The sequence below is a fragment of the Shinella sp. 20P9.1.1 genome (assembly GCF_057798995.1).
This window is the reverse complement of sequence record NZ_JBYOLC010000013.1, coordinates 56,305-111,277: the sequence shown is the minus strand read 5'-3', so window position 1 is coordinate 111,277 and position 54,973 is coordinate 56,305. Positions and strand designations below refer to the sequence as shown.

The 54,973-nt window shown below is 64.4% G+C and carries 59 protein-coding genes (2 of these 59 running past the window's edge); 22 read left to right on the top strand and 37 right to left on the bottom strand.

The annotated features are described in order from the left end of the window. Window positions 1–236, bottom strand: the 5' end (the start) of a protein-coding gene (gene secA / locus AC27VQ_RS21175) for a preprotein translocase subunit SecA (protein WP_488717844.1). 2,482 nt of this gene lie to the left of the window's left edge; the window shows 236 of its 2,718 coding nt (coding positions 1–236); the start codon lies at window positions 234–236; its stop codon lies off the left edge, out of view. A 237-nt stretch (window positions 237–473) separates the two neighbouring features. Here secA and AC27VQ_RS21170 point away from each other — a divergent pair, with 237 nt between their 5' ends. The 6 genes from AC27VQ_RS21170 (at window position 474) to AC27VQ_RS21145 (ending at window position 4,561) form a co-directional block, all read left to right on the top strand. Further along, window positions 474–1,376: a peptidylprolyl isomerase gene (locus AC27VQ_RS21170; RefSeq protein ID WP_488717843.1), complete on the top strand. Its 903-nt coding sequence runs from the start codon at window positions 474–476 to the stop codon at window positions 1,374–1,376. Between the two features lie 54 nt (window positions 1,377–1,430). After that, window positions 1,431–2,663: a bifunctional glutamate N-acetyltransferase/amino-acid acetyltransferase ArgJ gene (argJ, locus tag AC27VQ_RS21165; protein ID WP_488717842.1), complete on the top strand. Its 1,233-nt coding sequence runs from the start codon at window positions 1,431–1,433 to the stop codon at window positions 2,661–2,663. 36 nt (window positions 2,664–2,699) lie between these two features. Beyond that, window positions 2,700–3,458 (top strand): GNAT family N-acetyltransferase, encoded by a 759-nt coding sequence (locus tag AC27VQ_RS21160; protein ID WP_488717841.1) that lies wholly within the window; start codon window positions 2,700–2,702, stop codon window positions 3,456–3,458. Further along, entirely contained in the window at window positions 3,455–3,877 is a 423-nt protein-coding gene (locus AC27VQ_RS21155; protein WP_488717840.1) for a (deoxy)nucleoside triphosphate pyrophosphohydrolase, read from the top strand. The genes AC27VQ_RS21160 and AC27VQ_RS21155 overlap by 4 nt, the downstream gene beginning before the upstream one ends. A 154-nt stretch (window positions 3,878–4,031) precedes the next feature. Continuing rightward, window positions 4,032–4,349, top strand: a complete 318-nt coding sequence (locus AC27VQ_RS21150) for a hypothetical protein (RefSeq protein WP_117371213.1) — start codon at window positions 4,032–4,034, stop codon at window positions 4,347–4,349. Between the two features lie 32 nt (window positions 4,350–4,381). Beyond that, window positions 4,382–4,561 (top strand): Flp family type IVb pilin, encoded by a 180-nt coding sequence (locus tag AC27VQ_RS21145; RefSeq protein WP_488717839.1) that lies wholly within the window; start codon window positions 4,382–4,384, stop codon window positions 4,559–4,561. A gap of 3 nt (window positions 4,562–4,564) precedes the next feature. On the opposite strand, the gene AC27VQ_RS21140 is transcribed toward AC27VQ_RS21145, so the two are convergent. After that, the gene (locus tag AC27VQ_RS21140) at window positions 4,565–5,434 is read right to left on the bottom strand and encodes a methyltransferase domain-containing protein (RefSeq protein WP_488717838.1); all 870 of its coding nucleotides are present in this window, start codon (window positions 5,432–5,434) and stop codon (window positions 4,565–4,567) included. Window positions 5,435–5,495: 61 nt separating this feature from the next. Between AC27VQ_RS21140 and AC27VQ_RS21135 the strand changes: the two genes are divergently transcribed. From AC27VQ_RS21135 to AC27VQ_RS21115, 5 genes are read left to right on the top strand one after another with little or no spacing between them, the layout of a single operon-like run. Continuing rightward, on the top strand, window positions 5,496–6,287 hold the full coding sequence (locus AC27VQ_RS21135) for a ComF family protein (RefSeq protein WP_488717837.1): 792 nt from the start codon (window positions 5,496–5,498) through the stop codon (window positions 6,285–6,287). Between the two features lie 32 nt (window positions 6,288–6,319). Continuing rightward, a complete protein-coding gene (gene grxC, locus AC27VQ_RS21130) occupies window positions 6,320–6,577 on the top strand; it encodes a glutaredoxin 3 (protein ID WP_313529441.1) in 258 nt (85 codons plus the stop codon). Between the two features lie 11 nt (window positions 6,578–6,588). Beyond that, window positions 6,589–7,446: a carbon-nitrogen hydrolase family protein gene (locus tag AC27VQ_RS21125; protein WP_488717836.1), complete on the top strand. Its 858-nt coding sequence runs from the start codon at window positions 6,589–6,591 to the stop codon at window positions 7,444–7,446. Then, a complete protein-coding gene (locus AC27VQ_RS21120) occupies window positions 7,443–7,871 on the top strand; it encodes a DUF1178 family protein (protein WP_488717835.1) in 429 nt (142 codons plus the stop codon). Before AC27VQ_RS21125 ends, AC27VQ_RS21120 begins: the two co-directional genes overlap by 4 nt. Continuing rightward, entirely contained in the window at window positions 7,871–8,449 is a 579-nt protein-coding gene (locus AC27VQ_RS21115) for a DUF3291 domain-containing protein (RefSeq protein ID WP_488717834.1), read from the top strand. The genes AC27VQ_RS21120 and AC27VQ_RS21115 overlap by 1 nt, the downstream gene beginning before the upstream one ends. On the opposite strand, the gene ubiG is transcribed toward AC27VQ_RS21115, so the two are convergent. The 4 genes from ubiG to AC27VQ_RS21095 form a co-directional block, all read right to left on the bottom strand. Beyond that, entirely contained in the window at window positions 8,450–9,199 is a 750-nt protein-coding gene (gene ubiG / locus AC27VQ_RS21110; RefSeq protein WP_488717833.1) for a bifunctional 2-polyprenyl-6-hydroxyphenol methylase/3-demethylubiquinol 3-O-methyltransferase UbiG, read from the bottom strand. A gap of 73 nt (window positions 9,200–9,272) precedes the next feature. Further along, window positions 9,273–10,397, bottom strand: a complete 1,125-nt coding sequence (locus AC27VQ_RS21105) for a mandelate racemase/muconate lactonizing enzyme family protein (protein ID WP_488717832.1) — start codon at window positions 10,395–10,397, stop codon at window positions 9,273–9,275. 13 nt (window positions 10,398–10,410) lie between these two features. Further along, entirely contained in the window at window positions 10,411–11,910 is a 1,500-nt protein-coding gene (locus AC27VQ_RS21100) for an aldehyde dehydrogenase (protein ID WP_488717831.1), read from the bottom strand. A gap of 9 nt (window positions 11,911–11,919) precedes the next feature. Continuing rightward, window positions 11,920–13,062: an iron-containing alcohol dehydrogenase gene (locus AC27VQ_RS21095; RefSeq protein ID WP_488717830.1), complete on the bottom strand. Its 1,143-nt coding sequence runs from the start codon at window positions 13,060–13,062 to the stop codon at window positions 11,920–11,922. A 94-nt stretch (window positions 13,063–13,156) separates the two neighbouring features. Here AC27VQ_RS21095 and AC27VQ_RS21090 point away from each other — a divergent pair, with 94 nt between their 5' ends. From AC27VQ_RS21090 to AC27VQ_RS21075, 4 genes are all read left to right on the top strand, one after another. Then, complete coding sequence (locus tag AC27VQ_RS21090) at window positions 13,157–14,131, top strand: LysR substrate-binding domain-containing protein (RefSeq protein WP_488717829.1); 975 nt, start codon at window positions 13,157–13,159, stop codon at window positions 14,129–14,131. Between the two features lie 117 nt (window positions 14,132–14,248). After that, the gene (locus AC27VQ_RS21085) at window positions 14,249–14,446 is read left to right on the top strand and encodes a hypothetical protein (RefSeq protein ID WP_313529462.1); all 198 of its coding nucleotides are present in this window, start codon (window positions 14,249–14,251) and stop codon (window positions 14,444–14,446) included. Between the two features lie 109 nt (window positions 14,447–14,555). Then, window positions 14,556–15,365, top strand: coding sequence for a DUF6030 family protein (locus tag AC27VQ_RS21080; protein ID WP_488717828.1), 810 nt, complete (start codon window positions 14,556–14,558; stop codon window positions 15,363–15,365). A gap of 36 nt (window positions 15,366–15,401) precedes the next feature. Next, window positions 15,402–16,004, top strand: a complete 603-nt coding sequence (locus tag AC27VQ_RS21075) for a hypothetical protein (protein WP_488717827.1) — start codon at window positions 15,402–15,404, stop codon at window positions 16,002–16,004. Between the two features lie 4 nt (window positions 16,005–16,008). Here AC27VQ_RS21075 and AC27VQ_RS21070 read toward each other — a convergent pair whose 3' ends face one another. From AC27VQ_RS21070 to AC27VQ_RS21030, 9 genes are all read right to left on the bottom strand, one after another. Continuing rightward, the gene (locus tag AC27VQ_RS21070; RefSeq protein WP_488717826.1) at window positions 16,009–17,436 is read right to left on the bottom strand and encodes a mannose-1-phosphate guanylyltransferase/mannose-6-phosphate isomerase; all 1,428 of its coding nucleotides are present in this window, start codon (window positions 17,434–17,436) and stop codon (window positions 16,009–16,011) included. A 227-nt stretch (window positions 17,437–17,663) separates the two neighbouring features. Next, window positions 17,664–18,071: a F0F1 ATP synthase subunit epsilon gene (locus AC27VQ_RS21065; protein WP_421589827.1), complete on the bottom strand. Its 408-nt coding sequence runs from the start codon at window positions 18,069–18,071 to the stop codon at window positions 17,664–17,666. A gap of 65 nt (window positions 18,072–18,136) precedes the next feature. Then, on the bottom strand, window positions 18,137–19,663 hold the full coding sequence (atpD, locus tag AC27VQ_RS21060; protein ID WP_313529473.1) for a F0F1 ATP synthase subunit beta: 1,527 nt from the start codon (window positions 19,661–19,663) through the stop codon (window positions 18,137–18,139). Window positions 19,664–19,689: 26 nt separating this feature from the next. Further along, window positions 19,690–20,571 (bottom strand): F0F1 ATP synthase subunit gamma, encoded by an 882-nt coding sequence (locus AC27VQ_RS21055; protein WP_313529475.1) that lies wholly within the window; start codon window positions 20,569–20,571, stop codon window positions 19,690–19,692. 101 nt (window positions 20,572–20,672) lie between these two features. Further along, window positions 20,673–22,202: a F0F1 ATP synthase subunit alpha gene (gene atpA / locus AC27VQ_RS21050; protein ID WP_488717825.1), complete on the bottom strand. Its 1,530-nt coding sequence runs from the start codon at window positions 22,200–22,202 to the stop codon at window positions 20,673–20,675. Continuing rightward, a complete protein-coding gene (locus AC27VQ_RS21045; RefSeq protein WP_313529479.1) occupies window positions 22,202–22,768 on the bottom strand; it encodes a F0F1 ATP synthase subunit delta in 567 nt (188 codons plus the stop codon). The genes atpA and AC27VQ_RS21045 overlap by 1 nt, the downstream gene beginning before the upstream one ends. Window positions 22,769–23,027: 259 nt before the next feature. Then, window positions 23,028–23,411 (bottom strand): AGROH133_08824 family phage infection protein, encoded by a 384-nt coding sequence (locus AC27VQ_RS21040; RefSeq protein ID WP_488717824.1) that lies wholly within the window; start codon window positions 23,409–23,411, stop codon window positions 23,028–23,030. A 103-nt stretch (window positions 23,412–23,514) separates the two neighbouring features. Continuing rightward, a complete protein-coding gene (locus AC27VQ_RS21035; RefSeq protein ID WP_488717823.1) occupies window positions 23,515–25,719 on the bottom strand; it encodes a primosomal protein N' in 2,205 nt (734 codons plus the stop codon). Between the two features lie 57 nt (window positions 25,720–25,776). Beyond that, window positions 25,777–26,913 carry an AAA family ATPase gene (locus tag AC27VQ_RS21030; protein ID WP_313529510.1) on the bottom strand — a complete coding sequence of 379 codons (1,137 nt, stop codon included), beginning with the start codon at window positions 26,911–26,913 and terminating at the stop codon, window positions 25,777–25,779. Window positions 26,914–27,060: 147 nt separating this feature from the next. On the opposite strand from AC27VQ_RS21030, the gene AC27VQ_RS21025 reads away from it, so the two are divergent. Both AC27VQ_RS21025 and AC27VQ_RS21020 read left to right on the top strand, forming a co-directional pair. Then, window positions 27,061–27,996, top strand: coding sequence for a tyrosine recombinase XerC (locus AC27VQ_RS21025; RefSeq protein WP_488717822.1), 936 nt, complete (start codon window positions 27,061–27,063; stop codon window positions 27,994–27,996). 63 nt (window positions 27,997–28,059) lie between these two features. After that, the gene (locus AC27VQ_RS21020; RefSeq protein ID WP_488717821.1) at window positions 28,060–29,139 is read left to right on the top strand and encodes a TraB/GumN family protein; all 1,080 of its coding nucleotides are present in this window, start codon (window positions 28,060–28,062) and stop codon (window positions 29,137–29,139) included. On the opposite strand, the gene AC27VQ_RS21015 is transcribed toward AC27VQ_RS21020, so the two are convergent. The 17 genes from AC27VQ_RS21015 to sdhC form a co-directional block, all read right to left on the bottom strand. Beyond that, entirely contained in the window at window positions 29,123–29,623 is a 501-nt protein-coding gene (locus AC27VQ_RS21015; protein WP_488717820.1) for a DUF2867 domain-containing protein, read from the bottom strand. The genes AC27VQ_RS21020 and AC27VQ_RS21015 overlap by 17 nt on opposite strands. Before the next feature lie 115 nt (window positions 29,624–29,738). Continuing rightward, complete coding sequence (lpdA, locus tag AC27VQ_RS21010) at window positions 29,739–31,145, bottom strand: dihydrolipoyl dehydrogenase (protein WP_488717819.1); 1,407 nt, start codon at window positions 31,143–31,145, stop codon at window positions 29,739–29,741. Between the two features lie 23 nt (window positions 31,146–31,168). Next, window positions 31,169–31,921 carry an SDR family oxidoreductase gene (locus tag AC27VQ_RS21005; RefSeq protein WP_488717818.1) on the bottom strand — a complete coding sequence of 251 codons (753 nt, stop codon included), beginning with the start codon at window positions 31,919–31,921 and terminating at the stop codon, window positions 31,169–31,171. Next, window positions 31,918–32,406, bottom strand: a complete 489-nt coding sequence (locus tag AC27VQ_RS21000) for a hypothetical protein (RefSeq protein WP_488717817.1) — start codon at window positions 32,404–32,406, stop codon at window positions 31,918–31,920. Before AC27VQ_RS21000 ends, AC27VQ_RS21005 begins: the two co-directional genes overlap by 4 nt. A 3-nt stretch (window positions 32,407–32,409) precedes the next feature. After that, a complete protein-coding gene (locus tag AC27VQ_RS20995) occupies window positions 32,410–33,054 on the bottom strand; it encodes a LysE family translocator (protein WP_488717816.1) in 645 nt (214 codons plus the stop codon). A gap of 33 nt (window positions 33,055–33,087) precedes the next feature. Further along, window positions 33,088–33,513, bottom strand: a complete 426-nt coding sequence (locus AC27VQ_RS20990; protein WP_488717815.1) for an MAPEG family protein — start codon at window positions 33,511–33,513, stop codon at window positions 33,088–33,090. Between the two features lie 75 nt (window positions 33,514–33,588). Then, complete coding sequence (odhB, locus tag AC27VQ_RS20985; RefSeq protein ID WP_488717814.1) at window positions 33,589–34,818, bottom strand: 2-oxoglutarate dehydrogenase complex dihydrolipoyllysine-residue succinyltransferase; 1,230 nt, start codon at window positions 34,816–34,818, stop codon at window positions 33,589–33,591. A 48-nt stretch (window positions 34,819–34,866) separates the two neighbouring features. Next, on the bottom strand, window positions 34,867–37,863 hold the full coding sequence (locus AC27VQ_RS20980) for a 2-oxoglutarate dehydrogenase E1 component (RefSeq protein ID WP_488717813.1): 2,997 nt from the start codon (window positions 37,861–37,863) through the stop codon (window positions 34,867–34,869). Between the two features lie 145 nt (window positions 37,864–38,008). Further along, a complete protein-coding gene (sucD, locus tag AC27VQ_RS20975) occupies window positions 38,009–38,911 on the bottom strand; it encodes a succinate--CoA ligase subunit alpha (RefSeq protein ID WP_298106038.1) in 903 nt (300 codons plus the stop codon). Window positions 38,912–38,928: 17 nt separating this feature from the next. Beyond that, window positions 38,929–40,122, bottom strand: coding sequence for an ADP-forming succinate--CoA ligase subunit beta (gene sucC, locus AC27VQ_RS20970; RefSeq protein WP_313527915.1), 1,194 nt, complete (start codon window positions 40,120–40,122; stop codon window positions 38,929–38,931). A gap of 27 nt (window positions 40,123–40,149) precedes the next feature. Beyond that, window positions 40,150–41,112, bottom strand: a complete 963-nt coding sequence (mdh, locus tag AC27VQ_RS20965; RefSeq protein WP_117371244.1) for a malate dehydrogenase — start codon at window positions 41,110–41,112, stop codon at window positions 40,150–40,152. 203 nt (window positions 41,113–41,315) lie between these two features. Beyond that, a complete protein-coding gene (zapE, locus tag AC27VQ_RS20960) occupies window positions 41,316–42,494 on the bottom strand; it encodes a cell division protein ZapE (protein ID WP_488717812.1) in 1,179 nt (392 codons plus the stop codon). A gap of 35 nt (window positions 42,495–42,529) precedes the next feature. Further along, window positions 42,530–43,072, bottom strand: coding sequence for a protease inhibitor Inh/omp19 family protein (locus tag AC27VQ_RS20955; RefSeq protein ID WP_488717811.1), 543 nt, complete (start codon window positions 43,070–43,072; stop codon window positions 42,530–42,532). Between the two features lie 143 nt (window positions 43,073–43,215). Next, window positions 43,216–43,995, bottom strand: coding sequence for a succinate dehydrogenase iron-sulfur subunit (locus AC27VQ_RS20950; RefSeq protein ID WP_313527923.1), 780 nt, complete (start codon window positions 43,993–43,995; stop codon window positions 43,216–43,218). 18 nt (window positions 43,996–44,013) lie between these two features. Next, window positions 44,014–45,855 carry a succinate dehydrogenase flavoprotein subunit gene (gene sdhA, locus AC27VQ_RS20945; protein WP_488717810.1) on the bottom strand — a complete coding sequence of 614 codons (1,842 nt, stop codon included), beginning with the start codon at window positions 45,853–45,855 and terminating at the stop codon, window positions 44,014–44,016. A 6-nt stretch (window positions 45,856–45,861) separates the two neighbouring features. After that, the gene (gene sdhD, locus AC27VQ_RS20940; protein ID WP_313527927.1) at window positions 45,862–46,242 is read right to left on the bottom strand and encodes a succinate dehydrogenase, hydrophobic membrane anchor protein; all 381 of its coding nucleotides are present in this window, start codon (window positions 46,240–46,242) and stop codon (window positions 45,862–45,864) included. 10 nt (window positions 46,243–46,252) lie between these two features. Further along, entirely contained in the window at window positions 46,253–46,645 is a 393-nt protein-coding gene (sdhC, locus tag AC27VQ_RS20935) for a succinate dehydrogenase, cytochrome b556 subunit (protein ID WP_421594651.1), read from the bottom strand. Between the two features lie 300 nt (window positions 46,646–46,945). Here sdhC and AC27VQ_RS20930 point away from each other — a divergent pair, with 300 nt between their 5' ends. After that, entirely contained in the window at window positions 46,946–47,404 is a 459-nt protein-coding gene (locus AC27VQ_RS20930; RefSeq protein ID WP_488717809.1) for a hypothetical protein, read from the top strand. Between the two features lie 27 nt (window positions 47,405–47,431). Here AC27VQ_RS20930 and AC27VQ_RS20925 read toward each other — a convergent pair whose 3' ends face one another. From AC27VQ_RS20925 to tsaD, 5 genes are read right to left on the bottom strand one after another with little or no spacing between them, the layout of a single operon-like run. Further along, window positions 47,432–48,094 (bottom strand): class I SAM-dependent methyltransferase, encoded by a 663-nt coding sequence (locus AC27VQ_RS20925; protein WP_488717808.1) that lies wholly within the window; start codon window positions 48,092–48,094, stop codon window positions 47,432–47,434. A 4-nt stretch (window positions 48,095–48,098) separates the two neighbouring features. After that, window positions 48,099–48,530 carry an EVE domain-containing protein gene (locus AC27VQ_RS20920; RefSeq protein WP_488717807.1) on the bottom strand — a complete coding sequence of 144 codons (432 nt, stop codon included), beginning with the start codon at window positions 48,528–48,530 and terminating at the stop codon, window positions 48,099–48,101. Between the two features lie 6 nt (window positions 48,531–48,536). After that, window positions 48,537–48,830, bottom strand: coding sequence for a YciI-like protein (locus AC27VQ_RS20915; RefSeq protein WP_313527937.1), 294 nt, complete (start codon window positions 48,828–48,830; stop codon window positions 48,537–48,539). A gap of 17 nt (window positions 48,831–48,847) precedes the next feature. Further along, window positions 48,848–49,828, bottom strand: coding sequence for an NAD(P)H-dependent glycerol-3-phosphate dehydrogenase (locus tag AC27VQ_RS20910; RefSeq protein WP_488717887.1), 981 nt, complete (start codon window positions 49,826–49,828; stop codon window positions 48,848–48,850). A 2-nt stretch (window positions 49,829–49,830) separates the two neighbouring features. After that, window positions 49,831–50,925 carry a tRNA (adenosine(37)-N6)-threonylcarbamoyltransferase complex transferase subunit TsaD gene (gene tsaD / locus AC27VQ_RS20905; protein ID WP_488717806.1) on the bottom strand — a complete coding sequence of 365 codons (1,095 nt, stop codon included), beginning with the start codon at window positions 50,923–50,925 and terminating at the stop codon, window positions 49,831–49,833. Window positions 50,926–50,998: 73 nt separating this feature from the next. Here tsaD and hemC point away from each other — a divergent pair, with 73 nt between their 5' ends. From hemC to AC27VQ_RS20885, 4 genes are all read left to right on the top strand, one after another. Further along, entirely contained in the window at window positions 50,999–51,928 is a 930-nt protein-coding gene (gene hemC / locus AC27VQ_RS20900; RefSeq protein WP_488717805.1) for a hydroxymethylbilane synthase, read from the top strand. 3 nt (window positions 51,929–51,931) lie between these two features. Then, entirely contained in the window at window positions 51,932–52,654 is a 723-nt protein-coding gene (locus tag AC27VQ_RS20895; RefSeq protein WP_488717804.1) for a uroporphyrinogen-III synthase, read from the top strand. Window positions 52,655–52,751: 97 nt separating this feature from the next. Then, window positions 52,752–54,002, top strand: coding sequence for a COG4223 family protein (locus tag AC27VQ_RS20890; protein ID WP_488717803.1), 1,251 nt, complete (start codon window positions 52,752–52,754; stop codon window positions 54,000–54,002). A gap of 12 nt (window positions 54,003–54,014) precedes the next feature. Beyond that, window positions 54,015–54,973, top strand: the 5' portion of a protein-coding gene (locus tag AC27VQ_RS20885) for a heme biosynthesis protein HemY (RefSeq protein ID WP_488717802.1). Its footprint extends 640 nt past the window's final position; 959 of the gene's 1,599 nt are visible here — the first part of the coding sequence; the start codon lies at window positions 54,015–54,017; the stop codon falls past the right edge of the window.

The window sequence follows — 54,973 nt, the reverse complement described above, 5'->3', positions numbered from 1 at the left end:
CGGAACGCCGCTTCGCGGGCAACCGCAAAGGCCGGCACCAGAATGTCGTCGAGCGTCTTGCCGGCGGCAAGCTGTTCGCGGAATTCCACCGTCTTGGCGCGCAGCGCCTCGTCGGACAATGCCTTGATTTCAGGCTCCAGCGCATTGATGGCGTCGACGCGCGGCTTATAGGAACGGACGCGGCGATCGTTCGAGGAACCGAACAACTTGCGGGCAATGCCGCCGAGGCTGACCATCAGGATGGTCCTTTCTTTGTGGCGCCCGGCGCGTGACAGGTCGCACGTTATTTGCGCGCAAAGCCGTGAAACGCCCGGAAACTGTTCTGGACGCGGGATTGCGTGACAGATAAGAGGGGGGTCGAATGATGTCAACGGCTCAGGCGGTTGCACAACTGCCACATTCTGGTGGTGTTGAGGCCCCTGGCACCGGATATCTCCCCGATTCCGGCGAGGATGTGAAAGGTCTCATCGAATATGTTCAAGTATAGCAAGCTCGCAGCCGTCGCCCTCATCGCGATTGCTGCCGCAAGCACCAGCGTTCGCGCTGAAGACGCTGCCGCCGATCCGGTTGTCGCCAAGGTCGGCGCCACCGAGATCCACGAATCGGAACTGAAGCTCGCCATTGCCGGCCTCGATCCGCAGCTTGCCAACCTGCCGGACGAGCAGAAGCGCGTGGCCGCCCTCTCCTCGATCATCGACGTCAAGCTGCTGGCAGCGGACGCCGACAAGGAAGGCCTGAAGGACGACGCCGACTTCAAGCAGCGCCTCGCCTTCCTCACGGACCGCGAATTGCACAATGCCTATTTCAAGAAGCATGTCGTCGACGCCGTGACGCCGGACGAGGTGAAGGCGCGCTACGAAAAGGAAATCGCCGCCATCACGCCGGAAGACGAAATCCGCGCCCGCCACATCCTCGTCAAGACCGAGGAAGAGGCCAAGGCGATCATCAAGGATCTCGATGCCGGCAAAGATTTCATCGAAATCGCCAAGGAAAAGTCGACGGACCCGAACAAGTCCGAAGGCGGCGACCTCGGCTATTTCGGCAAGGGCCGTATGGTTCCGGAATTCGAAGCAGCCGCCTTCGCGCTCGAAAAAGGTGCCTATTCCAAGGAGCCGGTGAAGACCCAGTTCGGCTTCCACGTCATCAAGATCGAAGACAAGCGCAAGCAGCAGCCCCCGGCACTCGACCAGGTCGAGCCGCAGGTTCGCCAGCTCGTCATGCGCGACAAGTATCTGGAGCTTCTGGCGAAGGCCAAGGCCGCAGCCCCCGTCGACATCCAGGACACCGCGCTGAAGACCGCCTACGACACGGTCAACAAGCAGGAGGAAGCCGCGGGTGAAGGCGAAGCCGCCCCGGCAACCGAAGGCCAGCAGTAAGAAACCATGGCCCGGCGTTTACCGCCGGGCCTTTCTTCACACAGGAAAGCACGCATGTCCGGTTCCATCTCCCCGCTCGCTCCGAAGACCTATGCCGAAATGCCGCCCGTCCGCGGCGTGCGCATGGCAACCGCCGCCGCCGGGATCAAGTACAAGAACCGCACCGACGTGCTGATGATGGTGTTCGACCGCCCCGCAACCGTCGCCGGCGTCTTCACCCGTTCCAAGTGCCCCTCCGCCCCGGTCGATTTCTGCCGTGCCAACCTGCCCGGCGGCGTTGCCCGCGCCGTCGTCGTCAATTCAGGCAATGCCAATGCGTTCACCGGCCGCAAGGGCCGTGAATCGACCAAGATGACCGCCGAAGCCGCTGCCAAAGCAATCGGCTGCGCCGAAAGCGAAGTCTTCCTCGCCTCCACGGGCGTGATCGGGGAACCGCTCGACGCCACGAAATTCTCCGGCGTGCTCGACGGCCTGGCCAGCACCGGCACCGAGGACTTCTGGTTCGAAGCCGCCAAGGCGATCATGACGACGGATACCTATCCGAAGGTCGCGACCCGCACCGCCCAACTCGGCGGCGTCACCGTGCGCATCAACGGCATCGCCAAGGGGGCCGGCATGATCGCGCCCGACATGGCGACCATGCTCTCCTTCGTCGTCACCGATGCCGCCATTCCGGCCCCGGTTCTTCAATCGCTGCTCTCGGCCGGCGTCGGCCCGACCTTCAATTCCGTCACCGTCGACAGCGACACCTCGACGTCGGACACGCTGATGCTGTTTGCAACGGGTTCCGCCGAAGGCCAGGCGCCCGTAACGGCTGACGACGCTTCGCTCGATGGCTTCCGCGCTGCGCTCAACGATCTCCTGCGCGATCTCGCCCTTCAGGTCGTGCGCGACGGCGAAGGTGCGCGCAAGATGGTGGCCGTCACCGTCGAAGGCGCCGAAAACGACGACGCCGCCAAGCGCATCGCGCTGTCGATCGCCAATTCCCCGCTGGTCAAGACCGCCGTCGCCGGCGAGGATGCCAACTGGGGCCGCATCGTGATGGCCGTCGGCAAGTCCGGCGAGATGGCCGACCGCGACCGCCTCGCCATCTGGTTCGGCGACGTGCGCGTCGCCGTCGATGGCGAGCGTGACCCCACCTATTCCGAGGCCGCGGCAACGGCTGTGATGAGGCAGGAAGACATCGCCGTTCGCGTCGAGATCGGCCTCGGCAATGGCAAGGCCACGGTCTGGACCTGCGACCTCACCAAGGAATATGTCGAGATCAACGGCGACTACCGCAGCTAAGGGGTAAACAGCGTGACCCCTTCCGGACAGAAGACGATGAGCGACCTTCCCAAAGTCCGCCGGCTCGAGGCCGTCGGCTTTCGCGCCTGGCCCGCAGCCAGCGCGCAATATGACGGCAGCTGGCTCTGCCGGCTGACCGCCGGCCATCCCTCGCGCCGGTTGAATTCCGTCAACCCGCTCGATCCCTCTGACATCAGGGACATTGCAATCCGTCTGGAGAAGGCCGCCAAGCGGTTTGCCGACTATGGCCGCCCGCTGCTGGTGCGCCAGACGCCGCTGACACCGCCGCAGCTGATCGCCTTCATGGACGACGCCGGTTGGGCCGAAATGGGCCACACCATCGTCATGACCGCGAACCTCGCCGATCTCTCCCGCGAGGAGGGCGTCGACCACCTGCCGAGCCGCGATGTCGGCCGTTTCGTCGATGCCCGCATCCGCGTTGCAGGCGACGATCCGGCGCTCAAGCCCGGCCTCACCGAGATCATCAACGCCATCAAACCGGAGGTCGGCCTCTTCATCTTCGAGGAGGCGGATTTCGGCCCGACAGCCGTCACGCTTGCCGTGCAGGACAACGATCTCGCCGGCATCCTCCAGCTCGGCGTCGCTGCAGAACGCCGCGGCCAGGGCACCGGCACCGCCGTCCTGCATGCGGCCCTGCGCTGGGCCAAGCTCAAGGGCGCGCGTCAGGCCTGGGTGCAAGTGGAGGCGGACAATGCGGCCGCCCTCGCGCTCTACCGCCGCGCCGGCTTCAAGGATATCTACCGCTACAGCTACCGGGGGCCGAGCACGGCATGACCGAGATGACAGTAAAACCGCGCCGCATCCTGCTCGTCGCCGCCTGCGCGCTGGTCGATACCGATGGCCGCGTGCTTCTCGCGCAGCGTCCCGAGGGCAAGTCGCTAGCCGGGCTCTGGGAGTTTCCCGGCGGCAAGGTCGAACCGGGCGAGACGCCCGAGGAGACGCTGATCCGCGAATTGGATGAGGAACTCGGCGTCACCACGAAGATCGCGTGCCTGGCGCCGCTCACCTTCGCCAGCCACACCTATGACGACTTCCATCTGCTGATGCCGCTCTATGTCTGCCGCCGCTTCGAGGGCACAGCGCATGGGCGCGAGGGCCAAGCCGTCAAATGGGTCCGCCCCAAAGCCTTGCGCGACTATCCGATGCCGCCGGCCGACGAACCGCTGATCCCCTTCCTCATGGATCTGCTCTGAACGTTTCGGGACAGGCGTTATCCCCATGAATTGCTGGCAATCCAGCGTTCGGCAGGGATTTACCCTCAATTTTTCAGTTCTCGTTAAGCAATCGTTTAGCACCATCGTTCAAAGATTGGGCTTAACGTTGCAATGAATGCTTACGAGACCTGTTATGCGTGACGAAGACTTCTGGAAAACCGTTCAGGAGAAGGATTTCACGCCGGCCGGCGATACCCGGACCGGTGCACTCAATCTTGCTCTGCTGTTCGGCACGGCGGTGATCGCCCTTGCGCTCGTCCTGACCCCGGTCCTCTCGGCCAAGTCCGACAAGCGCATGATGGCCAATGTGCCCGATGAGTTCGACATGATTTCGACGGGATCGATCCCGTCGGAAACCGGCAAGCGCTACACGGTTCGCCGCAGCGTTCTGCAGGAAATGCCCGGCGCCGTCTGCATCATCGATGACAACGGCCGGGGTAACGGCTGCTGAGCAGATGAACAGAGTGATTGGGGAGAGCGGGAATGGTGCCTAGACTGCTGAAATCCTTCCTCTCCGCCACCGAGGGCGCGACGGCGGTCGAATACGGTTTGCTGGCCGGACTGATCAGCCTCGGCCTTCTCGCCGGCCTGAGCGCCCTGAGCGGCAATCTGCAGGCGGTCTTTGAAGCCATCAACACGGCCATAGCGGACGCCTGGAAATAGCGCTTATTCCCGGCCACCCTGCTTGAGCGCATCGGCAAGACGCATCGTCGCCGAGCCCGGCTTCAGCGGCTTCTGCTGGCTTTCATGCGGCGCCCAGCCTGATACGTAGATAATCGAAAAACTCGCGCGGATGCGTCCGTCCGGATCGGAAAAGCGCTCCGCATAGAGCTCGGCCGCGCGCAGGAGAATGCCGCGCGTCAGCGGACGCCGGCTGCGGCCGGCCAGCGGATTGGCCATGCCCATCGCGCGCAGATCCTTCATCAGCGGAAAGATCGAATCGTAGCGGACCGTGTAGGTCTCCTTGTCCGTGACCGGCAGCGCAAAGCCGCCGCGCTGCAGGAGCGCCCCGACATCGCGCACATCCGGAAACGGAATGACCCGCGGGCTCGCCCCGCCGGTCGCTTCGCTCTCGGCGGCCAGCAACACCTCGCGCAGCTCCTGCAAGGTCCCGCTGCCGGGAATGGCGGCGAGGAACAGTCCATCCGGCTTCAGCGCCCGGCGGATCTGCACGAAGATGCCGGGTGTATCGTTGGTGAGATGCAGCGCAAGCGGCGAGACGATGAGATTGGCCGATTGCGGTTCGAGCGGCACGGTTTCGAGCGGTGAAACGGTCAGCACCTCGCCAGGTGCTGCGAAATGCGGATCGCTTTCCACCCGCTCGAGGCCATCCACCTTGCCGGTGGCGGCGATGGCGCGCGCGGCGGCACCGGTATGACCATGCAGTTCGACGGCGCGTTCGAAACGGCGGTCGATGACACCAAGGCGCTCGGCCAGTTCCTGCGCCACGATATCGAGCAGAAAATCCGCCGGCCCACCAGCGAGGGCACGGCGGCGGTTGGTGTCGATCAGGGCGTGGTCGAACAGCGTTTCCATGGACAGGGTCCCTTTCGATTTTCCATCGCTTTGGCCGCTAAGGGCCGCTAATGTCAACCGCATGGGCGAAATCGAGGCCGAGACAGTGCCGACAGTCCCGTTCCGGCAGGTTTTCGCCCGCCGGCTGCGCAGCCTTGCCGACGCGGCACTTGATCTCGTCTATCCGCCCGCCTGCGCCGGCTGCGGCATCCTCACCGGTAGCAAGGCAAGCCTCTGCCCGAAATGCTGGTCGAGGCTCGCCTTCATCGAGCGCCCCTATTGCGAGGTGCTCGGCACGCCCTTCTCACACGATCTCGGTCCCGGCATCCTCAGCGCCGATGCCATCGCCAATCCGCCGCCCTTCGATCGCCTGCGCTCGGTGGCACTTTATGATGACCTCGCCCGCGTGCTCGTGCAGTCGTTGAAGTATCGCGACCGCACCGACCTCGCGCCGATGATGGCGCAGTGGATGCTGCGCGCCGGCGATGGCGCCGTCGAGGCGGCCGACCTCATCGTGCCCGTGCCGCTTCATCGCTTTCGCCTCGTCTGGCGCAAGTTCAACCAGTCGGCGGAACTCACTCGCGCGCTCGCGGCCTTTTCCGGCAAGCCAGTCCTCATCGACGCCGTGCGCCGCACGAAGCGCACCCGCCGTCAGATCGGTCTCGGCCCGAGGGCACGCGAGGAGAATGTGCGCGGCGCCTTTTCCATCACGCCTGAAGGGCGTGAAAAGCTTTTCGGCCGCCGCGTCGTGCTGGTCGACGACGTCTATACGACAGGGGCCACCGTTTCGGCCGTCACCCGCACATTGAAGCGCGCCGGGGTTGCGGATGTCACCGTTTTGACCTTTGCAAGGGCGCTTCCCGGACCTATATAAAAGATGATTTTTCAAGCTTTGGAGCGGAAAACATGCCTTCGGTGGTGATCTACACGCGTCAGTTCTGCGGCTATTGCAGCGCCGCGAAGAAACTCCTGGAGACGAAAGGCGTGACCTTCGAGGAGCATGACGCAACCTATGCGCCTGATATCCGCCAGGAAATGATCAAGCGCGCCAACGGCCGCAACACCTTCCCGCAGATTTTCATCAACGACCGCCATGTCGGCGGCTGCGACGACCTGCATGCGCTGGAACGCGCCGGCGAACTCGACGCCCTGCTGGCAGCCTGAGAGGACAGGATATGACCGTCACGATCGCCGCGCTCCAGATGTGCTCCGGGACCGATCCCGTCCGCAACGTGGAGACGATGCGGCGGCTCGTGCGCGAAGCGGCCGCCAAGGGCGCCGTCTATGTCCAGACGCCGGAGATGACCGGCGCGCTGCAGCGCGATCGTGCGGGACTGCGCGCCATCCTGCGCAGCGAGGATGACGACCTCGTCGTCGCCGCGGCCGCAGAGCTTGCCGCCGAACTCGGCATCCATGTCCATGTCGGCTCCACGGCCATCGCGCTTGCCGACGGCAAGGTCGCCAACCGCGGCTTCCTCTTCGGCCCCGACGGCGCGAAGATTTGCAGCTACGACAAGATCCATATGTTCGACGTCGATCTCGACAATGGCGAGAGCTGGCGCGAAAGCGCGGTCTATTTGCCGGGCGCGGTCGCGCGCATGGCAGACCTGCCCTTCGCCAAGCTCGGCTTTGCGATCTGCTACGACGTGCGCTTCCCGGAACTCTTCAAGAGCCAGGCGCAGGCCGGGGCAGAAATCATCTCCGTGCCGGCCGCCTTCACCCGTCAGACGGGCGAGGCCCATTGGGAGATTCTGCTGCGGGCACGCGCCATCGAGAACGGCGTCTATATCATCGCCGCCGCCCAGGCTGGCGTGCATGAGGACGGCCGCGAAACCTTCGGCCATTCCATCATCATCGACCCCTGGGGCCGCGTGCTGGCCTCTGCCGGCGGCACGGGTGAAGCCATCGTGCTCGCGGAACTCGACGTCGCCGCCGTCAAGGCAGCGCACGACAAGATCCCCAATCTGCGCAACGGCCGCGCCTTCACGCTCGACGTATCGGGCGCAGCCGGGAAGGGAGGCGTCGCCGCGTGATCCGCTACGAACTCTCCTGCGACAACGGCCACACCTTCGAAGGCTGGTTCGGCTCGGCGGACGATTTCGACCGCCAGCAGACAATGGCGCTCGTCACCTGTCCGACCTGCGGTTCGCCGCACGTCGCCAAACGTCTGATGGCCCCCTCCGTCTCCACCGCGCGCAAGAAGGAGACGCGGCAGGACATGGTCATGCAGGCCGGCCAGAAGGAAATGATAAGCAAGCTGCGCGAGATCGTCACGGCGATCCGCGCCAATTCCGAGGATGTCGGCGAGCGCTTCCCGGAAGAAGCCCGCAAGATCCACTATGGCGAGACCGAGCAGCGCGGCCTGATCGGTAAGGCCTCGGCCGAGGAGGTGAGTGATCTCCTGGACGAAGGCGTCGAGATCGCGCCCCTGCCCGTCCTGCCGGACGATACCAATTGATGCGCGGCCACCACCTCGCCGCCTACAATTTCGGCCTCCATGTCGATGACTACGAAAGCCTCCGCGTCGAAGGATTTCGCCTGCGCGAGCCCTTGAATTTCGAAGCAGCAAAGCGGGCGGAAGGCTATATCGGCCGCTCCGGCTATGACGATGTGCCGGGACCGGAAAGCTGGGGCGAAAAGGTCTATCCGCGCTTCCTCCAGGACAGCGGTTTCGAAGACGCGCCCTCCTCGCTTTCGCTCTGGACAGGCCTCGAAGCCCTGATGGCCTTCACCTATAGCGGCGTGCACGCCGACGCGCTGAAACACGCACGCAACTGGAACCAGCGGCAGGCCTGGCCCGCGCTGGCGCTCTGGTGGGTGGCGGAGGGCACGCAGCCCGTCTGGGCCGATGGGGCCGAACGTCTGGAATTCTTGCACGACCACGGGCCGACACCCCGCGCCTTCACCTTCAAGGCGCCGTTCTGCCCCGACGGCAATGCCATCGTCATCGACCGGGAACGTGTAAAGGCCATCGCCGGCCACAATGCCGACGGACAGCAGGACCTGCTGGACATCGTGAAGACGCTGAAAGCCTGATCAGGCCGAGGCGCGGCGGGCCACCAGCATGTAGTTCACGTCCATGTCCTTCGACAGGTTCCACTGGTTCAACAGCGGATTGAAGAACACGCCGGTGCGGTCCGTCACCGTCAGGCCAGAAGCCGTGAGCGGCTTTTCGATCTCTTCCGGGCGTACCAGCTTCTCATATTGATGCGTGCCGCGCGGCAGCCAGCGCAGCAGGTTTTCCGCGGCGAAGATCGCCAGCGCGGCCGCCTTCATCGTGCGGTTGATCGTGGCGACGAAGGTCATGCCGCCGGGACGCACCATGGAGGCGCAGGTGGTGAGGAAGAAATCGACGTCGGAGACGTGCTCGACCACTTCCATGTTGAGCACGACGTCGAAGCTTTCACCGGCCCCGGCCAGCGCTTCCGCCGTCACCGCGCGATAATCGACGGGAACGCCGCTGCCCGCCGCATGCGCCTTGGCGATGCCGATGTTCTTTTCGGAGGCATCCGCACCGAGCACATCGGCCCCCATGCGCGCCATCGGCTCGGAGAGCAGGCCGCCGCCGCAGCCGATATCGAGGATGCGCAGGCCTTCCAGCGGGCGATGCGCCCTGGGGTCGCGGCCGAACTGGCCGCAGACCATGTCACGGATATAGGTGAGCCGGACAGGGTTGAACTTGTGCAGCGGCCGAAACTTGCCGGTCGGATCCCACCACTCGGCGGCCATCGCCGAAAAGCGGTCGACTTCCGCCTGGTCGATCGTCGTGCGGGCTGCCTCGCTCATGGCTCGTCTCCTTCGCGTCCTTCTCCCCGTGAAGTCGGCCTCCACGGGGCGGATGTCAAGAGGGCGAAGCGTCTCAGCCGATGCGCGTCGCCGTCAGCCTGTCTTCATCGAGCGTGATGCCAAGACCGGGCGCCTCGCCGAGCAGCAGCCAGCCGTTCTCGTGGCGCAAAGGAGCGACGAGCGGGTAATCACGGCGCTCCTCGCTCCATTCCGGCGCGTCGTAGGGATATTCGAGGAAGGGGGCGTCGCCAGCACCGGCCGTCAGATGGGCATTCGCCAGCACGCCGATGCCGTTCGTCCAGGAGTGCGGGGTAAAGGTGACACCCGCCTCACGCGCCTGGAAGGCCAGGCGCCGGCAGCCGGTGATGCCGCCGACCAGCGCCACGTCGGGCTGAATGACGTCGAACGCCCGCTCCTCGATGATATCGCGGAACTCGTAGAGTTCACGCGTCATCTCGCCGCCGGCGATGCGGATATCCGTCGCCTCCTTCAGTGCCTTCATGCCCTTGCGGTCGGAGCGGTGCAGCGGCTCTTCCATCCAGTAGATGCCGAGCCGTTCCAGCTCGCGTGCCACGACCAGTGCGTCCTTGAAGGTCCAGGGCAGCGTCGTGTCCCACGGCATGCGCCAACCCTGATTGCAATCGACCATCAGCTCCAGCTTATCACCGACGCGGGCGCGGATGGCCTCCAGCGCCTTCACATCGTCGCGCCAGCCGTTGCGCCCGCCCGCCGAAGAGGAAAAACGCACCTTCATCGCCGGAAAACCCTCGGCGACATAGCGCTCGGCCTGATCGGCCATCGCAATGGGATCGCGCAACACGCCGGAGGAAGCGTAGAGCCGAACGCGATCAGCCCGCCCGCCCAACATGCGCCAGACCGGCTCGCCCGTCACCTTGCCGGCGAGGTCCCACAGCGCGAGATCGAGCGGCCAGCAGCGGCCATAGTGGAAATTGATATGGGACAGCACCTCGTAGTGCCGCTCGAGATGGCGCGGGTCCTGGCCGATGAACAGGTCCTCGTGCCCTTCGAACCCCTTCATCAGGTCGCCCGAACCGATGCCCTCGCGCCCCCCGTCATCCCGCACCCGCACGATCGTCGCATCGAACTGTCGGCGCGGGCGGCCATCCCAGCTCGCCTTGAACGGCGGATCGAGCGGCAGCCGATGATGGCTGATCTCGATGGAAACGATCTTGCTCATTGTCCCCTCCCTCTCAACCGAACTGCTGCCAGATCGTCTTGTAGTCGCAATATTTGTCGATCGCATGCACCGAGCGGTCGCGGCCGAAGCCGGATTGCTTGAAGCCGCCGAAGGGTGTGGCGAAATTCGACATGTCATAGGTGTTGATCCAGACCGTGCCGGCATGGATGGCTTCGGAGAAGCGATGCGCGCGGTCCATGTCGCGGGTGAAGACCGCGCCGGCCAGACCGTAGATCGTATCATTGGCGATCGCGAGCGCCTCCTCCTCCGTGTCGAAACCGATGGCCGCGAGGACGGGGCCGAAAATCTCCTGCCGGGCGATGCGCATGTCGTTCGTCACGTCGGTGATCACACCCGGCGAGACGTAATAACCGCCCGTTTCCGACAGCACCCGCTCCGCCCCGAAGGCCCGGTGACCACCGTCCTTCTCGCCCGCCGCGATCAGCCCGAGCACCTTTTCCATATGCTCCGCCTCGATCAGCGCGCCGATCTGCGCCGAAGGCTCGAAGGGGTGCGCGAGCGCGATCTCGCGCTTCACCACCGCCTCGATCTTGGCGATGAGGGCATCCCGCACGGAACGCTGCACGACGAGGCGCGTGGCGGCGTGGCAGGTCTCGCCGGAATTGTAGAAGCAGCCCCAGGCGGCCGCACTCGCCGCCGCATCGAGATCGGCATCCTCGAAGACGACGAGTGGCGATTTGCCGCCGAGTTCCAACGCCACGCGCTTGAGGTTGGATTGGGCCGCATAGCCCATGATCAGCTTGCCGACCTCGGTCGAGCCGGTGAAGGCGACCATGTCGACATCCCCATGCAGCGCCAGCGGCTTGCCGACCTCCTCGCCAAAGCCGGTGACGACATTGAAGACGCCGGCCGGAAGCCCGGCCTCGATGGCGAGTTCCGCCAGCTTCAATGCGGAAAGCGAGGACTGCTCGGCCGGCTTCAGCACGACGGAGTTGCCGGCCGCAATCGCCGGTCCGAGCTTCCAGGCATCGATGATCATCGGATAGTTCCATGGCGTGATCGCCGCGACGACGCCGAGCGGCACCTTGCGCACCAGCGCGCGGGCCTTCGGCCCCGTCGGCGCGATCTCGTCATAGAGCTTGTCGATCATCTCGCCGTAATACTGGATGCCATCGGCGCAGAGCCGCACATCCACACCGAGCGACGCCTGCACCGGCTTGCCGACATCGAGCGTTTCCAGAAGCGCCAGTTCTTCGCCATGGGCACGGATCAGCTCCGCCCAACGCAACATGACCTTCTTCTTCTCCAGCGGCTCCCTGGCCCTCCAGATACCGCTGGCAAAGGCCCTACGAGCCGAAGCCACGGCCGCATCGACATCCGTGGCATCGCCGCGGGCCAGCACCGCGCCGGGCTGGCCGTCCATCGGCCGCGTGCGGATGAAGGTGCGGCCGGAAGCGGCGGGCTCGACCTTGCCATCGATGAAATGCCCACGCGTCAGCGAGAGGCCGGCAAGGCGCTGTTCCCAGTAGGCGCGGCTATACTGTTCGGTCATGGCGGGTCCTCAAAGCGTGCGGGGCAGAGCCATCATCGTGGCGGCGATCGTGTCGATATCGGCATCCGAGACCTCACGGATCGTCGCGCGGCGCATCGGCTGATTTTCCGGTGCGCGCATTTCGCGGGCGAGATCTTCGGCGGAAAACACCGCAAAAGCCTTCGGCAGCACACGAGCAATGCCGCAGCGGTCCATGAGATCGCTGACAAAACCCGGCAGCAGTGCCGCATCGGAAAGGCCACAGGCGCGTGCCGCGGCGGCAAGCCCGGCCGTATCGGCCTCGGCAAGCCAGGCCAGCGTCGCCTCGAAGCCCAGCGCCGTGGCGAGCCCGTGGTGCACGGGCGCGAGACCGGCCAGCGCGTGGCTGATATTATGCGCGATCGCCGTGCCGCAATTGTCGATGGCCACACCGGCATAACAGGAGCCGAGCAGCACCTTTCCGCGCGCCTCGATATCCGCCGGGTTCTTCACCGCCGTCTCCAGCGCGTCCGTCAACAGACCAAGTGCCGCATGGGCATAGAGCGTTGCACCGGCATGGGCATTGCGGTTGGTCGCCGCTTCGAAGGCGTGTACGAACGCATCGAGGCCGCACCAGGCCGTCAGGTTGGCCGGCAAGGTCACCGTCAGCGCCGGATCGAGCAGGACAAGATCTGCCTTGGTCTCCGGCCCCCAGATCCAGAGTTTCTTGCCTTCCGGTCCGGCGAAGATCGTCGTCGCGGAGGTCTCGGACCCGGTGCCCGCCGTCGTCGGCACCATGATCTTCTTCAAGGGCTTCTTCGGCAGCGGGTTGGCGGCCAGCGCATAGTGCATCGGGTCCTTGTCGGCCGCTGCGACGCAGGCCGCGATCTTGGCGATATCCAATGCCGAACCACCACCGATGCCGACGACGAGGTCTTTTCCGCGCGCAGCGTGGCTCGCTGCCTCGACATGGGCGAGCTTCGGCTCCCCCGCAAAGCCGGAGAAAAACTCCGCCGCGATCCCAACCGCCACGAACTGGGCGGCAAGACGCTCGCCAAGTCCGCTGGCAGTGAGAAAGCCGTCGATGACGACGAGCGCACTCCGGGCTTCCAGCGCGCCGGCGGAGGAGGCGATGCTGGCATGAACGCCTTCGCCGAAACGGATATCGGGTACGAATGAGGTCGCGAATGTCACGGAAATTCCCCAGAAAAGATCTCCGCAGACCCTGCATCACGATTTCAGATTTTCAAATCCTTGGATTTTTCGGGCTTTTTGATAACTTCAGATCATGAAAGCAACGATGCTCGCCCATATCCCGCTGGAAGCCTTCCGCGTCTTCGACGCTGCCTGCCGGCACATGAACTTTTCCCGCGCCGGACGGGAGCTGAACATCACGCAGGCCGCCGTCAGCCGCCGCATCAAGGGGCTGGAAGATCATCTCGGCGCGCCGCTCTTCACCCGCCAGGGCAAGAACCTGACGCTGACGCCGCGCGGCGAAAAACTGTTCCAGCGCGTGCGCGCCTCGCTCGATTATCTCGAGGAAAGCTTGGAACCCTTCCGCATGGGCGCCGGGCCGAGCATCGCGCTTGCCGCCTCGGGCTCCGTCTCGCATCTCTGGCTTGGAAAGCGCCTGCGGGATTTCTTCCGCGACCATCCCGATATCGCGATCCGCCTCACCACGTCCGACAGCCCCGCCGACCTCGCCTCCGAAAACAACGACCTCGTAATCCTCTATTCGGCCGGCGAGCACCCGCGCTGGGACCTGACGCCGCTGGTCGCCGAAGAGCTGGCGCCCGTCGCCGCACCCGATTACATCGCCCGCAAGGGGCTCGATGCGGCAACGGTCGATCTCAAGGCGCTCGCCGCGCTCGACCTCATCGACTACGAGCGTTTCAACGCCAACTGGATTTCTTTCCGCCCGTGGCTGGAGCGGGTGGCGCCAGAGGCCTTCCGGCGCATGCCGCCGCCGCGGCCCCATCTCACCTTCTCCACCTATGCGCTCGCCATCGATGCGGCGCTCAGCGGCGACGGCGTGGCCCTTGGCAGTCTCGGCCTCATCGCGGATCAGTTGGACAAGGGCAAGCTCGTGCAGCTTGGTAACACCAGCCTTTCGACCGGCTACGGCTACCATCTCGGCCTACCGAAATTCCGCACCGCGCCGCCGGCCGTGCTGGAGCTGCACAAGCACCTGCTTGCTGCCCGCGCGGCCGCCGAAATACCTGATCGGCCGCAACAGGTTTCTGTTGGCGGCACAGGCAAATAGTGTCACACTTTGGAACAGACAGGACCGATTCCGCAGCGAGGGGACGCGCTGGAGAGTGGGATGTCTCCGAAAGGGGCAGGGAGGCGTTTTGCTTCTCCTGAGACAGGATCGGGGAGAATGACGCTGACTGCCCTTCTCATGGCTGGCTACACGTTCATCGCGCTGCGCTTCATCGATTGCAGCCTGCGCGAGGGTGAGGATAATGGCGGCCGATGGGACATCGAACGCGCGCTTGGCCTCCTGCTCTGCCTTGTCTGGCCGCTCGCGCTTGCAGGCACCCTGCTTGTAGCCTATCAGGAGCGGGAGGTCGGCTGATCCCACGGGCTTTTGAGGCCCTGCCTTTGCCAGAAGGCCCGGTATCGACCGCACAGGACGGGCAACGGCGCGGGTCGGCATGACGCAGCGAAAGCAAGGCAGATCCGGCTTGATCGTCTTCGGGCTCTTCGCCGCCGTGCTGCTCGGGGCGATCGGCGCGACGGTGCTGCTTGCCAACGATTATCGCAATCTCAACCTGTTGCTCGCCCGGTTCGGCTATGCGCCGATCAAGGCGGCGCCACAGGAGCGGGCGCTTCGCCCCTATGAACTCAAGGGCAATCGCATGCCCCGGCCCAAAGGTCTTATCTCCGAGCGCCTGCTGGTGCCCGTCACCCCGATGCAGACGAAATTCGTCCGCCCCATCCGCAAGGAGCCCGAAGCTCTCTGCGAGGCGCTGCGCCGTGCCGGTTTCGTCAATTCGGGCTGGAAGGCCGGTCTCTTCGACAAAACGAACTGGGAGTGCCAGTCCTATCGGGAGTTCCCCCGCACGGATGCAGGCGCGGCCGCCCCCTCCTCCGCCTTCCTGTCGATCAAGGGCAATGCGGAGGCGCGCATCTCCTCCTTTCGCATCAAGCTGAACATCGAAGACAAGGCGACGCAGGATGCCGTGACCGATGCCGTCATTGCCGCCATCCGCGTCTTTCTCGACGAAATGCGCTGGGAAGACGCGCCGGAAATCTTTGCCGACATCCGCGCCCTGAAAGAATTCGATATCATCCGCTTCGGCAACCGCATCCTGCTGAAGAAGGAGTTCAGCGAGACGCCGCGCTACAATTTCATCGTCACGCCCGACCGCAACCGCAATCGCGGCTCCTATCTGCCCGACTATTTCGACCGCAGCCGCTGGCTGCCGCTGCGGGAAAACTTTGGCGGGCGGCTTGATGTGCCGCGCAGCACCGCGCAAACTCCGGCGGAATGAGCGGAGATGGTGGTGGGCTCAGGAACAGTGCACAGCGTGATCAAGCGGGCTTTCGCCACAGCGTTTATCTGCTTCACGCTCGCTCTCCCCACTTTTGCAGCGGAGCTGCAGACCGGCCCGCTATCCGACGAGCCGATCTGGACCGACAAACCCGTGCGGATCGACCGCAAGAAACAGAGCCTGGAGCGGGTGGAAGTCGAGCGGAAAATCATACCGCTCATCCTGCGGCCAACAACGCGTGTGAAAGTCTTCGACAGCACGTCCTTTGAGCATGATGGCCGGCTCTATGTGCTGACGGATGCCGTTGCGGTTCATCCCAAAAAACTTTGCCGCGGCGATGACCAGCATCTCGTCGCCTGCGGCCAGCAGGCCCGTATCTATTTCCGCCGGTTGATCGCGAACCGGACGTTGACCTGCGAGCAGGATTTCCGGTTCGGCGCCGTTTCGTTCCTGCGCTGCGCCGTCGCGAAGACGGATCTCGCCCAGACGCTCGTCACGAAGGGCGCCGCCTGGGCCGCAACGCCGCGGCTCGCCCAGCAGCAACAGGCTGCCATGCACCAACGTGCAGGTATCTGGCTGGATGCGGAGTGCCGCGCACTTGGCCGCTGCCCGCCGCCGAAGCGACGGGGCGAGAAATAGCGGCTTAGCCGCGGCCGAACTCGTCCTCGATGCGGATGATGTCGTCCTCGCCGAGATAGGAACCGGTCTGCACCTCGATCAGCTCGAGCATGATCTTTCCGGGATTGGCGAGGCGGTGCAATTCCCCTTGTGGGATATAGACCGACTCGTTTTCGCGCAGCGGGATCGTCTTGTCACCGATCGTCACCTCGGCCGTGCCGCGCACGACGATCCAGTGCTCGGAGCGATGGTGGTGCTTCTGCAGCGACAGACGCTTACCCGGCGTCACGAACAGGCGCTTTACCTGGAAGCGCTCGCCGTTCAGCACCGAGGTATAGCCGCCCCAAGGACGGTAGGCGGTCGGGTGCGTCTCGGTCAGCTTGGCCGTCTTCGGCAAACTGGCCAGATGTTTCACCAGCTTGCCGACATTCTGGCTGTCCTCCATGCGGCCGACATAGACGGCATCCTCGCTGGCGATGACGGCGATATTGTCGAGGCCCTGCACGGCGACATGGATATCGCGGGAGATGACCAACGAATTGCGGGTGTCGAGCACCGTCGTGCTGCCGTCGGCGACATTGCCTGCCGCATCCTGCTTGCCGGTCTTCCACACGGAATCCCAGCTGCCAAGATCGGACCAGGTGATGGGCGACGGCACGACGGCGGCGATCGGCGTCTTCTCGAAGATCGCATAATCGACCGAAATATCCGGCGCGCGCGCGAACGCCGCCTCGTCAAGCCGTTCGAAATCAAGGTCATGCTGCGCCTTGGCGACTGCTTCGGTAGCGGCGTCAAGCACCTCCGGCGCGTATTGGCGAAGCTCGCGCAAGAACAGGCCGACCGGCAGCATGAACATGCCCGAATTCCAGAGATAGCCGCCCGTCTCCAACATGGCGGCGGCCTTGTCGCGGTCCGGCTTTTCGACGAAGCGGCGCACGGCATTGGCGCCGTTGCCGAGATCCTCACCGATCTCGATATAGCCATAGCCGGTGGCCGGTTCGTGCGGCGTGATGCCGAATGTCACCAGACGCCCGGCTTCGGCGGCAGCCCGCGCCTTGGCGATGCAGTCGAAATAGGTCGCGTCGGCGTCGATCTCATGATCGGAGGCGAGAACCTGCATGATCGCCTGGTCACCCTGCAGGCGGGAAATCAGCGTGGCGGCGGCGGCAAGCGCAGGGGCCGTGTTGCGCGCGACGGGTTCGAGCAGAATGGAAGTCAGCGCCATATCCGCGGCACGGGCCTGCTCGGGGACCAGGAAGCGGAAGTCGTTGTTCGTGACGACGATGGGCGCATCGTACAGCGCCTTGTCCGCGACGCGGGCCAGCGTCTTCTGGAACAGCGTCGTCTCACCGAGAAATTCGAGGAACTGCTTCGGCGCGGAGGAGCGCGAGAGCGGCCACAAGCGCGTGCCCTTACCGCCAGCCATGATTACGGGTACGATCTTGCTGCTCATTGGTCCTGTCCTCACGCAAAAGCCCGCCTTCATGGCGGACGGCAGATGGCGGCCACTCTCCCGCGATGCCGTAAAGAAACAGCAAATCCCGCCTTCCGGTTGTGCCGCAGGGAGGCATTTTCCTGGAGACAAGGTAAAGAGGACCTTCAGCCCGAAACCGGCATTTGACAAGCAACAAAAAACCCGCCGGAAGGGCGGGTTCGATGGTTGCAGGTTCGGTCGAAGGATCAGACCGGAACGACGATGCCCTGAAGCGTCGTGAGTTCCGCAAGATAGGTCTCGATACCGAACTTCTGGTCGTCGGACTTGGCATGGGCCAGTTCCGCGCGGGCGGCTTCGATACGGCGGGTGATCTCGTCGCTCTTGACCTCGCCGGCCGGAACGGCGGACTCGGCCAGCAGCGTGCAGCCGGTCGGGATGATGTCGGCGAAACCGCCGAAAACCACATAGCGGTCCTTGCGGCCATCCGCGAACTTCACGGTGACGACACCCGGCTTGATCGTCGTCATGGTCGGCGCATGGTTGGCCATGACGGTCATCTCGCCCTCGGTCGCCGGAATGACGACTTCGCTGACGCTGCCGGAAACCAGCAGGCGCTCGGGGGAGACGAGTTCAAAATTGAAATTGTCAGCCATGACCATTCACTTCTTGTCATTCATCCGGTCAGGAATGGGCGCCCTTTGCGGGCGCCCAAAGTTCATCAAGCGGCTTCGGCAGCCAGCTTCTTGGCCTTTTCGACGGCCTCTTCCATGGAGCCGACCATGTAGAAGGCGGCTTCCGGCAGGTGGTCGTACTCGCCGTTGACGAGGCCCTTGAATCCCTTGATCGTGTCTTCGAGAGCAACCAGCTTGCCCGGCGAGCCGGTGAAGACTTCGGCGACGAAGAACGGCTGCGACAGGAAGCGCTCGATCTTGCGGGCGCGGGCAACGGCGATCTTGTCGTCTTCCGACAGTTCGTCCATGCCCAGGATGGCGATGATGTCCTGGAGCGACTTGTAGCGCTGCAGGGTCGTCTGGACCTTACGGGCGACGTCGTAGTGCTCTTCGCCGACGACGATCGGGTCGAGCATGCGCGAGGTCGAGTCGAGCGGGTCAACGGCCGGGTAGATGCCCTTTTCGGCGATCGAGCGCGACAGAACCGTCGTGGCATCCAGGTGGGCGAACGAGGTGGCCGGCGCAGGGTCGGTCAAGTCGTCGGCGGGAACGTAGATGGCCTGAACCGAGGTGATCGAACCCTTGGTCGTGGTGGTGATGCGTTCCTGCATCTGGCCCATGTCCGTTGCGAGCGTCGGCTGATAGCCCACGGCCGACGGGATACGACCGAGCAGAGCCGACACTTCGGAACCAGCCTGCGTGAAGCGGAAGATGTTGTCGACGAAGAACAGAACGTCCTGGCCCTTGTCGCGGAAGTCTTCAGCGATCGTGAGACCCGTCAGAGCGACGCGAGCGCGTGCGCCCGGCGGTTCGTTCATCTGGCCGTAAACGAGGGCAGCCTTGGAGCCTTCACCGCCGCCGTGCTTGTTCACGCCGGATTCGATCATTTCGTGGTAAAGGTCGTTACCTTCGCGGGTACGTTCACCCACGCCCGCGAATACCGAGTAACCACCGTGCGCCTTGGCGACGTTGTTGATCAGTTCCATGATGAGAACGGTCTTGCCGACGCCGGCGCCGCCGAACAGGCCGATCTTGCCGCCCTTTGCGTAGGGAGCGAGAAGGTCGACGACCTTGATGCCGGTGACGAGGATCTGCGCTTCCGTGGACTGCTCGACATAGGCCGGAGCTTCCTGGTGGATGGCGCGCTTGCCGGAGGTGACGAGCGGACCGGCTTCGTCAACGGGCTCGCCGATGACGTTCATGATGCGGCCGAGCGTTTCCGGACCGACCGGGACGGTGATCGGAGCGCCCGTGTCGGCGACCGGCTGACCGCGGACGAGACCTTCGGTCGAGTCCATGGCGATCGTGCGGACGGTGTTTTCACCGAGGTGCTGGGCGACTTCGAGAACGAGGCGGTTGCCGTTGTTGTCGGTTTCCAGCGCGTTCAGGATCTGCGGCAGGTTGCCGTCAAAAGCAACGTCGACGACGGCGCCGATGACCTGCGTCACGCGACCGGTCGCGACAAAAGCAGCCGGTGCGGCAGCCTTCGTTGCAGCGGCGGTCTTTGCTGCCGGCTTACGAGCAGCGGGCTTCTTTTCCGCTACGGTTTCCTTCGGGGTAGCTGCCTTAGCCATGTATCTTACCCTCTTTGTCCTGGTCCTTAGAGCGCTTCAGCGCCCGAGATGATTTCGATGAGTTCCTTGGTGATCTGAGCCTGGCGCTGACGGTTGTAGTTCAGCGTCAGCTTGTTGATCATTTCACCAGCATTGCGGGTCGCGTTGTCCATTGCGCTCATCTTGGCGCCCATTTCGCCGGCGACGTTCTCGAGCAGCGCCCGGAAGATCTGCACGGAAATGTTGCGCGGAATGAGGTCGCCGAGGATGGCGCCGGCATCCGGCTCGTAGTCGTAGATCGCGGTCGCACCCGTCGTCTCGGCAACGGCCGCAGGAGCGGAGGCCGGGATGAGCTGGAGCGCGGTCGGGATCTGCGAGATGACCGACTTGAACTCGGAATAGAACAGCGTGCAGACGTCGAATTCGCCCTGTTCGAAGAGACCGATGACCTTGCGGCCGATCTGGTCTGCATTCGCAAAGCCGATCTTCTTGACTTCGCGCAGGTCGACGCGGTCGATGATCAGCGAGGCGAATTCGCGGCGCAGGATATCGAAGCCCTTCTTGCCCACGCAGACGATCTTGACCGTCTTGCCGCTGGCCAGAAGCTTGCGGGTGTGGTCACGCGCCAGACGCGCGATCTGCGAGTTGAAGCCGCCGCACAGACCGCGTTCGGCCGTGCAGACGACGAGCAGATGAACCTGGTCCTTGCCCGTGCCGGTCATCAGACGCGGTGCCGAGTCGTCCTGACCAACGGCCTGGGCGATGTTGGCGAGAACGGCGCTCATGCGCTGCGAATAGGGCCGGGCGGCCTCGGCCGCTTCCTGGGCACGCCGAAGCTTCGCCGCGGCGACCATTTTCATCGCCTTGGTGATCTTCTGCGTCGCCTTGACGGAGGCGATCCGGTTTTTCAGATCCTTAAGTGAAGGCATCCGTTTTCCGTCCTGTGACACGACCCCGGGAGGTCATGCGTCAATCAAAGTTCCTGGACTGCCCGCGCGCCGGAGGCGCGCAGGGCATGAACCGTTCAGTCTCAGCCGAAGCTCTTGGCGAAAGCGTCGAGAGCAGCCTTGAGCTTGCCCTTCGTGTCGTCGCTGATCGCCTTGTCGGTGCGGATCGTGTCGAGGATCGACTTGCCCTCGGAGCGCAGGTAGGCCAGCAGGCCCTGCTCGAACTTGCCGACCTGAGCGACCGGAAGCTTGTCGAGGTAGCCGTTGACGCCCGCGAAGATCACCGCGACCTGCTCTTCCGTCTTCAGCGGCGAGAACTGCGGCTGCTTCAGGAGTTCGGTCAGGCGTGCACCGCGGTTCAGCAGGCGCTGCGTTGCGGCGTCGAGGTCCGAGCCGAACTGGGCGAAGGCTGCCATTTCGCGATACTGGGCGAGTTCGCCCTTGATCGAACCGGCGACCTGCTTCATCGCCTTGATCTGCGCGGACGAACCGACGCGGGAAACCGACAGACCGACGTTAACGGCCGGGCGGATACCCTGGTAGAACAGGTCCGTTTCAAGGAAGATCTGGCCGTCGGTGATCGAGATCACGTTGGTCGGGATGAACGCCGAAACGTCGTTACCCTGGGTTTCGATGACCGGCAGAGCCGTCAGCGAGCCAGCGCCCATGTCGTCGTTAAGCTTTGCAGCGCGCTCGAGGAGACGCGAATGCAGGTAGAAAACGTCGCCCGGGTAAGCTTCACGGCCCGGCGGGCGGCGCAGCAGGAGCGACATCTGACGGTAGGAAACGGCCTGCTTGGAAAGGTCGTCGTAACCGATGAGGGCGTGCTTGCCGTTGTCGCGGAAGTATTCGCCCATCGCGCAGCCGGCGAACGGTGCGAGATACTGCATCGGCGCCGGATCGGAAGCCGTTGCGGCAACGATGATCGAGTACTGGAGAGCGCCGCGCTCTTCGAGAACCTTCACGAACTGGGCAACCGTCGAACGCTTCTGGCCGATAGCGACGTAGACGCAGTACAGCTTCTCGCTGTCCGGACCGTTGTCGTGGATGGCCTTCTGGTTCAGGATCGTATCCAGGATGATGGCGGTCTTGCCGGTCTGGCGGTCGCCGATGACGAGCTCGCGCTGGCCGCGGCCGACCGGGATGAGGGCGTCGATGGCCTTGAGGCCGGTCGACATCGGCTCATGAACCGACTTGCGCGGAATGATGCCCGGAGCCTTGACGTCAACGCGCGACCGCTGCTTGGCATTGATCGGGCCCTTGCCGTCGATCGGGTTGCCGAGCGCGTCGACCACGCGGCCGAGCAGTTCCGGACCGACCGGAACGTCCACGATGGCGCCGGTACGCTTGACGGTGTCGCCTTCCTTGATGTCACGGTCGGAACCGAAAATAACGACACCGACGTTGTCGCTTTCCAGGTTCAGGGCCATGCCACGGATGCCACCGGGGAACTCGACCATTTCACCGGCCTGGACATTGTCGAGGCCGTAAACGCGGGCGATACCGTCACCGACGGACAGCACCTGACCGACCTCAGAGACTTCCGCCTCTTTGCCGAAGTTTTTGATCTGATCTTTGAGAATTGCGGAAATTTCCGCGGCGCGGATATCCATCAGCCGACCTCTTTCAGTGCAAGCTTAAGAGTAGAGAGTTTGGTGCGAAGGGACGTGTCGATCTGGCGCGATCCCACCTTGACGATCAGACCACCGAGAATGGACGGGTCGACGGTGACGGCGATCGCCACGTCTTTGCCGGTGACGCCTTTCAGCGCCGCCTTCAATTCAGTTTCCTGCGCTGCGGTCAGCGCATGGGCCGAGGTAACGTCGGCCGTGATTTCGCCGCGGGCGCGGGCCGCGATGACGCGGTAAGCCTTGATCATGCCGGGAACGGCGAACAGGCGGCGATTTGACGCAACCACCTTGAGGAAGTTTGCCACGAGGCCCGTGATGCCGGCCTTGGCGGCAACGGCGGAAATGGCCTTGGTCTGATCTTCGGCGGAGAAGACGGGGCTGACGATCAGCCGCTTCAGGTCATCGCTCTCATCGATCAGGGCCTGGAAACGGTCGAGATCGGCGCCGACAGCGGCAGCGGAGCCAGCTTCCTGCGCAAGGTCGAAAAGCGAAGACGCGTATCTTTCTGCAACACCGGAAACGAGCTGGGATGTGTCTGCCACGGGCACAAGCTTCTCTTTTTTCATTCAGAAAACAGGGCAGTAGCGGAGCTACGGTCCTAAGTTTCTGAAATCGTTGCGGTATTCTTCAGCTCCCACAGGCTTTTTCGCCCGCTTTTTCTGAATTCGCGGTTCGTCTAGCATAGGAAACCGGGACTCGCAACACGCCGGACGCAGGAATGCGCCATAAGTCGGCCACAGTCGAGGCAAAAGTTGACTGCGCGGACTATGCTTTGGCGCAGGCGGAGCGGGATATGCCGTTTTTCTCTCAGAGGAAGCCGAAGGCGTAACCGAGCGGCAGCGAGGCAAGCACCGCCTGAACGAAAAGCACGACAAGATTCTTCGCGCTGAACGCGCCGTCCGACATCAGGGACAGAATGCGGCCGAAGGCGGCAAGCGCAAAACCGCCGCCGATCGCCATATAGATCCAGCTCTGCGCCATCAGCAGCGCCACGATGGCAAGCCCCGCATAGAAGCCGCCGGCCGAACGCACGAAGGCCAAACCTTCGAGGCTCGTCTCCTTCGGCTGCAACCCTGCAAGCTTCAATGCCGTGCCGGGAGCGAAAAGGCCGAAGAGGCCAAGGAGCCCCGTGGCGATGGCCGCACAGAAGGCGAGGAATTCGCCGGTTTCGGTGGGGATATAGAATTCCATCTCGGCTTGTCTCCAGAACTGCCCGCCGCCTTCTATCGCACAGCCGCAGGACAGGCAGAAGCGCACGGCAAAAGTTCGCACAAGTCTTTGTTAACCACGCGTCCTAAAGGAAGCTCTGCGGATCTATGTCGAGCTGCACCTGCAGCGAGGCGCGTTCCTTCGGTCCGTTGGCGAGCATGGTGCGCAGGAAAGTCTGCATGTCGCTACCCCGCCGGCCATGCACCAGCAGGCGGAACCGGTGGCGGCCGCGCACCAGCGCCAGCGGCGCTTCCGCCGGCCCGAGGATGGAGATGCCGGTGACCTGCGGCGCCGCCTGCCGCAATCCACGCGCATGCGTTTCAGCCTCGGCACGGCTATCGGCCGAGACGATGACCGAGGCCAGCCGTCCGAACGGCGGCAGCAGCGCCTTTTCCCGCTCGCCGATCTCACGGTCGTAAAACGCCTGCGCATCGCCCGAGACGATGGCCTGCATGACCGGATGCGCCGGCTGGTAGGTCTGGATGAGGCCGTGGCTCTTGAGGCCCGATCGCCCGGCGCGGCCCGTTACCTGCGAGAGCAACTGGAAGGTCCGCTCCGCCGCACGCGGATCACCGTTCGACAGGCCGAGATCGGCATCCACCACGCCGACCAGCGACATCAGTGGGAAATTGTGCCCCTTGGCCACGAGCTGGGTACCGATGACGATATCCGCCTCACCCCGCGCGATCGCCTCCAGTTCCAGCCGCAGCCGCTTCACACCCATAAGGTCGGAGGAGAGCACGATGGTGCGCGCCTCGGGAAAATGCTTTTCCACCTCTTCGGCGATGCGCTCCACCCCCGGCCCGCAGGCGGCGAGATGATCGAAGGTGCCGCATTCCGGGCAGGCTTCCGGCGTGCGCTCGGCATAGCCGCAATGATGGCACTGGATTTGGCCGCGGAACCGGTGCTCCACCAGCCAGCTCGAGCATTGCGGGCACTGGAAACGATGGCCGCAGACACGGCAGAGGGTCAGCGGCGCATAACCGCGCCTGTTCAGGAAGAGCAGCGCCTGCTCTTGCTTCTCGATGGTGCGCTGGATGCCGCGCAACAGGATCGGTGACAGGAAACCGCCGCGCGCCGGGGGGTGGCGGCGCATATCGACGAGATGCAGGTCCGGCAGCGCCGCATCGCCATAACGCGTCGGTAGATGCAGCTTGCGATAGCGCCCGACATCGCTGTTGACCCGGCTTTCGACCGACGGTGTCGCCGAAACCAGCACGGCCGGGAAATCGCCGATGCGGGCGCGCACCACCGCCATGTCGCGCGCATTGTAGAAGACACGATCTTCCTGCTTGTAGGCGGGGTCGTGCTCTTCATCGACGATGATGAGGCCGAGGTTTTCGAAGGGCAGGAACAGCGCCGAGCGCGCGCCCGCCACCACCCGCACATCTCCCGTCGTCACCTGCCGCCACACGCGTTCGCGCATTCGCGGTGCGAGGTCGGAATGCCACTCGGCGGGCTTTGCACCGAAGCGATCCTGAAAACGCTCCAAAAAGCTCGCCGTCAGCGCGATTTCGGGCAGGAGGATGAGCACCTGCCTGCCGCGCCTGAGCGTCTCGGCAATCGCCTCGAAATAGACCTCCGTCTTGCCCGAACCGGTGATGCCGTCGATCAGCGAGACCGAGAAGACACCCTTCTGGACACTCTCCACCAGCTCCGCCGCACTGTCGGTCTGCGGACCCTCAAGCCGGGGCGCGGCATAGTCCGGATCGGGTGCGGCCACAACAGGCGGCGGCGGCAGGAAGACCGTTTCGAACGTGCCCTGCTTCATCAACCCGTCGATGACGCTCGTCGACGTGCCCGAGGCGTGGGCAAGGCCGGACTTGGTCCAGGCAATACCATCCTCGACCATTTCCAGCACGCGCTCGCGCGCACTCGTCAGCCGCTCCGGCCGGTGGCCGGTAAAGCGCAGGCCTTCGATCATCGGTTCGGGATCGAAAGCGGTCGGCGCGCGCAACGCCATGCGGGTGACGAGACCCGGCGGCGTCACCGTATAGGCGGACACCCAATCGAGGAAATCACGCATTTCCTTGGACAGCGGCGGGCAATCGAAGACTTTCTCGATCGGCCTGAGCTTCTTCGGATCGACCTTGCCGTCATCCCCACCATCCCAGACGACACCGGGCACCAGCCGCGGCCCGAGCGGCACCTGCACGATGGAGCCGGGCTGGACGGCCATGTCCTCGGGGACCGTATAGGAATAGGGCACGGGCGTGGGCACCGGCACCATGACGGGCACCGTGCGCGGAAAAAGCCTGTCTCCGAAAAGGTTGGTCGAATCGCTGCTCATGAACCGCGACCATGCCCCCGCCGCCACGCGAAGAAAACCGCAAAGATGGCGGCCGCCTCATTCGTCATCGTCATCCATCGCGCCGGTCAGCCGCATGCCGTCGATCCAGGTCGCCCCGTCATGGCGCACCACGCGTTTCGCCCTGACACCGCAGCGCGTCTCCACCTCCTGCGCCAGGCGCTCCGAATGGGTGACGATCCACAGCTGGCTCGACTGCGCGGCGCGCGCGATCATTTCTGCCAGCGGCGGCAACATGTCGGGGTGGAGGCTCGCCTCCGGCTCGTTGAGCGCGATCAGCGGCGGCGTGCGATAGGAGAGAAGCGCCGCAGCCAGCGCGAGGAAGCGGATCTGCCCGTCGGAAAGCTCGCGCGGCTGGAAGACACGCTGCGGAAACTGCGGGAAGACCAAGCCATAGGAGGCGAACTCCTCCGGCTCAGGCACAGACAATCGTGCCCCGCCAAAAGCATCCGCCACGGCCCGGTCGAGATCGACCGTGTCTCCTCGGGTCCATTTCAGCGTTGCGAAGACCGCCGCCATATTCGTCCCGTCCTGATCGAGCAAAGGCGCGGTGACGGCGAGGCAGGGCTGGCGCAGCGCCGAATCGCGGTCCGAGCGGAAACCATGGAAGAAGCGCCACTGCGAAAGGGCGCGGCGAAACGTGCCGACTTCAGGATAGTGGCCGGCATCACCGAGCAGCGCGATGGCCGTTTCGGATGTCAGCGCCTGCTCGGGGTATTCCGTCATCCGGCCCGCCTCGCTGCGCACCATGATGCCTGGCCCTGCGCGCTTCATCATCGTCACTGGCCGGCGGCCAGTCTCGATGGTCAGTTCCTCGGCCTTGACCTGCGGCTCGAAAGCAAAACCCGCCGCGTCAATCGGCGGCCGCAGCCCCGCCTCGACGCGGTAGCGGAACGTGATCGCCCGCTCCTCGTCCAGGAGTTCGGTTTCGAGACGGATACGCACCGGCTCGTTCGCCCGCCGCCTGCCCGTCCAGAGCGCCGAGGCCATGCCGCCCTCCGCCGCGATTTCATGCGCAAACGTCCCGCGCACCGCCGCCTGCACCAATTGCAGCGACCGGTAGAGGTTCGATTTTCCGGCACCGTTCTCGCCAACGAACAGGTTCACCCGCCCGAGATCCATGCGGATCGAGCGCAGGGAGCGATAATTTTCGGCGGACATCGACCGCAGCAGCATAGTTTCACCCGGCTTCTTGAACACGGCGCTCTCTTACAGCCCACCGTGTCTAGAGGAAGGCAGCCCGCTTTGCCCAGCCTTTTGGCTGAATGTTAGCAAAACCCTAACGCAAATGACCGATCCTGCGGCAAACCGCGAAGGCAGGACATGACCGAACTTCTCATCATCGCCGATCCCGCACTGCTGGCCGAGCGGCAGGCCTGGCTTGTATCGCTTGCCGACGAGCGCCGTCTCGCCGGCCACACGCTCGATGCCTACGAGCGCGACACCCGCCAGTTCCTCGCCTTCCTCACGCAGCACCTCGCCGCCCCCGCCCGCCTCAAGGACATCGGCAATCTGCGCCCGGCAGACCTGCGCGGCTTCCTCGCTGCCCGCCGTCGCGATGGCGCGGGTGCGCGCACGCTCGGCCGCGGCCTTGCCGGCCTGCGCTCCTTCCTGCGCCACCTTGAGCGCAAGGGCCTCGCCAATGCCGCCGGCGCCTCGGCCGTGCGCTCGCCCAAACAGCCGAAATCCCTGCCGAAACCGCTCTCCGACCGCCAGGCCATCGCCGTCGTCGATGCGAATGAGCAGCTTGCCGAGGAACCTTGGATCCGCGTACGCAATGCCGCCGTGCTCACCCTTCTCTATGGCTGCGGCCTGCGTATATCCGAGGCCCTCTCGCTGACGCCGGAGAATTTCGCCGGCAGCCCGACATCGCTGCGCATCACCGGCAAGGGCGACAAGACGCGCATCGTGCCGCTGATCGCGCCGGCGCGATCAGGCGTCGAGGACTATATCAAGCTCTGCCCCTTCCCGCTTGGCGCGGACAAACCGCTCTTCCGCGGTGCCCGTGGTGGCCCCCTACAGCCAGCCATCATCCAGCGCGAGATGCAGAAGATGCGCGGCGCGCTCGGCCTGCCGGACAGCACCACACCGCATGCTTTGCGCCATTCCTTCGCCACCCATCTGCTCGCCGGCGGCGGCGACTTGCGCACCATTCAGGAACTGCTCGGACACGCCAGTCTTTCGACGACGCAGGTCTATACCGGTGTCGATTCGGCGCGATTGCTCGAAATATATGACCGGGCGCATCCACGCGCCTGATCCCGTTAAGGGATTGTGAGGATGAGGCGACTAGGGTCCGCGAAAAATACACGGAGTTCGACCATGACAGTCCTTCTTCACAAGAGCCGTCTTTTGCTTGCCGACCGGTTGGCCGATGCCGGTCTCTGGTTCATGGCCGCGATCCATGCGCTGATCGCCCTCTCCTTCCTCGTCGTGCTTTCCGGCCTTTCTCCGGCGCGGGCGGAGGAGCTGCCGACCTGCACCGGCAACAACCTGTTGACCAAATTCGAGAAAGACGATCCGGCCGGCTACGCCAAGCTGCGCGCCGAGGCCGACGCCACGCCGAACGGCAAGGCGATCTTCTGGAAGGTCGAGAAGGACGGCAAGCCCGCCTCCTGGCTGCTCGGCACCATGCATGTGACGGATCCGCGCGTGCTCGCCATGCCGGAGGCCGCCCGCACCGCCTATGACAAGGCTGCGACCGTGATCGTCGAATCCGACGAGATCACCGACGAGAAGAAGGCGGGGGCCGCGATGATGGCCCGGCCCGATCTCATCATGTTCACCGACGGCAAGTCGATCACCGATTTCCTTAACCCCGAGGAAAAGGAAAAGCTGGAGAAGGGCCTGAAGGGCCGCGGCCTGTCGCTTGCCGCCGTCGGCCGTATGAAGCCGTGGATGCTGATGAGCTTCGTCGCCCTGCCTGCCTGCGAAATCGCTCGCAAGACCGCCGGTGCAGCCTTCCTCGACCAGAAACTTGCCAAGGACGCGCTCGCCGACGGCAAGACACTGAAGGGACTGGAAACGCTGATCGAGCAGATTTCCGCGCTGGATTCGCTCGCCGTCGAGCCGCAGATCAAGGGCCTCGTGCAGACGGTGGACCTCGGCGACGGCCTGAAGGATGTCATCGAGACGATGAGCCAGCTCTACCTCTCGGGCGATACCGGCATGATCATGCCGATGATGCGCGCCGCCACGCCCGAAGGCGACGGCGCGGACGCTTATGCCGAGTTCGAACAGCGCATCATCGTCGATCGCAACCACACCATGGCCGACCGCGCGACGCCGATCCTCGATGAAGGCAATGTCTTCATGGCCGTCGGCGCGCTGCATCTGGCCGGTGCGGAGGGCGTGGTCGAACTGCTGCGCAAGAAGGGCTTTACCGTTACTGCGGTGAATTGAGCTTCCGCGCCCGCCGGCCGATGCCGGACAGCATGGTGCGCACGATCAACTTGTGAAACGGCATGACGGCGGCGAGATAGAGCCGGCCGAGCAGGTTGTTGCGATGGACGAGCGTCATCACGCTCAAGGTCTGGCCGGTGGGCCGGTCGGCCATCACGTCGATGACAATGCGGAAATCGAGATGCCGATCGTCGAAGCCGAGCACGACGCGTTCATCGGTCGCACTCACCACCGGAAAACCGCCGATCTCCGTCTCGGAGGTCTTCACCTCCTCAGCCGCGCCCTTCAGCCCAAAGGGCGCCACGACGGCATTGCGCAGCACCATCAGCCTGCGCACCCAGCCCGGCGGATGCTCCAGCGCCATCCGCGCCGCCTCGCGCGCCGTCAGGTGCTCGACCGGCAGGCCGAGCGTGAAACGGTCCGCCCAGTCGGCGGCGGGAAGCAGCGGGTGCGGCAGGGAAACGGGTCGCGATACCGGAGACATGAAACCATCCTTTGTGGTCTCCATGCTGCGCCGGTTCGCCAAATGAAAACAGGCGGCTGGTTGTCGCAGCCGCCTGGAGAATGCCCAGCCGAAGCGAAATCGCTTCGGCGTCCGATCACATATGGATCGGTTTGAAGAAGGTGGCGAGTGCGGCTTCCTTGACGGCTTCCGACATGGTCGGATGGGCGTGGCAGGTGCGGCCGAGGTCTTCGGAGGAGCCCCCGAATTCCATCAGCACCGCAGCCTCGTGGATCATCTCGCCGGCGCCGAAGCCGACGATGTGCACGCCGAGAACACGATCGGTGTCCTTGTCGGCGAGAACCTTCACGAAGCCGTCCGTCGCCAGCATGGCGCGGGCGCGGCCGTTGGCGGTGAAGGGGAACTTGCCGGCCTTGTAGGCAATGCCTGCAGCCTTCAGTTCTTCCTCTGTCTTGCCGACGGAGGCAACTTCCGGCTGGGTGTAGACGACACCGGGGATGACATCGTAATTCACATGGCCGGCCTGGCCGGCGAGGATTTCAGCAACGGCGACACCCTCGTCTTCCGCCTTGTGGGCGAGCATCGGGCCGCGCACGACGTCACCGAGCGCATAGATGCCGGGGACATTGGTCTGGAAGTGCTTGTCGATCTCGACGCGGCCGCGGTTGTCGAGCGCAACGCCGGCTTCCTTGAGGCCGAGGCCTTCGGTGTAGGGCTTGCGGCCGGTGGCGATCAGCACGACATCGGCGTCGATGGTGGTGGCCTCACCGCCCTTGACCGGCTCGAAGGTCACCTTGGCGCCGGAGCCGGATTTTTCGACGCCCGTCACCTTGGCGCCGAGCTTGAAGTCCATGCCCTGCTTGGCCAGCATGCGCTGGAATTGCTTGGAAACGTCGCCATCCATGCCGCCGAGGATGGTGTCGAGATATTCGACGACCGTGACCTTGGCGCCGAGGCGCGCCCAGACCGAGCCGAGCTCGAGGCCGATGACGCCGCCGCCGACGACGACCAGATGGCCCGGCACCTTGTCGAGCGCGATGCCGCCCGTCGAGGAGACGATGACCTTCTCATCGATCTCGACGGGGACGCCCGGAATGCCGGCGACGTCGGAACCAGTGGCGATCACGATGTTCTTCGTGTCAAGGACCTGCTCCTCACCCTTGTCATTTGTGACGGAGACCTTGCCCGCGCCGAGCACCTTGCCGGTGCCCTGGATGCCGTCGATCTTGTTCTTCTTGAACAGGAAGGCGACGCCGTCGACATTCGACTTCACTGTCGCATCCTTGTGCGCCATCATCTTGGCGAGGTTCAGCGTGGGCTTCACGCCCTCGATGCCGAGCGCATCCATGCCATGGGCGGCGTGGCTGTAGGTCTCCGACGCATGCAGCAGCGCCTTGGAGGGGATGCAGCCGACATTGAGGCAGGTGCCGCCATAGGTGGTGCGCTTTTCGACGACCGCGACCTTCAGGCCGAGCTGGGCCGCCTTGATGGCGCAAACGTAGCCGCCGGGGCCGGAACCGATAACGATGAGATCATATGCCATGACAAGTCCTTCCTGCGCGGGGCCTAGCGGCCGCCGCTGACGTTGAGGGCGGCACCCGTCACATAGGATGCCGCGTCGGAGAGAAGATAGAGAATGGATTGCGCGACTTCATCGGCCGTACCCGGCCGCTGCATCGGGATGAGCGACGCCATGTCGCGCGCACGATCTGGGAGGCCGCCGGAGGCGTGGATTTCCGTATCGATGATGCCGGGGCGCACGAGATTGACGCGCACGCCCTCCGCCGCGACTTCACGGGCGAGACCAACGGTAAAGCTCTCGATGGCGCCCTTGCTGGCGGCATAATCGACATATTGCCCGGCCGCACCCAATTGCGCGGCAACGGACGAAAGATTGACGATCGAACCACCGGTGCCGCCATGCCGCGTCGACATGCGGCGCACGGCCTCCTGCGCGCAGCGGATCGAGCCCATGACATTGACGGCGAACATCCGCTCCAACCGCTCGGACGACATCTCGTCGACGCGCTGCGGCGTCGCGACGATGCCGGCATTGTTCACAAGACCGTCGAGCCGGCCGAAGGTGCCGTCGATGGTGGAGAAGATATTGGCGAGGCCGAGCTCGCTGCCCACATCGCCCTGAACCGGGATCGCCGACCCACCGGCCGCATGGATCTCCGCGACGACAGTCTCGGCCGCGTCCAGATTGGCGACATAGTTCACCGCGACCTGCCAGCCAGCCGCACCCGCCATGCGGCAGACGCTGGCGCCGATGCCCCGGCTGCCGCCGGTGACGAGGAGAACGGGCGCTTCCTTCATGCCGTGCATCCCTTCCGCCGGAAGACATCCTGCGGCACGAGCTTCGCCTTGCCCTGATCCCACAGCGCCGAATAGCGCAACGACGGGCCGAAGCCCGACAACAGCAGGCTTTGCGCCGCCTTGGCGCCCTGATCGGGCACGAGGTTGGCATCCTCAGCCACGTCGAACGCGTAGATCACGCCTTCCCAGATGGTGCAGGCGGCGATTTCCTCGCCGGTCACGTCACCCTCGGGGCAATTGTGCATGATCATGCCATTCGAGCGGGCGGGATCGCCGGGCATGACGATGCCGTCCAGCACCACGCCGCTTGCCAGAACCTTCAGCTTGAAATGATGGCTCGTCGCGGCGGCATCCGAACCGACGGGCTCAAAGGTCAGCTCATACCCCCCGTCGCGATCCGCATAGATCGCACGGTCCTGCCGGCACTCCGCCGCGGAAGCAGCGGTCGCGGCAAGCAGACCGGTCAGGACGAGGGCGCCGCGCATGGCTCAGTGGGCCTTTTCCGTCGCGAGCTTGATGCCGAGCGCGATGAAGACGAAGCCGCTGGTGCGGTCGATCCACTGGCTGGCACGGGAAAACGCCGCCCGCATGCGCGGTGTCGTCATGAAGAGCGAGACGCCGACGAACCAGGCGATGAGGCAGGTCGCCATGACGAGGCCATAGCCGAACTTGATGGCGATCGGCGTGTGGGCGCTGACGACCGTCGAGAAGATCGACAGGAAGAAGAATACCGCCTTGGGGTTCAGCGCATTGGCGAGGAAGCCGAGGCCGAAGGCCCTGAGCGCCGACTGCTCCACCTTCGCCTCACCGCCGGCCTTCACGGCCTCGGCGGAAAGGTCCGCCTTGCCCGCACGCAGCGCCTTGATGCCGATATAGACGAGATAGGCGACGCCGCACCACTTCACGATGTTGAAGAGGTAGATCGACTGGGAAATGATGAGGCCGAGGCCGAGGATCGTGTAGCTGACATGCACCATCAGCGCCGCACCGATGCCGAAGGACGTGATCACGGCGGCGCGGCGGCCCTGCACCAGCGACTGGCGCATGACCATGGCGAGGTCGGCGCCCGGCGAGACGATGGCGAAGGCAAAGATCGCCATCAGCGAGGCGAGTTCGATCAGATAGGAATGCATCGCATCGTCTCCGTTTTCAGGCGCGAACGGCCGTCAAAAGACCAGCGCCACCAGCATCATGGCAAGGCCGATCATCGACAGCACCCATGCCAGCGAGCGGACATAGGCGACGCCGGCCAGGTAAAGCGGAATGTAGGCGACGCGGCAGGCAAACCACAACCACGCGCCGGTGATCCCCCAGCCCGAAGCATCCCCCTTCAGCACCAGCGCCAATGCAAGCGCGACGAAGGCCGGATAGGTCTCCCGGAAATTGGCGGATGCCCGCGCCGCACGGCCGGCAACCTTGCCGGAAGGCGAAAAGCCCACGTCGCGCGGTCCGGGATTCCACGATGCGCCCAGCGTCTTCGATGCTTCTGCGCTCGTCGTGAAGGCCTGCAACAGGACATGGACGATCAGCAGCACGGCACTCCAGCCGACCATCGGCAGGAAGGGAGAGGCGGAAAGGGAGAACACGTCCATGGCGATTGCGCTTCTTGGCTTTGGTTCGGTAAAAGGCCGCCCCGTGGATCGGGACGGCCTGAGACCCGTTGACGATCAGAGATCGAGGACCAGACGTTCCGGATCTTCCAGACTGTCCTTGACGCGCACGAGGAAGGTCACGGCTTCCTTGCCGTCGACCATGCGGTGGTCGTAGGAGAGCGCGAGATACATCATCGGGCGGATGACGATCTGGCCGCCGACGACAACCGGGCGCTCCTGGATCTTGTGCATGCCGAGAATGCCGGACTGCGGGGCGTTCAGGATCGGCGAGGACATCAGCGAACCATAGACGCCGCCGTTCGAGATGGTGAACGTGCCGCCCTGCATGTCGGCCATGGACAGCGCGCCGTCACGGGCGAGCTTGCCGAGGCGGCCGATATCCTTCTCGATTTCGGCGATCGACATCTGGTCGGCGTCGCGTACGACGGGAACGACAAGGCCCTTGTCCGTGCCGACGGCGACACCGATGTGGCAGTAGTTCTTGTAGATGATATCCGTGCCGTCGATCTCGGCGTTGACGGCCGGGATTTCCTTCAGCGCATGCGTCACGGCCTTGGTGAAGAAGCCCATGAAGCCGAGCTTCACGCCGTGCTTCTTCTCGAACAGGTCCTTGTAGCGGTTGCGCAGATCCATCACGGCCGACATGTCCACCTCGTTATAGGTGGTGAGCATGGCGGCGGTGTTCTGCGCGTCCTTGAGGCGCTTGGCGATCGTCTGGCGCAGGCGCGTCATCTTCACGCGCTCTTCGCGCGGTGCATCGGCTTCCGACGAGGCGGCGCGGGCAACGACCTTGACCGGCTCGGCGGCTTGGGCCGGCGTCGAGGCCGCGATGCCCTTGGCAACGGCGGCGATGACATCGCCCTTCAGCACCTGACCGCGCTTGCCCGAACCGTCGACCTGATCGGCCGAGAGGTTGTTTTCGGCAAGCAGCTTGGCGGCAGCCGGCGCGGCCGGCATGGCGGCGGAAGCGGCAGGCTTGGCTTCAGCCACCGGAGCAGCGGCGACGGCCTTTTCGGCAGCGGCAGGAGCGGCCGCACCGGCGGAGGCGCCTTCGGAGATCTGGCCGAGCAGGCCCCCCGGGGCGACGGTATCACCGGCATTCGCCGTGATTTCCGAGAGCACGCCGGAGGCGGGTGCCGGCACTTCGATCGTCACCTTGTCGGTTTCGAGCTCACAGAGCGGCTCGTCAGCCTTGATGACGTCGCCGACCTTCTTGAACCAGGTGCCGACGGTGGCTTCGCTGACGGATTCGCCCAGAGTCGGGACGCGGATTTCGGTAGCCATGAGTGTGTTCCGTTCGTTCGTGTCGTGTTGTCAGGCAAACCGGGCGGATCAACCGCCCAGCGCGTCCTCGAGGAAGGCGGCGAGCTGCGCGAGGTGCTTCGACATCAGGCCCGTCGCCGGCGATGCGGCGGCGGGACGGCCGGTGTAGCGCACGCGCTGGTACTTGGCGTCGATATGGGCGAGCACCCATTCTAGATAGGGGTCGATGAACGCCCAGGCACCCATGTTCTTGGGCTCTTCCTGGCACCACACCATCTCGGCGTTGCGGAAGCGCGAGAGCTCGTTGATCAGCGCCTTGGCCGGGAACGGATAGAGCTGTTCCAGACGCAGCAGGTAGACATCGTCGATGCCGCGCTTTTCACGCTCTTCCAGCAGGTCGAAATAGACCTTGCCCGAACACATGACGACGCGGCGGATCTTGGCATCCTTCTGGAGCTTGATCGGACCGTCCTTGATCACTTCGGCATCGTCCCACAGCAGGCGGTGGAACGAGCTTTCGCCGGCCATTTCCGACAGCGAGGAGACCGCACGCTTGTGGCGCAGCAGCGACTTCGGCGTCATCATGATCAGCGGCTTGCGGAAGTCGCGCTTCACCTGACGACGCAGGATGTGGAAGTAGTTCGCCGGCGTCGTGACGTTGGCGACCTGCATGTTGTCTTCGGCGCACATCTGCAGCCAGCGCTCCAGGCGGGCCGACGAGTGCTCCGGACCCTGCCCCTCATAGCCATGCGGCAGAAGGCAGACGAGGCCCGACATGCGCAGCCACTTGCGCTCGCCCGACGAGATGAACTGGTCGAAGACGACCTGCGCACCGTTGGCGAAGTCGCCGAACTGGGCTTCCCAAAGGGTGAGCGCGTTCGGACGGGCCAGCGAATAGCCGTATTCGAAGCCGAGGACCGCCTCTTCCGAGAGCATCGAGTTGATGACCTCGTAGCGGGCCTGGGTCGGCGAGAGGTTGGCGAGCGGGATGTAGCGGTCCTCGGTTTCCTGATCGTAGAGAACCGAGTGGCGCTGCGAGAAGGTGCCGCGTTCGCAATCCTGGCCGGACAGGCGAATCTTGGTGCCCTCGACGCAGAGCGTGCCGAAAGCGAGCGCTTCGCCCATCGCCCAGTCGATGCCCTCGCCCGTCTCGACCATCTGCATGCGGTTGTCCATAAACCGCTGGATGGTCTTGTGGGCGCGGAAACCTTCCGGGATCGTCGCGATCTTGCGGCCGATTTCCTTGAGCTGCTTCATCGGCACCGAGGTCTTGCCGCGGCGCTGTTCATCCTGGTTGTCGGCCGAGCGCAGGCCCGACCAGACACCGTCCAGCCAGTCGGCCTTGTTCGGCTTGTAGGACTGGCCGATCTCGAATTCCGTTTCGAGATTGGCGCGCCAGTCGGCCTTCATCTTCTCGAATTCGCCTTCCGAGATGACGCCTTCGGCGATGAGGCGCGACGCATAGAGGTTGACCACGGTCTTGTGGGCGCGGATCGCCTTGTACATCTTCGGCTGCGTGAACGCCGGTTCGTCGCCTTCGTTATGGCCGAAGCGGCGGTAGCAGAACATGTCGATGACGACAGGCTTGTGGAACTTCATGCGGAATTCGGTGGCGATCTTCGCGGCGTAGACCACCGCCTCCGGATCGTCGCCGTTAATGTGGAAGATCGGCGCCTCGATCATCTTGGCCACGTCGGAGGGATAGGGCGAGGAGCGCGAGAAGGCCGGGTTCGTGGTGAAGCCGATCTGGTTGTTGATGATGACATGCACCGTGCCGGCGACGCGATGGCCGCGCAGGCCCGAAAGGCCGAGGATTTCAGCCGTGACACCCTGGCCGGCAAAGGCCGCATCACCATGCAGCAGCAGCGGCATGACTTGGGCCCGCTCGGACAGCGGAATGATGTCGCCCTCGAAGACCTTCGCCATCTGGTCCTGCTTGGCGCGGGCCTTGCCCATGACGACAGGATTGACGATTTCGAGATGCGACGGGTTGGCCGTCAGCGACAGGTGCACCTTGTTGCCGTCGAACTCGCGGTCCGAGGAGGCGCCGAGGTGATACTTCACGTCGCCGGAGCCTTCCACTTCATCAGGCGCGTACGAGCCGCCCTTGAACTCGTGGAAGACGGCGCGGTGCGGCTTGGCCATCACGTTCGTCAAGACGTTGAGGCGGCCGCGATGGGCCATGCCGAGCACGATTTCCTTCAAGCCCAGCTGGCCGCCGCGCTTGATGATCTGTTCCAGCGCCGGGATCAGCGATTCACCGCCGTCGAGGCCGAAGCGCTTGGTGCCCTTGTACTTGACGTCGATAAACTGCTCGAAGCCTTCCGCCTCGATCAGCTTCTGCAGGATCGCCTTCTTGCCCTCGGGCGTGAAGTCGACGCCCTTGTCCGGGCCTTCGATGCGCTCCTGGATCCAGCCCTTCTCTTCCGGGTTGGAGATGTGCATGAATTCGACGCCGATCGTCGAGCAATAGGTGCGCTCGAGGATTTCGACCATTTCGCGCACGGTCGCGTATTCGAGGCCGAGCACGTTGTCGATGAAGATCTTGCGGTCGAGATCCTTGTCCTCGAAACCGTAGTTCGAGGGCGAAAGCTCGTGATAGTCCTCGACGGGTGCGGCAATGCCGAGCGGGTCGAGCTTGGCGTGCAGGTGGCCACGCGCGCGGTAGGCGCGGATCATCATGATGGCGCGCACCGAATCGCGGGTCGCCTGGTTGACGTCGGCCTGGTTGACCGGCGCGCCGGTCTTGGCGGCAACGGCCTCGGCCTTTGCCTGCACCTTCTTCTCAAGTACCTTCTCGACGACGCCCCAGTTGCCGTCGAGCGCCGAGACGAGTTCGCCATTGGCTGGTATCGGCCAGTTGGCGCGCTGCCAGGAGGCGCCCTTGGCCGCCTTCACGATATCGGAGGGCTGGTCTTCCAGGGCCTTGAAGAAGGCCTGCCATTCTTCGCCGACCGAGGCGGGATTGGCCTCGTACTGGGCGTAGAGCTGTTCGATATAGGCCGCATTCGCTCCGTCAAGGAAGGAGGTGGCCAGGAATTGTTCGTTGGCGTCTTGCCGTGCCATGGTTTCTTGCGGGCGCCGCGCCCGCCTCCCGAACGATCGTGTTGACCGGGCTCTCCCCGGTTTGCCGCCCGCCGCCAGCCTGTCCGCTCGGCGACGGGAGAGACGGATCGGCCGGCAGAAATGCCGGCCCATCCAGTGTCGTGTCTCAGCCCTTGAGGACTTCGACGAGGGTCTTGCCGAGACGGGCCGGCGAAGGCGAAACGCGGATGCCCGCCGCCTCCATCGCCGCGATCTTGGATTCCGCGTCACCCTTGCCGCCCGAAACGACAGCGCCGGCGTGGCCCATGGTGCGGCCCTTCGGAGCCGTACGGCCCGCGATGAAGCCGGCCATCGGCTTCTTGCGGCCCTTCTTGGCTTCGTCGATGAGGAACTGCGCCGCATCTTCTTCGGCCGAACCGCCGATTTCGCCGATCATGATGATCGAGGTCGTGGCGTCGTCGGCCAGGAACATCTCGAGCACGTCGATGAATTCGGTGCCCTTGACCGGGTCGCCGCCGATGCCGACAGCCGTCGTCTGGCCGAGGCCCTCATTGGAGGTCTGGAACACGGCTTCATAGGTCAGCGTGCCGGAGCGCGAGACGATACCGACCGAGCCCTTGCGGAAGATCGAGCCCGGCATGATGCCGATCTTGCATTCTTCCGGCGTCAGGATGCCAGGGCAGTTCGGGCCCAGCAGGCGCGACTTGGAGCGGTCGAGGCGGGCCTTGACGCGCACCATGTCGGCAACCGGGATGCCTTCGGTGATGCAGGTGATGAACGGGATTTCCGCTTCGATCGCCTCGATGATGGCGTCCGCGGCGCCTGCCGGCGGAACGTAGATCACGGATGCGTCCGCACCGGTCTTTTCGCGGCCTTCGGCAACGGAGGCGAAGATCGGCAAGCTTTCGCCCTTCGAGCCGGTCCAGGTTTCGCCGCCCTTCTTCGGGTGGATGCCGCCGACCATCTGCGTGCCGTAATAGGCGAGCGCCTGTTCGGTGTGGAAGGTCCCGGTCTTGCCGGTCAGGCCCTGAACGAGGACCTTGGTGTTCTTGTTGACGAGAATCGACATGAGGTCTGGTCCTTCCGTTAGCCGTTGATCGCGGCGACGATCTTCTTGGCAGCATCGTCCAGATCGTCGGCGGCGGTGATCGCCAGGCCCGATTCGTTCAGGATTTTCTTGCCAAGTTCGACATTCGTGCCTTCGAGACGAACGACCAGCGGAACCTTGAGGCCCACTTCCTGCACGGCTGCGACGACGCCTTCAGCGATGACGTCGCACTTCATGATGCCACCGAAGATGTTGACGAGGATGCCCTCGACCTTCGGGTCGGCCGTGATGATCTTGAAGGCCGCCGCGACCTTCTCCTTGCCGGCGCCGCCGCCGACGTCGCAGAAGTTCGCCGGCTCCTTGCCGTAAAGCTTGATGATGTCCATCGTCGCCATGGCAAGGCCGGCACCGTTGACCATGCAGCCGATATTGCCGTCGAGCGCTACGTAAGCGAGGTCCCACTTGGAAGCCTCGATTTCCTTGGCGTCTTCTTCGGTCTCGTCGCGCAGCGCCTTGATGTCGTCGTGGCGGAACAGCGCGTTGCCGTCGAACGAGACCTTGGCATCGAGAACGCGCACGCGGCCGTTCTTCATGACGATCAGCGGGTTGATCTCGAGCAGGCTCATGTCCTTCTCGACAAAGGCCTTGTAGAGGATCGGAAAGAGCTTTTCGGCGTCGGCCTTGGCTTCGCCTTCGAGCTTCAGGGCCGAAGTAAGCTTGGCGAGATCGTCGGCGGTGACGCCGGCTTCCGGGTTGATCGCGACGGTGAGGATCTTTTCCGGCGTGTCATGCGCAACGGCTTCGATGTCCATGCCGCCTTCCGTCGAAACGACGAAGGCAACCTGGCCGACGGAGCGGTCGACGAGCAGCGAGAGATAGAGTTCGCGGTCGATGTCGGCGCCGTCCTCGATATAGAGGCGGTTCACCTGCTTGCCGGCTTCGCCGGTCTGGGCCGTGACGAGCGTGTTGCCGAGCATGTCCTTGGCGTGCGCCTTGGCTTCCTCGATCGAGAAGGCGAGGCGAACGCCGCCCTTGGCGTCGGGGCCGAGTTCCTTGAACTTGCCCTTGCCGCGACCACCAGCGTGGATCTGGCTCTTGACGACGTAGAGCGGGCCGGGCAGCGACTTCGCAGCCGCTTCAGCCTCGTCGGCGGAGAAGATCGCCACACCTTCGGCGACCGGCGCGCCGAAGCTCTTCAGAAGAGCCTTGGCCTGATATTCATGAATGTTCATGGGGAAAATCCTGTCTGGAAAGCGGGATTACTTCAGCGAAGGCGCGATGTTGATGCAGGCTTCGCAAAGGCCGGCGACCGCCGCGACCGACTTCTCGAAGGCTTCCTGTTCGGCCTTGTTGAATTCGACCTCGATGATGCGCTCAACGCCGCCTTCACCGATGATGGTGGGCACGCCGACATACATGTCCTTCACGCCGTACTGGCCGGAAAGGTAGGCGGCGCAGGGCAGAACACGCTTCTTGTCCTTGAGGTAGGACTCAGCCATTTCGATCGCCGAAGCGGCCGGCGCATAGTAGGCCGAGCCGGTCTTGAGCAGGCCGACGATTTCGGCGCCGCCGTCACGGGTGCGCTGGATGATTTCTTCCAGGCGTTCCTTGGTGACCCAGCCCATCTTGACGAGATCGGTCAGCGGGATGCCGCCGACGGTCGAGTAGCGGGCGAGCGGCACCATCGTGTCGCCATGGCCGCCGAGAACGAAGGCGGTGACGTCCTGGACGGAAACCTTGAATTCTTCGGAAAGGAAGAGGCGGAAGCGGGCCGAGTCCAGCACGCCGGCCATGCCGACGACCATGTTCTTCGGCAGGCCCGAGAACTTCTGCAGCGCCCAGACCATCGCGTCGAGCGGGTTGGTGATGCAGATGACGAAGGCGTTCGGCGCGTACTTCTTGATGCCGGCGCCGACCTGTTCCATGACCTTGAGGTTGATGCCGAGCAGGTCGTCGCGGCTCATGCCGGGCTTGCGGGCAACACCGGCGGTGACGATGCAGACATCCGCACCTTCGATCGCGGCATAGTCGCTGGCACCCGTCAGCGAGGCGTTGAAGCCTTCGACCGGCGAGGACTGGGCGATATCGAGACCCTTGCCCTGCGGGATACCGTCGGCAATGTCGAAGAGGACGATGTCGCCCAGCTCCTTCAGGCCGGCGAGATGCGCCAGCGTGCCACCGATCATGCCAGAACCAATAAGTGCGATCTTCTTGCGGGCCATGAAAGCTTCCTTTGCTCCGATCAACAGGTCCTCAATGTCGCAATTGCAGGACCTTTCGGCGCAAGGGCTTACGCTTCCCAGGTTAAAATTTCAACACATACTTTTAGACTGAAGTTTTTCAATCGGTTAGATGCAAAAATTCTTACGTAAACGTAAGAATTACCGTCACGCTTTCGTCACGTCTCTGCTGTAAAGGAGCCGCATCAAGTCCCGTATCTGGTATTGTGATCTGCCAGATATTCCGTGCTGCGGATTTCGATCAGACGCGACACCGTGCGGTCGAATTCGAAGCCCTCCGTGCCCTTGCGGGTGACGAGCAGGTTTTCGGGGGCCGCTTCTGCCGAGGCGAACAGCCGCGCACGATGATCGTAGATCGTATCGACGAGATTGATGAAGCGCTTGGTCTCGTTGCGCTTTTCGGCGCCCAGCAGCGGAATGTGATCGACGAACAGCGTGTCGTAATGCGCCAGGATTTCGAGATAGTCGGCCGCAGCGAGCGGCTTCTCGCAGAGATCGGCGAAAGAGAAGCGTGCAACACGCCCCGCGGCCTGCGGCACGTTTATGGTACGCCCCCGGAAAGCGATGGTCGAAGGCGCGACAGCCTTATCCGACGTCTCGCGCAGCCAGGCCGCATTCATCGCCCTATCGGCCTCGTCACCCAGCGGATGGCGGAAGACCGGCAGGCCGCTGTCCTTCTCCATGCGGTAGTCCGTCAGCGAATCCAGTGGAACGATCTCGACATACTGCTTGAGCAGATCGACGAAGGGCAGGAAGAGGCCGCGATTGAGGCCATCCTTGTAGAGATTGTCGGGCTCGACATTCGAGGTCGCCACGAGAATGCAGCCGCGCTGGAACAGTTCGTTGAAGAGCCGCGACAGGATCATCGCATCGGCGATATCGGTCACGGAAAACTCGTCGAAGCAGAGAAGCCGGGCTTCCGCGACGAGGCTTTCGGCGACCGGCGGCACGGGATCGGCCTGCTTGGTCTCGCCGGCCTTTAGCTTCTGGCGGTGCTTATGGATGCGGTCGTGCACATCGGCCATGAATTCATGGAAATGCGCCCGCCGCTTGCGCTTCACGCGCGCCAACTCGAAGAACATGTCCATCAGCATGGTCTTGCCGCGCCCGACGCCGCCATAGAGGTAGAGGCCCTTGGGTGCACTGACGGTCTCGGGTTTGCGGGAGGCAAAGAGCCAGCCGAGCGCGCTCGATTTGCGCGCCGGACGCTGCGCATGGAGATCCTGGAGCAGGCGGTCGAAGCGCGCGGCCATCGCCTTTTGCGCGGGGTCCGATTTCAGCTCTCCACTGGCGACAAGGGCCTGCAGCCTATCCGAGACGCCGGTGTCCGGATGCGTCGACCCGCTGTCCCAGTTCTTGCCCATGGACGGCTTTTATCCGTATCGTCTGAGAATGCGGATCAGCGCGAGAGGCTGACGGGCTGGCCCGAATTGGTCGTACCGCGGAACTGGGTGTCGGCCGTCTTGTAGAGACGCGCGATCGGGCTGCCGTTGCGATCCTTCAGCACGACCTGCTTGCCGGCGACTTCCCAGGAACCCATCGCCGTCAGCTCGCCCGCGCAGCCGCGCGTGCCGCCGCGCGAACCGCTGCCGAGATTGGTCAGCGTCAGGAACATATCGCAGGAGGACGCGCCGTTGGCGACCTTCCAATTGCCGACCATCCCTTCCTTCTTGACCTCGAGGCCCGCAGCGGCCGCAGCCGCATCACCGGCAACGCCGGTGCCCGTCGCCATCGCCGTATCGGTCGTCGGCTTGTCGGGGAACTGACCGGATGTATCGGTCGTCGGATCCGGCAGCTGGCTCGAAGAAACAGTACCGATCGGCTGCGCTTCCAGCGGCTGGATGTTCTGCTGCGTATTGACGCTGTCCATCGACGCGGTCCGCTGGCAACCCGCCAGAGCAAGCGCCATCATCAGTCCGCCTGCTACATGTACAACCCGCATGTCGAAACTCCCGATATCTGCCCGATACTGCTGCCCCGCAGCATTTCCCGCCGAATTAACGTGAATCGCCCGCACGAATCAAGACGAAACGGCCCGATTGTTCGAGCCGCCTCCTCACGTTTCGTGACTGTCGCATATGTAGGTCAGAGACGGCGCTCGACCAGCATCTTCTTGATTTCACCGATCGCCTTGGCCGGATTGAGGCCCTTCGGGCAGGCCTGGGCGCAGTTCATGATCGTGTGGCAGCGATAGAGACGGAAAGGATCCTCGAGGTTGTCGAGGCGCTCACCCGTGGCTTCGTCGCGGCTGTCGATCAGCCAGCGATAGGCCTGCAGCAGCACGGCCGGGCCGAGATAACGGTCGCCGTTCCACCAATAGCTCGGACAGGAGGTCGAGCAGCAGGCGCACAGGATGCACTCGTAGAGACCGTCGAGCTTGAGGCGGTCCTCATGGCTCTGCTTCCATTCCTTGGCCGGCGTCGGCGACACCGTCTTCAGCCAGGGCTCGATCGAGCGGTGCTGGGCGTAGAAGTTGGTCAAATCCGGAACGAGGTCCTTCACCACGGGCATATGCGGCAGCGGATAGACCTTCACCGTGCCCTTCACCTCGTCCATGCCCTTGGTGCAGGCGAGCGTGTTGGTGCCGTCGATGTTCATGGCGCAGGAACCGCAGATGCCTTCGCGGCAGGAGCGGCGCAACGTCAGCGTCGGGTCGATCTTGTTCTTGATGTAGAGCAGCGCATCCAGCACCATCGGGCCGCAATCGTCGACATCGATGTAGAACGTATCGACCGACGGGTTCTTTCCGTCATCCGGGTTCCAGCGGTAGATGCGGAATTCGCGGGTGTTCGTGGCGCCGGCCGGCTTCGGCCAGACCTTGCCTTCGGTCATCTGCGAGTTCTTCGGGAGAGCGAGTTCAACCATGTCCTGTTCTCCTCGATATCAGTAAACGCGCGCCTTGGGCGCGATCTTCTGGGGATCGATCCCGTCGGCGATGAGGTCGGTATGCACCGGGCGATAGTCGAGCTTGACGTCGCCCGCCTCGTTCACCCAGGCAAGCGTGTGCTTGCGCCAGTTGACGTCGTCGCGGCCGGCGAAGGGGCCATCGACATAGTCCTCGCGGGCATGCGAGCCGCGGCTTTCCTTGCGGGCCTCGGCGCCGTAGACGGTCGTGATGGCGTTGGCCATCAGGTTTTCCAGTTCCAGCGTCTCGACGAGGTCGGAGTTCCAGACCATCGAACGGTCGGTGACCTTGATGTCGGGCAGTTCCTTCCAGATCGCGGTCATGCGCTTGCAGCCGCTTTCGAGCGATTCCTGGGTGCGAAACACGGCCGCGTCGTCCTGCATGGTGCGCTGCATCTTGTCGCGCAGGATGGCCGTCGGCGTGCCGCCATTGGCGTTCCGCAGGCGATCGAAGCGGTCCATGATCTTGTCGCAGGCGGCGATATCGAGCGCCGGGATCGGGCCGACGCGGTCGATCACCTGGCCGGCGCGGATGGCGGCGGCGCGGCCGAAGACCACGAGGTCGATCAGCGAGTTCGAACCGAGGCGGTTTGCGCCGTGCACCGAGGCGCAGCCGGCTTCGCCCACGGCCATCAGGCCGGGCGCGATGCGCTCCGGGTTCTGGCTGTCGGCGTTCAGCACTTCGCCCCAGTAGTTCGTCGGAATGCCGCCCATGTTGTAATGCACGGTCGGCAGGACCGGGATCGGCTCGCGCGTTACGTCGACGCCGGCAAAAATCTTGGCGCTCTCGGAAATGCCCGGCAGGCGCTCGTGCAGAACGGCCGGATCGAGATGGTCGAGATGCAGGAAGATGTGGTCCTTGTTCTTGCCGACGCCGCGGCCTTCGCGGATTTCCATCGTCATGCAGCGCGAGACGACGTCGCGGGACGCGAGGTCCTTCGCCGACGGTGCATAACGCTCCATAAAGCGCTCGCCCTCGGAATTGACCAGATAGCCGCCTTCGCCGCGGGCACCCTCGGTGATGAGGCAGCCGGCGCCGTAGATGCCCGTCGGATGGAACTGCACGAATTCCATGTCCTGCAGCGGCAGGCCGGCGCGGGCGATCATGCCGCCGCCGTCACCGGTGCAGGTGTGGGCGGAGGTCGCCGAGAAATAGGCGCGGCCGTAGCCGCCGGTCGCCAGCACCACCATCTTGGCGGCGAAGCGATGGATCGTGCCGTCATCGAGGTTCCAGGCGACGACACCGGTGCAGCGGCCATCGGCCGACATGATCAGGTCGAGCGCGAAATATTCGATGAAGAATTCCGCATTGTTGCGCAGCGACTGGCCATAGAGCGTGTGCAGGATGGCGTGGCCGGTACGGTCGGCGGCGGCACAGGTGCGCTGCACCGGCGGCCCCTCGCCGTAGTTCTGCATGTGGCCGCCGAACGGGCGCTGGTAAATCTTGCCTTCCGCATTGCGCGAGAAGGGCACGCCGTAATGCTCCAGCTCATAGACCGCCTTCGGCGCTTCCATGGCGAGATACTGCATGGCGTCGACGTCGCCGAGCCAGTCGGAGCCCTTGACGGTGTCGTAGAGGTGCCACTGCCAGCTATCCGGCGTCATGTTCTGCAGCGAGGCCGCGATGCCGCCCTGGGCGGCGACGGTGTGCGAACGCGTCGGGAAAACCTTGGTGATGCAGGCCGTCTTGAGGCCCTGCTCGGCCATGCCGAGCGTGGCGCGCAGACCCGCACCTCCGGCGCCGACGACGATCACGTCGAAGGAGTGGTCCACATAGGTATAGGCCTTGCCGTTGGCCGCCGGGGAGGAGATCGCTGCCATGGTGAATTATCCTGCGAAAGCGATTTTGAGGACGGCGAAGAGACAGAGCCCGCCGACCAGGATCGCGAAGAACGTGTTGAGCATGAGGAGGCCGATCTTCACGCCTTCCGCATGCACATAGTCCTCGATGATGACCTGCATGCCGAGCTTCATGTGAATGAGGCCGGAGATGACGACGAGTCCCATGAGAACGGCGACGATCGGGTGCGAAAGGGCCGCGGTGACTTCCGCATAGGAAGCGCCGTTGTAGCGGACGAGGAAGCCGACGAAGAACAGCATCAGCGGAACGTTGGCGACGGCCGTCAGGCGCTGGCGCCAGAAATGCTCCGTGCCGTCCTTTGCCGAGCCGAGACCACGAACCTTGCCGAGGGGAGTGCGCATGTCCATGGATGTTTCCTCAGCGGACCAGATAGCCGACGATCCAGATCAGCACCGTCAGGGCGACGGAGACGATCGGGGTTGCGATGGCGAGTTTGGTGTTGAAGTGCTTTTCGTAGCCGCGGCCCATGTCCCACATGAAGTGGCGAAGGCCGCCGAGCATATGGTGCATCAGCGCCCAAGTGTAGCCGAACAGCACGAGGCGGCCGATCAGCGAACCGAAGAGCCAGCTGGCCCATTCGAAGGACGCCTCGCCCGAGGCGGCCGCGATCAGCCAGAAAGCGACCAGCACGGTGCCGAAATACAGCGCCGCACCGGTGATGCGGTGCACGATGGACATGACCATCGTCGGGATCGGTTTATAGACTTGGAGATGCGGCGAGAGCGGCCGGCTTCGAGTGACATTCGCCATCTGAACCTCACGGAACCCCGGAGAGCCAAAAACTGGACAAATTTTCTCCGGAATTGCAGTATGTTGTGCACAATGCAGTGATTGCGACACTTACTCACCAGAAAGCGGAACCACAAGCCTCATTGCAGTGCAAAATGAATTTAATCGATTAAGAAGCGGACAGGGTTTGCACCATTTCAGGACGCTTTTCCCGCATTAACGATATCGGCAAAATTCGCAGGGAAATCCGTGACTTTCGCCGCCCCCTGCCCCATCTTGGCGTTAACGATTTGTTAAGCGTTTATCGGAAGGCAGGACAGAATGACTCTGTTTTCAGCGTCCCATGCGACCAAAGTTCTAGGACTGGCGATCGCCCTTGCAACGAGCGGCATGACGGCCGCCCATGCCGGCGGCAACAGGGACGGCTTCGGCTGGTCCGAACCCAATATCGAAGCCCGCACCATCACGCGACGCGACCGTGAGCGCCATCACCGCGAAGCCTGGCGGCATCGTGACCGCGAGGACCGCGGCTCGCGCTATTCCGAGCGTCGCCGCGAGCATCGCGGCTGGCGTGGCGGCGACTTCTACGGCGGGGCGATCACCGCCTATCGCGACCGGGGCAACGGCACCTACTTCTACATCGACAACGACGATTATTTCGGCGACGTGATCGACGCGCCGCGCTACAGCCGTGGCGGACCGAAAGTCATCCAGGTCGTGCCGGGGCAGAACGACTGCTCCTGGGAAATGGGCGTCTGCGTCATCCGGCCCAATTTTTGATCCGGAAATCCTGAACGCAAGGCAGTTTCAGCCAGCTGCCGGAATGGCCTTGAACCGCCAGACAGTGGTCTTCTTGACCTCGCTGTCCTCAAGCGCCCGCGTCACCGGCACCGAATAGGTCGCGAGCGCTTCCATGCGCTCGCGCGGGCAATAGGCGCGGCCGGGATCGCCGACGAGCACCGTAGCACCACGCGCCGCAAGCCTTGAGAACCACGGGATCAGGACGTCAGCAAAGCCGCGATCGTAAAAAACGTCGCCGGCCAGCACCACGTCCCAGCCGTCATCGCGACCAACCATGTCCTCGACCGTATTGCTCAACGACACATCGTTGAGCGCGGCGTTCAGCCGGATCGCCGTCTCGCTCCAGGGGTCGATATCCGCCGCAAGCACCGCCGATGCGCCCGCCAGACATGCCGCGATGCCGACGAGGCCGGAGCCGCTGGCGAAATCCAGCACGGACTTGCCGGCGACCAGCTCTCGATGATCGAGCACATGGCGGGCAAGCCCCTGCCCGCCGGCCCAGGCAAAGGCCCAGAAGGGCGGCGGCAGGCCTATTGCTTCCAGCTCCTCCTCCGTCTTCAGCCACAGGTCATGCGCTTCGGTGGCCAACCGAAGCTTGACCTCCGGCACATGCGGCGGGGCCAGCACGCCGGTATTGTCCCGGATGAAGATTTCGGGGTCGGTCTTCAAGACTTCAGCGCGGCGGGTTGTCGAGACCGCCCATGCGGCAGACCTCGATCCACTCCTCCTCGGTCACCGGCTGCACCGAAAGGCGCATGGAGGTGACGAGCGACATGTTGGACAGCTTCGGGTTGGCCTTGATGTCCTTCAGCGACACGGGCTTGGGCATGTCGCGCACGGCGCGGATATCGACGCAGTCCCAGCGCGGATCCTCGCCGGCCGTCGTGTCCGGATGCGACAGCGCGCAGACCTCGGTGATGCCGACGATATCGAGCCCCTCATTGGAGTGGTAGAAGAAGCCCTTGTCGCCGATCTTCATGGCCCGCATGTTGTTGCGCGCGAGATAGTTGCGCACGCCCGTCCATTCGGTGCCCACCTCGCCGGCGTCCTTCTGCATCTGCCAGGACCACTTGAAGGGTTCGGACTTGTAGAGCCAGAATGCCATTTCCTCTTATGCCTCCGGATTGTTGAAGACCCAGTTCCAGGCCTTCACCTCGACGGAGGCGAACAGGCCGGCCTTGGCATAGGGATCGCTTGCCGCGATCTGCCGCGCCTCTTCGATCGTCTCGGCCTTCACCACGACGAGGCTGCCGGTCGGCTTGGTGTCGTCACCGAGGAAGGGCCCGGCGAAGGTAAGCTTTCCGGCGGCATTGAGATCGTTCAGATAGGCGACGTGGTCCGGGCGCGTGTCCATGCGCACCTGAAGCGCACCGGGCTTGTCCTGGCAGATGAATGCGAAAAGCATGAAGCGATCCTTCCTTGTCATTCCTGGGTGATCGGGCGCGTCATCAGCTGCCCGATGGCGGTTTTCACGTCGAGCGTGCCATCGATGATACGGGCGACCGCGTCGGTGATCGGCATGTCGATGCCTCTTTCCGCCGCCACACCTGACGCTACAGAGGCGGCGAAGGCACCTTCCACGAGATCGCCGGACCAACCGGCCGCCGTGCCATTGCGGCCGAGCGCTATGCCGAAGCGCAGATTGCGCGACTGGTGGCTGGTGCCGGTCAGGACGAGATCGCCGAGGCCGGAAAGCCCGGTAACGGTGATCCCCTCGCCGCCATGCGCCTCGACGAAGCGCGACAGTTCCGCAAGCCCGCGCGAAATCAGCGCCGCCCGCGCCGAATCGCCAAGCTGGGCGCCCTCGATGATGCCGCAGGCGATCGCCAGAACGTTCTTCAGCGCGCCGCCGAGCTGCACGCCGATCCGGTCCGTCGAAGGATAAAGCCGGAAGGTCGGGCCGGACAGCGCCTGCGCGAGCGCAGCACCGATCTCGGCCGAACGCGCCGCAACGACCATGGCCGTCGGCAGCCCCTTCGCGATATCGGCGGCAAAGCCGGGACCGGAGAGTACGGCGACCTCGCGGCCGGGCAATTCTTCTTCCAGCACCTCGGTCAGCAAACGGCCGGTGCCCTTTTCCATGCCTTTGGCACAGATGACCACCGCCGTGCCCGGCGCCAACAGCGGCGCGAGCTGGCGCGCCGCTTCACGCTGCGCCTGCGAGGGCATCGCGAACAGCACGATGCCCGCGCCGCGAATGCATTCCACATCGGCACTGAAGGCCAAAGCTGCCGGCAGATCGATGCCCGGCAGCGCCTTTTCGTTGCGTCGCGTCGCCCGCATGGCTTCGACGGCAGCGGCATCGCGGCCGATCAGGGTGACATCACCGCCGCTGGCCGCCGCAACACTTGCCAGCGCCGTGCCGAAGGCGCCGGCACCGACCACGGCGATGCGCTTCGAGATCGTCATGCCTTGGCTCCCCGCTTGCCGGATCCGAGAAGGGTGGCCGCTTGTTTATCGAGCGGCCAGCGCGAGCGTGGCGCGACCGTAAGATCGTCGGGCGCCAACCCGGCGGCCATGCGCTCCAGCCCCGCCCAGGCGATCATCGCGGCATTGTCCGTGCAGAGTGCGAGCGGCGGGGCGATGAAATGGAAGCGGTTCTTGTCGCAGAGCGCCTGCAACGTCGCGCGCAGTTCCGCATTCGCCGCAACACCGCCGGCAACGACCAGCGCGGGCGTCGCCACATCGGGATAGAGCGCACGAAACCGCTCCAGACCGCGGCCGATGCGGTCCTTCAGCGTGCGCGAGACGGCGCGCTGGAAGGAGGCGCAGATATCGGCGATATCCTGATCCGTCACCGGCTCGATCGACTGCGCCGCCTGGCGCACCGCCGTCTTGAGACCGGAGAAGGAGAAATCGAGCCGCGCCTCGCCGACCAGCGGACGCGGGAAGGTGAAGCGCTCGGGGTTGCCCTTTTTCGCCATGCGTTCGACAGCCGGACCGCCCGGATAGGGCAGGCCGAGCAGCTTGGCCGTCTTGTCGAAGGCTTCGCCGAGCGCGTCGTCTATCGTGGTGCCCCAGCGCTCGTAATCATCGACGCCGCGGATCAGCACGAGCTGGGTGTGCCCGCCGGACACGAGCAGCATCAGATAGGGGAAGGAGAGCCCGTCCGTCAGCCGCGCCGTCAGCGCGTGGCCTTCGAGATGGTTGACGGCATAGAGCGGCTTTCCGGTCGCCCGCGCGATCGCCTTGCCGGTCATCAGGCCGACGATGAGACCGCCGATCAGCCCCGGCCCGCTCGTCGCGGCAATGGCATCGACATCCGCAAGCGACTTGCCGGCCCGCAAAAGTGCCTCGGAAATCAGGCTGTCCAGCGCTTCCACATGGGCACGTGCCGCAATCTCCGGCACCACGCCGCCATAGGCGCTGTGCTCTTCGAGTTGGCTCAGCACCACCTCGCCGAGGATCTCGCCTTTTCCCGAGGCATCGCGCATGACGACGGCCGCGGCGGTCTCGTCGCAGCTCGTTTCGATGCCGAGAATGGTCAATTGGGACGACATGAAGCACTAGGATTGATTGCGATGGGCCGGAAAGCCGGTTACGAGACATCCCGGTAACAATGGATCAAGGCGGATGCAAACAAAACCTTTCAGGATCGGCACCCGGGGCAGCCCGCTGGCGCTCGCCCAGGCCTACGAGACCCGGACGCGCCTGATGGCCGCGCACGGCCTGCCGGAGGATCTGTTCGAGATCGTCGTGCTCTCGACGAAGGGCGACCGCATCACCGACCGCTCGCTGGCGCTGATCGGCGGCAAGGGCCTGTTCACGGAGGAAATCGAGGCGCAGCTGTCGTCAGGCGAACTCGATTTTGCCGTGCACTCCTCCAAGGACATGCCGACCAAGCTGCCCGAGGGCCTGCACCTCTCCGCCTACCTGCCGCGCGAGGACATCCGCGACGCGTTCATCGGCCGCACCGCCAAGCGCCTCATCGACCTGCCGCAGGGCGCCACCGTCGGCTCCGCGTCGCTGCGCCGCCAGGCCCTCATCCGCCGTCTCCGGCCTGACATCAACGTCATCGTCTTCCGCGGCCAGGTCGAGACCCGCCTCGGTAAACTCGCCGCCGGTGAGGCCGATGCGACGCTGCTCGCCTATGCCGGCCTGAAGCGCCTCGGCAAACTCGACGTGCCGACCGAACTGCTCGATCCCGTCTCCTTCCCGCCGGCCCCGGCGCAGGGCGCGATCTGCATCGAAAGCCGCGTAAACGACGACCGTATCAACGGCCTGCTCGCCGCCATCGACGACCGCGCGACCCGCGCTGCCGTCTCCTGCGAACGCGGCTTCCTCGCCACCCTCGACGGCTCCTGTCGCACGCCGATCGCCGGCTATGCGACAGTCGAGGGCGACCATCTCCAGTTCCGCGGCATGATCCTGACGCCCGACGGAAGTCAGTTCCATGAAATCGAGACGAGCGGTGCAGCCGATAGCGCCGCAGACCTCGGCGAAGCGGCGGGGCAGGCGATCCGCGCCAGGGCGGGAGCGGGTTTCTTCGAAAGCTGGGGCTGATCCTTGCGCGTTCTCGTCACCAGGCCGGCGCCCGCCGCCGCCCGCACCGCGCGAAAACTCGCCGCCCTCGGCCACGAGGCGGTCACGATGCCGCTGTCCGAAGCCGAACACGATATCGAAGCCGCCCGCGCTGCTTTGGCGGAGCGCCATTCGGCGATCGCCATCACCAGCGCGGAAGTGGCGCGCCTCGTCGGCAAGATCGGCCCGGCGCTCGACCGGCATCTTTTGACCACCGTCTTCTCCGTCGGCGAGGCTTCCGCCCAGGCGGCGGAGGAAGCGGGTTTCCGCACGGTCCTGACACCTGGCGGCGACGGCAAGGACCTCGCCAATATGATCGCCGACCATTGCCGGGATTTCGGCATGCCGGCCGAACCGATCCTCTATCTCGCCGGTCATCCGCGCGCCGCCGGTTTCGAAACCCGGCTCAACGAAGCCGGCATTCCGCTGCGCACCGTCGAATGCTACCGCATGGCGCCGCTCATCCCCAGGCGCACGGAGGTCGAGGCTTTGCTCAAGCCGGTGCCGGATGCCGTCCTGCTCTATTCGCGCGAAACGGCCCGCACCTTCTTCGAACTCTCGCCGCTGATGGAAACGCCGGAGCGTTTTCTCTCCACGCTGATGCTCTGCATGAGCGCCAATGTCGCCAAGGCCGTGCCGCAGCGCTTCACCGCGCTCACCGTCGTCGCCTCGGCGCCGAACGAGGAAAGCCTGCTCGATCTCCTCTAGCGCTAGCTGCCATGGACGAAATTGCCGCAAGGGTCTTTCCCTCGCTGTCTTCGCTGTCTAGGTTTAGTGCAATGCACATGAACGCGAGGAGATCGCCATGGAACCGGAAACCCCGTCTCGCCGCAACAAGGCCGGCGACGAACCCGTGACGATCGATCTCGAAGCGGTTCCCGCCTCCGCCGACACCGAAGCGCCCGCCGCCGAAGAGAAGGTGGAAGCAGATGCTGTGACGGCGGACACGATCGAGACTGCAACGCCAGAAATCACCGCTGCGGAACCGGAACTCCAGGAAACCCCGGAAGAAAAGCCGGAGCCGGTCGAACCGGTCCGCCCGGCCTATGAGGAACCGGTCTATACCCAGACCGCGCCGGAGCCGCGCCGCGGCAATGCCGGCCCGCTTGCCGCCGGCATTCTCGGCGGCCTGATCGCCCTTCTCGGCGCCGGCAGCCTGCAATATGGCGGCTACCTGCCCGCGCTGGGCCCGGATCGTGTTGGCGACACCGGCGCGCTTGCCGGTCTCTCCAATGAGGTCGAGGCCCTGAAGACGCGCCTTGCTGACACGCCGGCGGCCAACCCCGTCGATCTCCAGCCAATCGAAACCCGCATCGCCGCTCTCGAAAAGGGCACCGGTGACGGCGGCGGCGCGACGGCCGGCAACCCGGAAACAGTAAGCAAGCTCGAAGGCGACGTGACCCGCCTGCACACCGAGCTTACGGCGCTGCGCGAGGCCATCGCGCGCACGACCGAAGCCGTCAGCTCGACGGAAAGCCAGCTTACGGAGCGTATCGCCGCCGCCGAGCAGAAGCTCGACGAACCGCGCAGCGACGTCGAAATGGCCCGCGCCGTGGCGGCAAGCGCATTGAAGACCGCAATCGACCGCGGCGGTCCCTACCTTGCCGAACTCGAAGCCTTCGCCAGCATCGCGCCGGATGATCCGTCCGTGGCGGGCCTGCGCGAGCATGCCGCGGTCGGCGTCGCCTCGCGGTCCGATCTCGTGCGTGATTTCCAGCCGACGGCCGATGTCATTCTCGACGCCGTGCACCAGCCCGACGGCGATCAGGGCATTTTCAACCGCCTGATGTCGAGCGCCACCTCGGCCATCCGCGTGCGGCCCGTCGGCAGCATCGAAGGCGACACGCCGGAAGCCGTCGTCGCGCGCATTGAGAACAAGCTGCAGAACGGCGATTTCAAGGGCGCCCAGATCGAATGGCAGACCCTGCCGGAAGCGGGCCAGGCCGCGGCGGCAGAGTACAAGCGCAAGCTCGATACGCGCGTTACCGTCGAGGGCCTGATCGGCGCCGCCGTCTCCGGCGCCATGACCGGCACCGCCAACGGCAACCAGGGCTGAGGAGAAGACTTCATGGCACGCATTCTGGTCTTCGCTCTCTTCGTTCTCGCCCTTGCCGCCGGCTTTGCCTGGCTTGCCGATCGCCCCGGCGAACTCTCGATCATCTGGCAGGGCCAGCGCGCCGATATGAGCCTGATGGTCGCCGCCACGCTCGTCGCCTCGCTGATCGCCGCCGTGATGCTCTCCTGGTGGATCGTGCGCGTCATCTGGACCTCGCCGCAGTCGATCCAGCGCTTTTTCCGCGCCCGCAAGCGCGACCGCGGCTATCAGGCGCTCTCGACCGGCCTGATCGCCGCCGGCGCCGGCGACGCTGCCGGCGCGCGCAAAATGCTCGGCCGTACCAAGGGCCTGCTGAGCGCCGATCAGGAACCGCTCATCCATCTACTCGAAGCGCAGGCCGCGATGATCGAAGGCCGCTACGACGACGCGCGGAAGAAATTCGAGCTGATGGCCGACGATCCGGAAACGCGCGAACTCGGCCTGCGCGGCCTTTATCTCGAAGCCCGCCGCCTCGGCGCCAACGAGGCCGCCCGGCAATATGCCGAGCGCGCCGCCGAAAAGGCGCCGCAGCTGCCCTGGGCGACGGAAGCCGCCCTCGAATACCGATCCGAGGCCGGCGACTGGGACGAGGCGCTGAAGCTGCTTGGCGACGGCCGCTCCGGCTCGGCGGAGGAGAAAAAGACCTATGCCCGCCGCAAGACCGTGCTACTGACGGCCCGCGCAGCGGCCAAGCTCGACGCGGACCCGAAGGGTGCGCGCGAGGATGCCCATCAGGCGCTGAAGCTCGACGAGAACTTCGTGCCGGCCGGGCTGATCGAGGCCAAGGCCTATCTGCGCGAAGACAATCTGCGCAAGGCCGCCTCCATCCTGGAAAAACTCTGGAAGACGACGGCGCATGGCGACGTGGCGAAGCTCTATGTCCGCGCCCGCAGCGGCGATTCCGCCGCCGACCGGCTGAAGCGGGCGGAAAA

Coding starts and splice junctions, on each gene's coding strand:
- AC27VQ_RS21140 (WP_488717838.1), bottom strand. CDS start 5,434: ATGGAAACGCTGTTCGACCACGCCCTGATCGACACCAACCGCCGCCGT.
- AC27VQ_RS21135 (WP_488717837.1), top strand. CDS start 5,496: ATGGGCGAAATCGAGGCCGAGACAGTGCCGACAGTCCCGTTCCGGCAG.
- AC27VQ_RS21065 (WP_421589827.1), bottom strand. CDS start 18,071: ATGGCTGACAATTTCAATTTTGAACTCGTCTCCCCCGAGCGCCTGCTG.
- AC27VQ_RS20950 (WP_313527923.1), bottom strand. CDS start 43,995: ATGGTTGAACTCGCTCTCCCGAAGAACTCGCAGATGACCGAAGGCAAG.
- AC27VQ_RS21000 (WP_488717817.1), bottom strand. CDS start 32,406: ATGCGCGGCGCCCTCGTCCTGACCGGTCTGCTTGCCGCGACCGCTGCT.
- AC27VQ_RS21115 (WP_488717834.1), top strand. CDS start 7,871: ATGCGCGGCCACCACCTCGCCGCCTACAATTTCGGCCTCCATGTCGAT.
- AC27VQ_RS21015 (WP_488717820.1), bottom strand. CDS start 29,623: ATGTCTCCGGTATCGCGACCCGTTTCCCTGCCGCACCCGCTGCTTCCC.
- AC27VQ_RS20920 (WP_488717807.1), bottom strand. CDS start 48,530: ATGGCATTCTGGCTCTACAAGTCCGAACCCTTCAAGTGGTCCTGGCAG.
- AC27VQ_RS21040 (WP_488717824.1), bottom strand. CDS start 23,411: ATGGAATTCTATATCCCCACCGAAACCGGCGAATTCCTCGCCTTCTGT.
- grxC (WP_313529441.1), top strand. CDS start 6,320: ATGCCTTCGGTGGTGATCTACACGCGTCAGTTCTGCGGCTATTGCAGC.
- AC27VQ_RS20930 (WP_488717809.1), top strand. CDS start 46,946: ATGACTCTGTTTTCAGCGTCCCATGCGACCAAAGTTCTAGGACTGGCG.
- AC27VQ_RS21030 (WP_313529510.1), bottom strand. CDS start 26,913: ATGCTGCTGCGGTCGATGTCCGCCGAAAATTATCGCTCCCTGCGCTCG.
- AC27VQ_RS21020 (WP_488717821.1), top strand. CDS start 28,060: ATGACAGTCCTTCTTCACAAGAGCCGTCTTTTGCTTGCCGACCGGTTG.
- AC27VQ_RS21105 (WP_488717832.1), bottom strand. CDS start 10,397: ATGAGCAAGATCGTTTCCATCGAGATCAGCCATCATCGGCTGCCGCTC.
- AC27VQ_RS20955 (WP_488717811.1), bottom strand. CDS start 43,072: ATGCGGGTTGTACATGTAGCAGGCGGACTGATGATGGCGCTTGCTCTG.
- AC27VQ_RS21055 (WP_313529475.1), bottom strand. CDS start 20,571: ATGCCTTCACTTAAGGATCTGAAAAACCGGATCGCCTCCGTCAAGGCG.
- AC27VQ_RS20980 (WP_488717813.1), bottom strand. CDS start 37,863: ATGGCACGGCAAGACGCCAACGAACAATTCCTGGCCACCTCCTTCCTT.
- AC27VQ_RS20915 (WP_313527937.1), bottom strand. CDS start 48,830: ATGCTTTTCGCATTCATCTGCCAGGACAAGCCCGGTGCGCTTCAGGTG.
- argJ (WP_488717842.1), top strand. CDS start 1,431: ATGTCCGGTTCCATCTCCCCGCTCGCTCCGAAGACCTATGCCGAAATG.
- AC27VQ_RS21035 (WP_488717823.1), bottom strand. CDS start 25,719: ATGAGCAGCGATTCGACCAACCTTTTCGGAGACAGGCTTTTTCCGCGC.
- hemC (WP_488717805.1), top strand. CDS start 50,999: ATGCAAACAAAACCTTTCAGGATCGGCACCCGGGGCAGCCCGCTGGCG.
- ubiG (WP_488717833.1), bottom strand. CDS start 9,199: ATGAGCGAGGCAGCCCGCACGACGATCGACCAGGCGGAAGTCGACCGC.
- AC27VQ_RS20995 (WP_488717816.1), bottom strand. CDS start 33,054: ATGCATTCCTATCTGATCGAACTCGCCTCGCTGATGGCGATCTTTGCC.
- AC27VQ_RS21170 (WP_488717843.1), top strand. CDS start 474: ATGTTCAAGTATAGCAAGCTCGCAGCCGTCGCCCTCATCGCGATTGCT.
- sucC (WP_313527915.1), bottom strand. CDS start 40,122: ATGAACATTCATGAATATCAGGCCAAGGCTCTTCTGAAGAGCTTCGGC.
- AC27VQ_RS21005 (WP_488717818.1), bottom strand. CDS start 31,921: ATGAAGGAAGCGCCCGTTCTCCTCGTCACCGGCGGCAGCCGGGGCATC.
- atpD (WP_313529473.1), bottom strand. CDS start 19,663: ATGGCTAAGGCAGCTACCCCGAAGGAAACCGTAGCGGAAAAGAAGCCC.
- sdhC (WP_421594651.1), bottom strand. CDS start 46,645: ATGGCGAATGTCACTCGAAGCCGGCCGCTCTCGCCGCATCTCCAAGTC.
- sdhD (WP_313527927.1), bottom strand. CDS start 46,242: ATGGACATGCGCACTCCCCTCGGCAAGGTTCGTGGTCTCGGCTCGGCA.
- AC27VQ_RS21150 (WP_117371213.1), top strand. CDS start 4,032: ATGCGTGACGAAGACTTCTGGAAAACCGTTCAGGAGAAGGATTTCACG.
- AC27VQ_RS21145 (WP_488717839.1), top strand. CDS start 4,382: ATGGTGCCTAGACTGCTGAAATCCTTCCTCTCCGCCACCGAGGGCGCG.
- AC27VQ_RS20890 (WP_488717803.1), top strand. CDS start 52,752: ATGGAACCGGAAACCCCGTCTCGCCGCAACAAGGCCGGCGACGAACCC.
- AC27VQ_RS21090 (WP_488717829.1), top strand. CDS start 13,157: ATGAAAGCAACGATGCTCGCCCATATCCCGCTGGAAGCCTTCCGCGTC.
- atpA (WP_488717825.1), bottom strand. CDS start 22,202: ATGGATATCCGCGCCGCGGAAATTTCCGCAATTCTCAAAGATCAGATC.
- lpdA (WP_488717819.1), bottom strand. CDS start 31,145: ATGGCATATGATCTCATCGTTATCGGTTCCGGCCCCGGCGGCTACGTT.
- AC27VQ_RS20990 (WP_488717815.1), bottom strand. CDS start 33,513: ATGGACGTGTTCTCCCTTTCCGCCTCTCCCTTCCTGCCGATGGTCGGC.
- sucD (WP_298106038.1), bottom strand. CDS start 38,911: ATGTCGATTCTCGTCAACAAGAACACCAAGGTCCTCGTTCAGGGCCTG.
- AC27VQ_RS21160 (WP_488717841.1), top strand. CDS start 2,700: ATGAGCGACCTTCCCAAAGTCCGCCGGCTCGAGGCCGTCGGCTTTCGC.
- AC27VQ_RS21155 (WP_488717840.1), top strand. CDS start 3,455: ATGACCGAGATGACAGTAAAACCGCGCCGCATCCTGCTCGTCGCCGCC.
- AC27VQ_RS21100 (WP_488717831.1), bottom strand. CDS start 11,910: ATGACCGAACAGTATAGCCGCGCCTACTGGGAACAGCGCCTTGCCGGC.
- AC27VQ_RS21070 (WP_488717826.1), bottom strand. CDS start 17,436: ATGAGCAGCAAGATCGTACCCGTAATCATGGCTGGCGGTAAGGGCACG.
- AC27VQ_RS21125 (WP_488717836.1), top strand. CDS start 6,589: ATGACCGTCACGATCGCCGCGCTCCAGATGTGCTCCGGGACCGATCCC.
- AC27VQ_RS21025 (WP_488717822.1), top strand. CDS start 27,061: ATGACCGAACTTCTCATCATCGCCGATCCCGCACTGCTGGCCGAGCGG.
- mdh (WP_117371244.1), bottom strand. CDS start 41,112: ATGGCCCGCAAGAAGATCGCACTTATTGGTTCTGGCATGATCGGTGGC.
- AC27VQ_RS21085 (WP_313529462.1), top strand. CDS start 14,249: ATGACGCTGACTGCCCTTCTCATGGCTGGCTACACGTTCATCGCGCTG.
- sdhA (WP_488717810.1), bottom strand. CDS start 45,855: ATGGCAGCGATCTCCTCCCCGGCGGCCAACGGCAAGGCCTATACCTAT.
- odhB (WP_488717814.1), bottom strand. CDS start 34,818: ATGGCTACCGAAATCCGCGTCCCGACTCTGGGCGAATCCGTCAGCGAA.
- tsaD (WP_488717806.1), bottom strand. CDS start 50,925: ATGTCGTCCCAATTGACCATTCTCGGCATCGAAACGAGCTGCGACGAG.
- zapE (WP_488717812.1), bottom strand. CDS start 42,494: ATGGGCAAGAACTGGGACAGCGGGTCGACGCATCCGGACACCGGCGTC.